A 57671-nucleotide genomic window follows, 5' to 3' on the forward strand; every position below is an offset into this window, starting at 1 on the left:
AGTGACTCTTCTTGACAAACTAGATCTCATTCTTCCGAAGATAGAAGAAGAAGAAATCAAAAGAGCTTTGATAGAAAAGCTTCGAATATTGGGACAGTCGATATCGGATAAAAGATATGATTCCGATTTTTCTGGTGAATCAGATTACCTTGAATTTCTTAAGAAAAGCATTGCTAACTACGAGTTTAAAGCAAGGAAAAGAGATTCGGGCGAGGAGATTCTAAGAAAACTCGCCAGTGATTACGAGAGAATTATTGACAGTCTTGAGTCTCCTGAGGAGAAACTGTTATACATTAGGAAGCTGGGAGCCTTGCTTCGGGATCGTCTTGAAGAACCCTACAAAGCACTTGAAGTCTTCGAAGAGGGGTTGCGATTGAAGGCTGATGACATATCTCTGTGGCTTGTCAAAGGAATGACCCTGGAGAAAATAGCACGTAATGAAAGTGATCCAGTTAAGGCTTCGATATGTTGGAAAAGGACTTACAATCATTATCATGCGATTGCGGAGACTTTTGAGGAGCAGGAAGTAAAGCTTACGGCGATCGAGAAGTGTGCAACGATTCAGGCAGAGAGGTTGACCGGAGTTTAGCTTTGTTGAGATGGTTCTTTTGGGATCCTTTGGGGGTGCGTTTTGAGATTCTTGAACAAAACCATACTTGTTACTGGTGGAGCCAAAGGAATCGGGAAAGCCATATCCATTGGTTTCGCGAGATGTGGTGCATTTGTGTTGATTATGGATATCGATGTGGAAGCTGGGAATCGCTTGGTGAGCCAGATGATTTCCGACGGAGGCCGAGTGACGTTTATTTATGGAGATGTTTCTTCTGAAGATGATTTAATGAGAGTTGTTACTGGTACGGTGGGACTATTCGGATCGATAGACGTTCTCATAAACAATGTGGGGATAGGATGGACCGGAACACTTCTAGAGAGGTCAACAGATGATTGGAGGAAAGTAACCGAGGTCAATCTCACGGGCTCTTATTTGATGGCGAAATACTGCTCTCCTTATTTAGCCACTTCGAAAGGCTCAAGCATAATAAACATAGTTTCGACTCGGGCTTTGATGTCGGTAAGCAGTTCGGAACCATGCTCTACTTCGAAAGGTGGTCTGCTGGCTCACACACATTTACTTGCCATTATTCTTGGGCTAAAAGTCAGAGTCAATGCGATATGCTCGGGATAGATCGACATGACTGAAAGCCAGCCCAGTAAGCCATCCGAACGAAGCGATGTTGCACATAATCAACACCCGGCCGGGCGAGTTGGTAGACCGGAAGACGTTGCAGATGCCTGTTTTTTTCTTAGCGGTGATGAAGCTTCTTTTATCACAGGTGCAAATCTAGTTGTTGACGGTGAAATGACACACAAGATGATTTATCTAGAATAGGAGTGATCAGAGTTGAGTCAAAGGCTGGATGGAAAAAAGGTTAAATCTCTTATAGAAATGCTTTCGGGATATCACAGAATGCGGGGAAGTCGTGACTATAAGGAATCTATGAACTCGATAATGGACTATCTTATCCGTTCCGGTCTTCCGGAAAATAGATTCCGGGTATTGAAGTATCCAGCCGATGGGGTCACAAAGACGGGAAACATCGTCTCTACACTTGCATGGGAACCAGTATATGGGGAGCTGTGGCTTGAGAATCCAGAGAGGGTTTTCGTCACTTCAACAAAAGTCACAAAAGTCTCCCTGGTTTCCGGTAGTGGAAGCAGCAAAGGCTGGGAATCGTTACCTCTAGTTGTATATGACGGTAAAGGAGATTACTCCGGAAAAGCAGTTCTTGCTAGTGAAGATCCTGTCAAGGTTTTTCAGCATGCGGTAGTTGAGGGCGGGGCGAGGTGTCTAATTCTGTGCCATATGAGAAAGGTCTTTGAGGAAATTGGTCGCAGTCTCAATGATTTACCTCAAATGACAAACTTCTTGACGATCCCCCACGACAGAGATTCGGCCGATAGAAACGCTGTTGCTTTTTCGGTTACAAAAGAGAAGTACGATCTTCTCTTCAATTACTCGAAAAAAGGAAGTGCGATCGTTGGGTTCAGGGCTGAAACAAATATGTCGAAAGGTAGTTTTGATGTTCTGCAAATAGACGCGACTGGTTTCAATGATGGCCCTCAGGTTCTCATAACTGCGCATTTGTGTCATCCTTCGCCTGGGGCCGATGATAACGGGAGTGGAGCCGCTCTCGCCGTTGAGATAGCAAGGGTGTTGAATGATGAGAACTTCCCATATTCCGTGAAAATTGCACTTGTTCCCGAATATTTGGGAAGCGTACCTTATGCTCTCCAACTCAAGAGCGAGAATAACCTTCCGATATATACTATAAACCTTGATATGGTTGGTGCAGATCAGAACAAAACGGGTTCTACATTTATTCTTTCAAAGGTCCCACCTTATTTGCCACAGAGGTGGGGAAATATCCTGGAATTCTATATCAAGACTCTTATGCCTTCAAATGCCGGTTATCCTCTGAAGAGATTTGGAGAGATTCCCTTCATGGCCGGTTCAGATCACTGTGTCTTCACAACTCTTGGAATTCCCTCTCCGTTCATGGGCCATCTTCCAGATAGATACTACCACTCGGATTTAGACACACCCCAGATGATGGATGAAAAAGAACTGGAGTGGGTAGGTCTGTCGGCTCTCAATACTTTGGATCAGCTAGTCAAGCCCGATCAGGACTTGCTCATAAGTGTCAGAAGCAAGATGATAGGAGAGCTATTCGGTATACTAAACAGAATTTCAGGGAGAGAAGGAAGCGATGATGTTTTCGATCTTCTGATTTCTAATTACGAGGGAGAAGTACTCAGAAAGGTTTTCAATAATTCTGGGAATCTTCCTTCACTAAGCCCACTGGAGCCAACCTTCGATAGCTCTTTAGGTCTGGAATGGATCAGGACATTCCCTCAGGAACTTAAAGACGAGCTCGAAATTGATTTCGTAAGTATCGCCGATTTCGTGGTGGGAGGTGCGGCTGTTGTTGGAGGTAGGGAAGCCGTAGAACTATTGGCAAGTATTCACTACGGAGTCGAGATCGGGAAGGTTAGGGTACTTACCGGCTGGATGATCGAGAAAGGTTTGCTGAGATCATGAACATCAGGGGATTTTGTTTAATAATCTTTCTTATCTTAACAGCGTCCTGTTTTGCAAATTTGGAGATGAAGGTAGATAGTGGTGTATCAATGCCGTGGAGTGGGTTCCTTGAAGGCAGTGATTCTGAGAGAACCCAGCTCCTGATGAAAAACGACTTCCGCGCTTATTTCTTACCAACTGTGGGGTATGAGATCAGCGGTGAACATCTGATAGAGTTGAGTTTTTTTCACTTCACCGTTAAAAGTACATTCGAGGCGACGGACACTGACCCTTTGGCTTCATACGAATCAATGTTTAAGCAGGATGTACTTTCGCTCACTTATATGTATATACTTCCTGAGCTTGATCGCTTCTCTCTTCAACTGGGTGTTCAAGGTAGGTTGTGGTTCAAACAACTGACGCTCACTGGCTCGAAAACATTTGACCGCAAGGTTTCTGATTTGTCCTTTGGCCCTGCTGCAGATTTGAGGCTGCAGATGAACGATAAGGTCTTCATTGGATTAGATGTCTCTACTGGACTGGGAAAAGGGAACGGATTCATAGATATGTTCGCTGGACTTCACTTTGAAGGGCCATTCTACTATGTTAGAGCGGGCACAAGATATTGGTCCGTAACGAACTCCTTTGATAACGATCGCTTCTTCCTGTCTTTTGTGAATCTGGGAGTGCAGTTCTGCGCAGTTTTCTAGACTCCATTTTTCACAAATGAGAGCGGGTCGAGTGAAGATATTCTTACAATCCCCAGGACAGGAACGCCAAACTTCGCCAGCAAAGTTCGACCTTCTTCGAAGGTCTTTTCAATGATTGCCGCAAAGCCGTGAAGCGATGCTCCCGTTTTCAATACAAGCCGGGCCAGGGCCTCTATGGTCTTACCGCTTGCCAGAAAGTCATCCACGATAATGACTCTGTCCTTCTCATCAATATAGTCCAGGGAAACGTTGAGTTCCACTATCCCTCCTTTTGTGTGCGAAGGAGCGGATTCACTCAGATACCTTTGCATTGTTATTGGTCTACTCTTACGAGCAAAAACGAGCTGTGCACCAAGGCTGCTAGCTGCCATCAATGCGGGAGCAATCCCAGAACTCTCTGCAGTCAAGACTTTTGTTACTCCATAAGTTCTGAAGTAGTCAGCGATTAGTTCACCAGCATTTTTCATTAGTTGTGGATCAATCTGATGGTTAAGAAAGGAATCTACTCGAAGAATGCCATTGCCCAGAACGGAGCCCTTGTTTCTTACAGCTTCCTCAAAGGAAGAAAATATCTCTTGCCTGGAAAGAACAACTTCGTCCATCGATTAACCTCCAAAAGGTATATGGTACAATGATCGACTATTTCTGTATCCTTTTCTTGAAGGAGAAATTCCTTTTATGTAAGGTATGTTCTCAAAACAGATCGAAATTGCACAGGAATTCAAAATCAAGACGCTCGGAATCGCCTAGTGTGATTTTTTTCGAGAGATCTAGTTTACTCCCGGTGATACCGATCATTCAAAATGCCCCTATTCATCACGATTAAATCTACCAAAAAGTCTTTTTTCATTTGATAGTGAAAATGTATAATTGAGCTACGTAACTAAAGCGGAAGGTTTCTTATGAAGCGGAAGACACTCGTAATACTTATAGCATTTCTTCTAATTTCTACTGCGTCTTTTGGAAGCTATTTCAACGCGAACAATATCGGCGGTTCGGTTGTTTATTTCCCTTTTCTTCTTGGAATATTCTCGGTGAATGGATACTACAGACTGGGCTTTCAAGTCTTTGGCGCTTCCAAAACCGGTAGTTTGAGTTTCACTCCTGCCATGCTTTATATTGGGCCTTCGGTTTCGTATTCGGGTGCATTTGGGGAGGTTTCGGGACTAGAAGCAGGGATTGATGCACGATTGCTGGCGGGGATCGAGAATCTTTCTTTTAACTTGTTTGGAAGAAGATTCATGTTCGCGCTCGGACTGAGAGGACAAGCTATGTACTCTTTCTTCGAAACAACCGATAATTTCAAAACAAGACTCTCTCCTGAGATCAGCTTCGTAGATGTAACCAAAATGACGGACAGGTTCAACTTCTCTCTCTTTTTCTGGCCGCTTCCAGTCCTTTCGGGTTTCGACATGTATTTCTAAAAAAGAAGCCCCAAAATCGGGGCTTCTTTTATTCCTGCACAAGCTTCATCGGCTCTCCACAGCAGACTAGTTCTCCTCCACCAGCTTCTTTCACTTCAACTATGTTTCCACATATCTCACATCTGTAGACTTCTCCAACGTTCTTTACCTTCATGATCTCACTCTCCTTTTTTTGATAGTAAACTTAGTTACTGTTTCCACAGTCAAATGGATTGGAGGTGCTGACAATGGAAAGAGTCTTTTTCGCCGTTCTTTTCACTATATTCATTGTTGCCGCCGCAGGTACCCTTTACCAGGAACCACAGGTGATCTTCGCCAGTCATCTTCAAGATGGGACGCCTGTTTATGGCGGTAGTGTGATGCTTAGCTGGGACGTCGTTGTCAGAAACAACTCTATCATATTGAGCAACTTGGACATATGGGTTTCAAACAGAGATTCAGGAGCCAGGGTCGGCCTAGAATCTTCCCCTCTCATCGAAATAGCCAGCTACAATCTTTATCTGGGAACATCTTCGACGCCAAAGCTTTATGCATCTACTGGATCGAATAGTTACTTCGTCGATAGACTTTCAAATGATACTGTTTATTACTGGCAAATAGTTGCCATTGACAAAAATGGAAATAGATATTATGGACCGATATGGTATTTTGAAACGAGATAATCAGACCACAGCATTGGGAGGTTCCTTTCCTTCTAGAACTGCGGCCACGTTGCGCCCCACCATAATTGCCATTTCCGTCCTTGCTTCTCTTGTTGCAGACCCTACGTGTGGAAGAAGGACCACGTTATCCATATCTATCAAAGACTGTGGTACAGTTGGTTCTTCTTCATAGACATCAAGACCGGCGGCAGCTAATCTACCATTCTTAAGAGTCTTTATCAGTGCTGCTTCATCGATAATGGATCCCCTGGCAGTGTTCACCAGAATCGCACCAGGTTTCATCATAGAAAGTCGCTTCTCATTAAGCAAATGGTGTGTCTCTCTTGTAAGGGGGACGTGAATAGACACAAAATCAGATTCTTTAAGCAGTTCCTCGAGGCTCCTATAATTCACGCCAAGTCTCTCTTCTTCTTCAGTTAGAAGAGGTTTCCTGTTGTGATAAATTACTTTCATCCCGAAAGCTTGAGCTCTTTTTGCAACGGCCCTCCCTATTCTTCCGAGGCCGATAATGCCCAAATTCTTTTCTTTGAGAGAGGGACCTGTTAACAGGTCTGGCTTCCATCCAGCAAACCTATGCTCTCTAACGAATCTGTCGCCCTCAACGATTCTTCTGCTTGTAGCGAGAATCAAAGCTAACGTTAAGTCCGCCGTGGCGTCTGTTAGAACATCGGGAGTATTGGTAACTCTTACACCTCTTTTTCTGGCTTCTTCAACGTCGATGTTGTTATAGCCGACCGCGTAATTTGCAATCACCTTTAATTTCGGAAGTGATTTGATAAGCTCTGCATCAATCTTATCCGATAGCAGTGTTACCAGTGCTACCGCATCCTTGGCTTTCTGAATAATCTCTTCTTTTGAGAGGAACCTATCCTCAGTGTTGATCATGATGTCGTATCCTTTCAGAAGAAGCAAACCTTCGTCGGGAATCTTATAAGTGAAGAAGATCTTGTCCATTAAGCACCTCCTAGAAAAATGATATCATTACTTCTGTATCATTAGGCCAAGAAACGGTACTCTACTAAGCCTCTTGTGCCTTCACCAAGATTCCGGACGCGTCTGAATCAATAATAACTTTCATTCCTTCTGCCAGGGCTCCATCAATGATCAAATCTGCTATAGGCCCTTCCACCAACTTCTCAATTAATCTCCTAACCGGTCTAGCACCATATTCTCTGTCGTAACCCTCCTTAGCAAGATACTCGACCGCTTTCTGGCTGATCTCAACGGAAATGCGCTGATCAGATAGTCTTTTTTCCATTTCCGCTATTCTCATCTTAACAATTCCCTCCATTGCTTCGCTATCTAAAGGTCTGAAAAGAACGATGGAATCAAGCCTGTTAATGAACTCTGGCCTGAAGGCTTTCCGCAGGCTTTCTTCAGCAAGATCCATTGCTCGGCTCAGTTCCGAGGTACTCGCCAATTCTTCAGATGCAATATTACTGGTCATTATAATTATTGTATTTGAGAAAGAAACTGTCTTTCCTTTTCCATCAGTAAGACGTCCGTCATCCATGATCTGAAGCAAAACACTGTGCACCTCTCTGTGAGCCTTCTCTATCTCATCAAGAAGAACAACTGAATAAGGTCTTCTCCTGACTGCTTCTGTTAACTGACCGCCTTCTTCGTAGCCCACATATCCGGGAGGCGCTCCAATAAGTCTCGAGACGGTATGCTTCTCCATATATTCAGACATATCAATTCTTACCATTGCCTCTTCACTGCCAAAGAGGATGAATGCGAGCCTCTTGGCAAGTTCGGTCTTGCCCACCCCTGTGGGTCCCATGAACAGAAAAGAGCCCCAGGGTTTATGAGCAGCATTTAAACCGGCTCTTGCTCTTCTGATCGTCTGCGAAACGATTTTGACTGCCTCTTCCTGATCGACAAACTTTTCGTGGATAATTGACTCGAGATCACGGAGCTTCTCACGTTCAGACTGAAGCATTTTTCCGGCAGGAATTCCAGTCCATTGTTCAACAATTGAGGCCACAACTGCTGATGTCACGGTCTTTCCAAAAGACTCTTCCGATTCCCACTTCTCCTTTTCAAGGAGGAATTCCTTTCTCTTTTTCTCTGCCACGGTCTTTAACTCGGCAGCGGTCCGATACTCGCCTTTTTCTGCATGAGCACTTATCTCGCCATCAAGCTCCCTGAGCTCGCGATCGAGCGATCTCAGTTTTTCGGGCATATAGCCTGTTTGCAGTCTCACAAATGAAGCAGCCTCGTCAACGAGATCGATCGCTTTGTCAGGAAGATAGCGGTCTGTTATGTATTTGACACTCAGATCAACGGCCGTCTTCAGTGCATCGTCTTCGATCTTTATTTCGTGGTGTTTCTCATAAGTGGGTTTCAACCCTTCGAGGATTTTGTAGGCCTCTTCAACTGTCGGTTGTTCTACCATAACGGGTTGAAAGCGTCTCTCTAACGCCCTGTCCTTTTCAATATACTTTCTGTATTCATCGAGAGTTGTAGCTCCAATACACTGCAACTCTCCCCTTGCAAGGGCAGGTTTCAGCAGATTAGCGGCGTCCATGGAACCTTCTGCTGAACCCGCTCCAACGACACTATGAATTTCATCTATGAAGAGAATTACTTCGCCGGAGAGCTTTCTAACAGAGTCTATTATACCTTTCATTCTCTCTTCAAATTCCCCTCGGAACTTGGTCCCAGCTACAAGTCTACCCATGTCAAGGGCCAGAACGCTTTTGTTATTCAAATATTCCGGCACATCACCGCTCACAATTCTTTGCGCGAGACCCTCTACAATTGCGGTTTTGCCAACGCCAGGTTCTCCCACCAGGGCAGGGTTATTCTTGGTCTTTCTTCCAATAATCTGTATTACTCTTCTTACCTCGTCTTCTCTTCCAATAACGGGCATTAGCTTGCCTTCTCTTGCGAGCTGAGTGAGATCTATCGTGAATTTCTTCAAAGAAGAGAGATTCTCGTCTTCCTCTGCATCGCCTTTCGTACGACCCTTAAGGATCAAAGTATATATATTGTCGAGATTGACTCCGTACTTCGAGAGCAATCTGCTGGCCACTGCAGAGGTTTCCCGTACCATGGCAAGAAGAATATGCTCGGTCCCTGTCTTTGAATCGTGCATTCTTCTAGCTTCGCTTCTGGCATTCTCCAGAATGTGCCTTGCATCCGGAGTAATGTATATCTGGTTACCTATCTGACCTCCGCTCCCATAACGACCGATTACCTCTTCAACATCCTTTTTGAGAGAATCGATGCTTACCCTCTTTTCATTCAAAATGTCAATTGCAATATTGTCGCCATCCTCCAGCATAGAGAGGAGAATATGCTCTGAAGCAAGCTGATTCTGTTTGTACCGCATTAGAATATCCTGTACATCCATAAGGATCTTCTTAGCTTTCTCGGTGTATTCTTCATAGTTAATCATCATTACACCTCCAAAAAAAGGGCGCCCGTAAGCGCCCTCTCAGTTTAAACTTTTTCTCAGTCGATCTTGACTTGAATTGCTTCCTTTTTGACTTCTTCTTTCTTGGGGAGCTCGAGCTTAAGGACACCATCTTCGTATTTGGCTTTGACTTCATCACTCTTTACGTAGTCCGGAAGTCTGAAGATCCTCTGGAATGCTCCGCTATATCTCTCATAGCGGTGGTAATCTCTTTCCTTCTGCTCTCTCTCAAGTTTCTTCTCTCCTTTGATAGAGAGAACATCATCCTCCACCTTGATTTCCAGTTCATCCTTCTTGATTCCCGGGATGTCCATTTCAATGAAGACAGAGTTGTCCTTCTCGTAGATGTCAACTTCGGGGCTAAACATGGTTGTTTCTCTTGACTGGTCGCTCAGCCCTTTGAAGGCGTCGTTAAAGAGTCTGTCCATTTCTCTCTGAATCTCTTCAAAGGGTCTGAAAAGATCGCTTCCTCTTCTGATTGCCAACATATTAACACCTCCATTTTCTGGGTTTCTATAGATTCTGTTACTTGCTGTCTTCCGGCGGTATGTATTCGGTACCAGTGTCACTGTCATGATTTTCACCTTCCTGTGGGCCACCATCAGCTGGAGCCTGTGCCTGTGCCTTCTGATAAACGCTTTGTCCGACTCTCATACTCTCTTTCTGGAGCTGATCAAACAGGAGCTTAATTCTCTGAATATTGTCTTCGCTTAAAGCATCCCTCAGATCTTTCACCAGTCCTTCAAGTTTACCTCTGTCTTCGGACGAAATCTTATCTCCACTTTCGTTGAGAAGCTTCTCCATGCTGTATGCCAACTGATCGGCCTGGTTCTTTAGCTCTACTTCCTGTTTCTTCTGCTTATCCTGCTCTTCGTATTTCTTTGCCTCTTCTACGATTCTCTTAATATCCTCTTCAGACATCTTCTGTCTTCCACTAACCACCATCGACTGCTCTCTATTCGTTCCGAGATCTTTTGCGGAGACATGTACAATTCCATCACTATCGATGTCGAAAGTCACTTCTATTTGAGGCACTCCCCTAGGTGCCGGTGCAATTCCTGTAAGCTTGAAGCTTCCAAGAGACATGTTGTCTCTGGCCATGGTCCTTTCTCCCTGGAACACTGCTACTTCCACTTCGGTCTGACCGTCTGCCGCGGTTGTGAAAACCTTAGACTTTTTCACGGGAACCGTGGAGTTTCTTTCGATTATCGGCTCCATTAAACCGCCCATGACCTCGACTCCCAAAGTGAGAGGTGTTACGTCTACGAGCACCAGATCGCTTTCCACGCTGCCAGAGAGAATACCGCTCTGAAGCGCTGCACCAATTGCTACCGCTTCGTCTGGGTTGATGTTCTTGTTAGGATCTTTGCCGAAGATCGACTTGATGAAGCTTTGAACCATTGGAATTCTAGTAGAGCCTCCGACAAGTAGTACTTCATCAACCTCTTTTGGCGAAAGCTTTGCGTCGCTCATTGCTCTTTCTATCTGTTCCCTGGTGCCTTCGACAAGATCTTTTATTAGGGATTCCAACGTGGACCTCGTTATTTTCATTTCGAGGTGCAATGGGCCATCAGCCGTTGCAGTTATGAAAGGCAGGGAAATCTCAGTTTCATACTTTGAAGAAAGCTCAATCTTGGCTCTTTCCGCGGCGTCCTTCAATCTCTGAAAGGCCTGCTTGTCTTTTCTGAGATCGACGTTGTTCTTCTTCCTGAAGTCCTCAGCTATGTAATCTATTAGCCTCTGGTCAAAGTCATCTCCTCCGAGGTGGTTGTTACCTGAAGTTGAAAGAACTTCAACTACTCCATCACCAATATCCAGGACGGAAACATCAAAAGTTCCTCCTCCGAGATCATATACGATAATCTTTTTGTCACCTTTTTTCTTGTCGATTCCGTATGCTACGGCTGCCGCTGTAGGCTCGTTAATTATTCTCTGGACCTCAAGACCAGCAATTATTCCGGCTTCTTTAGTGGCCTGTCTCTGAGCATCATTGAAATATGCAGGACATGTAATAACTGCCTTAGTAATTTTTCCGCCAAGGTAAGCTTCCCCGTCTGCCTTCAACTTCTTCAAAATATAGGCGCTGATTTCTTGAGGAGTGTACTCTTTGTCATCTATCCTTACTTTGAAATCGGAACCCATCTTTCGCTTTATCGATCTTACAGTCCTCTCCGCATTCAGAATCGTCTGTCTCTTTGCAGGCTCACCCACAATGATTTCACCGGTCTTGCTGAACGATACTATAGAAGGCGTTGTACGATTTCCTTCTGCGTTAGGAATTACCTCGACGTTTCCGTCTGGTTTGACCCATGAAATAACGGAATTAGTCGTTCCAAGGTCGATACCTACTGTGTATTCCTTATTTGCCATCTGATTTCCCTCCTTGCATGCAAACTCAACATCTACAACACTATTATAGGCAAGAGAAATCAAGCTGTCAACACCAAAGTTCCATAATGTACATCTATGATAAGACTTATTGCATAAGCACTACAAGATAATAAATAATAGTGACATACTTTTGTATAGCGTTCTTAGCGTAAGACTGATAATAAAAATTGCGTTCTTTTAGAATTACCCCATGCAAGCGTTCGAGAAATCGGATGAAATCAGTTTATTTGGACAAGAATAATGAAGTTGGCATGCAAAGAAACCCGCATAGAAGTATTACCGATTACTCTAAAGCAAGTCCTGAAGAGAATCGATATCGGTTACTTCCACAACTGAAGGTTGCTCTTTAAGAATTGCAGGGTATTTCAAGCCGGAGCCCGTTAGAACTGCAACAACAATAGCCCTCTTGACACCAATCTCTTTTCTCAGCTTTGAAATCGAGGCAAATGCTACCGCGCTGGCAGGTTGTCCAAAGAGACCTCTTTTGGCTAGTTGTCTCTGAGCTGTGAGGATCTCGTCTTCATTAACGGCAACAGTGATTCCCTGATTTTCTTTTAGCATTCTCAGAACAGCATTTCCGCTTGGGGGGAAGGGATTTTCGATTGCGTGTGCAATTGTATGTGCGTGGGCGAATTTCTCTATCTGATTATCGTTGGAAGAAAAGGCTTGGTGTATAGGGCAGCATCCCAAAGCCTGTGCCACGATCATTCGAGGGATGCTATTAGAGAGCCCACATGCCTTGAGTTCGCGAAATCCCTTTTCTATTCCTCTAACATTTCCACCAGAGCTTGTAGGAACGATCACAAAATCGGGAACTCTACCTTCCAGCTGAAGGAATATCTCGAAGGCGATAGTCTTCGATCCTTCCACTCTCATTGGAATGTCGGAATTTGCAAAGTAGATGTTCTTCTTTTTTCCTAGTTCCAGTGATTTGAAATAAAGACGGTCATAATCTCCTTTGACCTTCAGTATTCTAGGACCATAGATGGCGATTGGCGAGATTTTCTCCTCAGGGATTGAATCAGAGATAAGAATTGTAGTCTTCAGTCCCGCTCTCATACTGTAGGCTGCAACTGAGGCGGCCATGTTACCCGTGGAGACTGTGCCGATATGCTTGTAGCCCTTGTTAATGGCGTCGAGAACGGCCAAATAACTTCCGCGGTCCTTGAAAGACCATGTCGGATTTATTGTCTCGTTCTTTATGAACAGTTCTAAACCATCTGTCATAGCATGTTCTATCTTCGTCAGGGGGGTGAGCCCCTCACCCATTGAAAGAGAGTTAAAATCCTTCAGTTCAGGTAAGAGATCCGAAAAGCTTTCGAGAATCCCTGATTTTCTCCAGGAGATGTTTACAGCCGTTTTCTTTTCTATTACTATCTCAAGCGGTTCCCCACACGAACAGCGAAAATGTTCTCCTAAATATTCTTTGCCGCACATAGTGCAAATCATTTTCGTTTCTCTCATCTTCATCCTCTTCTAAATGCTTATTTGACAAACTTCATAATTCATCTTTTCCTTCAATCCAAGGTTGGTGGCAATCGACAAAGAAGGGTAATTTTCTTAATCACAGGGCCAGTCTACTACCAACCTGCTTGAAAGGAATTCATTGACGTATGTTTTCGCCACAGCTAGGCTGAGGCCTTGATTTCTAAAATCCTTGACGGTTTCTAGGCGCACTTCGATTCTATCTCGAAATCTGTATACACTCAAGCACCAGCTAATTATTGTCTTACTCTTGATCAATGCAAAACCTCCACCAAACTTCTCGAATGAATCCAGATCTTTCCAGAAAAAATATAGCCAGACTCTAAGAACGCTACTGTTATCCAGCTGCAGATTTAGTAACTCCCGATTAATTCTGTACGCGGCAAATTCAACTGAATGGCTTCGTTCAGTATTACTTAAAGTTGAAAGAAGCGTCTTTTCACCAGTCTTGGATTTATTGTTTTTAGGATAGCTAGAAGTTTATGCAAAACAGTGGGATAAGAACAGAAATTCACAAAAGAAACGCCTCTCTCTCTTGCTAGCGGGCGAAGAGTCTCGAAAAGAAATCTACTAAGTTGGTTTTCTGAAATCTTTTCACTTTCACCCCCAACTAGAACTGTATCACAATAATTCCAGACCACTATGAGGTTCGGACTTCTTTGATTGTCAACAAAGATCATTCCTCTGGTGTTCTTCTCGATTATTGAAAGACCCATTAGGCTCTGTGAAAGGGTTTCAATTAAAGTCTTGTCGTTACTCATCATCTTGACTTCGCTCTTAAGATACAATTTGATCTCCTTCTTCCGGGGATTTGTAAATTCTACTCCGTTTCTGCTAAGCAAAGCAGCGTGTGTAGTTCTTTGTTTTGCTATTTATAAATGTTAGATTATCTCAGGAGGTGGAAAATTGGAGATCAAAGGATATGTTGAAATCGATGGGGTTACGTACAAACTGATCAGTCGACAGAAGAGTGCTCACAAGAAACTTAGGATAAGAAGCAAGGGCCAGACCGGTGTTCACCTTTTAGAAGAGGAGAACTTTCTGAAAAAGAACTGTGATTATCTAAAGAGTCTCTTAAACGATTCGGAAGTTGCCATTCCAGTTGGAAAAAACGGTGGGGGCCAAGATGAATGAATTTGCAGATCAATATAGAGAAATAGCTTCCACAATGCCCTCCGAGGACGAAAGAATTGCCAGCTACAACGAATTCCTTCTTGACAGGCTTGAAAATATTATGCCGCGGCTTCTTGAGGAAGAGGAGTTTGATGCCTGGATGGTAATAGGAAGAGAGAACAACGAAGATCCTATTATCAGTACGTTGCTTCCCGGTTCGTTTTACGGAGCGAGCAGAATAACGGCCTTCTTGTTCACGAAGAACAACAGATTTGTATTGTCTCCACATGGTAGTCAGTTGAGCGGCTATTATGAATCCGCATGGAAAGTTGAAGACGGAGATATCTTCGATTCTATAGGAAAGCTGTTAAGTGATTTGAAAGTAAAGACACTAGGAGTAGACTATTCGGACAACTTTGCACTCGCCGATGGGATTACGGTTTCACTTTTCCAGTCTCTCAAGAGAAAGCTTTCTGATGAAGTTACTCTGGTGAGTGCCGAAAACATTGCAGTCAACTGGTTGCAGACCAGAAGCGAGAAGGAGATTGAGGTTTACAGGAATCTCGACAGAATAGCTCACGTAATAATCAGAAATGCCTTTTCGAGAGACAACATTACACCGGGAGTCACGAAAACCAGAGATATCGAGCTCCTGCTAAAAAAGCTGGCATACGATATTGGTCTGAAAACATGGTTTGGCCCAGATGTAGATTTCCAGAGAAAGGGCGTGGAGGATGCGAGGTGTACGGGTCTAATTGAGGAAGGTGACCTATTGCATTGCGATTTTGGCTTTATGTACAACGGCCTCGCAACTGATACACAGCAGGTATTCTATCTGAAGAAGGAAGGGTATGACGATTTGAAGCTAGGTCTCGGTGAAGTCATCAGAAGAACAAACGAGGTTCAGAATATTCTGGCACGAAATTTCAAGGAGGGAATTACTGGAAATGAATTGCTTCGAGTTTCTCTTGAAGACGCGAAGGTAAAGGGTCTGGAAGCAGCAATATACTCACATCCAGTTGGTTATCATGGACACGGTGCGGGGCCAGTTATTGGATTATGGAACAACCAAGACAGAATAAGCGGAGCCGGAGATCTGAAGATCAGAAACATGACCTGCTTTGCCATGGAGCTAAATTGCAGGACGCGACTGTCACTGTGGAACGGACAGAATGTCTACGGTTTCTTGGAAGAAACGGTTGCTTTCACCGATAATGAGATAGACTATCTAGATGGAAGGCAGAAAGAGCTTTTTCTAATATAGGAGGTGTTAACCATGAAGAAAACACTAACGGCGTTCTTTTATATTGCACTGATAATTACATTAGGGCTTGCGATTGAATTGAAAGAGTCGGCTAACTCAATGAGTGTAAATGATCTTGCCATACTTGAGATTCAAGAGAATCCTTCCACGGGATATCTTTGGCATATTTTTGCGGAACCGACAGGTGTGTTGAGAAACTTCCTTGAAGAGCACAATGCGCCCAGTATGATGCCGGGCGCCCCTTCTGTCAAAGGGTGGATAATGACAGCGGCAAAGGAAGGAAAGGCTTTGATCACTTTGAAGCTATTCAGGCAGTGGGAAGGAGAGAAACACTCTGTGGACTTCAGGGCATTGACGGTGGATGTTACCGGCCAAGGGAAGGGTCAGGTAGATCTGAAGATTCTCACTAATGAAGTGACGCTTGGTACGATCTTCACGGTCACCCTGGAGGAGAATGCTAGCACTGGGTACACATGGCAGTATGTAGTTCTTGGAGATGGGATCATGGAAAAAAACAAAGAGATCTCAGTCGATAAAAGCGACAAGGTAGGAGCTCCTTCCAAGGTTACCTGGACATTTCAAGCGGTGGATGAAGGGTATTCGACGATCATCTTCAGATACTTCAGATCGTGGGAAGGAAAAGAATCGGCGGTTGATTATAAAGCTTACAATATTTCCGTTAAATAGGATCTGATATCATTGAATGACGCTTAGTTCTGCCGAGGTGAAATACTGTTGAGCATTCCAGGAAGCAAGTTGCAGGTATATCTGACATCGATTCTGATAGTCGTTGTTTCAGCAGTAGTCTTTTCCCTGCACTCTATTCAGCCAGTTAAGTTTTTCGCCATACTTAGCGAAATGGTTGTTATTGGTGTTTCGCTAGTCGCGGCTTACCTACTGGGAAATCGCGAGCTCCACAAAGGGATTCCTCTGGGCCTTATCTTTCTTTCGGTTTCAACATATTTTGATTTGCTTGAAGCGCTTACCGAAACGAGAGTGTATGAATTCGTTTCAGTAGTACTTCTGCTTATTGGTTTACCCATGCTCCTGATAAGTGCTTTCTATCACATCAAGGAGCGAAAGAAGAGAATCTCAGAGTTCGGGGCCGTTGTAAACAATTCACTGGACGGCATTCTGCTTCTGGGTCTGTCAGGAGAAATACTCTATCCGAACAGGGCCGCTTGCAGCTTGCTTGGATATAGTAGCGAAGAACTCATGAGAAAGAGAGTATCTGATTTGCTTTCCGAAGATAGCGAGAAGAGATTCGAGAAGGCGAAGTCCTCCCTTTTTGCTGGAAAGAATGCCTTTCAGATTGAACTGGAACTCATTACCGCGAGACAACTCAAGTTAGTTGCTGAGGTCAATCTAGTGATTGGAAGGGATACGAAAGAAGATCCCGATTCCTTTCTCATGACCTTCAAAGATGTCACTCACCTGCGGAAGATCGAGTCGACTCTCATTGAACAGAACAAGTTCCAGAGACTTCTCAACGAATTAATCACGGAAGTATTGGAAAGCGATTTCGATGAAAAGACCTACAGGTACTTCTTGATGAGATGTGTTGAGGTCTTCCCAAAAGCAGATGCAGCAGCTTTTCTTTTAAAAAAGGAGGATAATCGTTATCATTTCGTGGCCACTCACAACTATGACTTTGAGAAACTGAAGACGGTCTCTTTTTCTTCCGAAGAGCTTATTCAAAAAGGTAGCGATGATGTGGTTATAATAAAGGATTACAGTGTTGATTACAAAATGGATGGTGAGCGACTGGAGAAGATTGTAAAAGGAGGAAGGCTTGAGGAAATAAAGAGCACGCTTTCGATACCAATAAAGATAGATGATGACATCAGAATGTACTTCAATCTGGACAGTTTTACCTCTTCAACGGCTTTTGATGACAAAGAGGTAGTGAACACTGCAATCGGTTTTGGAAAGGCGATTTCAGTTCTTCTTTGGAGGATACAGACAGTAAATGAACTGAGAAGACAGAGAAAGCTGATGGAAAAGCTATCTATGGAGGATCACCTGACCGGTCTTCCGAATCGCAGAGCCTTCTTTGATTGCGCGGAAAGGCAGCTTGAGTTTTCGAAACGAAAGTCTGAGGCAATGGCTCTTCTTTATCTTGATCTAAATGATTTCAAAGGAGTCAACGATACTCTTGGACATGATGTTGGTGATGAGCTTTTAAAAAGTGTTGGCAAGCGCCTTAGTACCGTCTGCCGTAAAAGTGATCTCATTGCAAGGATGGGCGGCGACGAATTTGTGTACGTACTACCTTCAACGGGAAAGAAAGGGTCTAGAGAAGCGGAAACGAGAATCCATCAAGCCTTTGAAGACCCCTTTTCTGTCAAGGGAAGAAGCTTGAAACTGACTGCCAGTGTCGGTATTGCAGTATTTCCCGAGGATGGAAAGACTATTAGAGAATTGCTGATCGTAGCCGACGAAAAGATGTATGAAAACAAGGAGAAGCTCTCAAGAGAGTCAAAGAGGGTGACTATTACCTGATCATTTGATCTAACTGCTTTTCAAACTTACTTAGGTTACAAGAAAATGCATCTAGACACTTTTACCTCACAAGAAACACGCTTTCTTCTGTGCCAAATAATTCACTAATTCATTTCTCACGAAGTACGTATGTAACAACTAATAGAAAGGAGCAAGAGAAGGAGAGCGGAAACCGGAATGGAGAAGATGGAAAACGATTTTGAACTGTTCTGTTCGAGGAGTAAAGACCTGAGCATGGAGATTGCTATCCGGATTGTTTGGTAGACTTTGTGCTTCTTTGTTTCTGACTTAGTCTTCTCGAGCGTATGGATACTTCTCTTGAGAAATTTCTGAATAAAGGTGATTTCACAACTGCTCTTATTGTGAAGCTCTACCAGAGAGTTCAGTGACTCTCGAGATATAAGTATAAGATCGGCGTATAGAACGAGAATATCCTCATCTTTCGGTATGAGTTCGAGAGCTTTTTGCAGGGCATCGGTAGTTACTCTTGGAGTCTTTTGATATGGATAACTGACCGGGAAAACTATGCTACCTGCGAAATCTCTCTCAAAATCAGGGTTTATTATTACTACCGCTCTGTCACATTTCGAGACCTCGAAAGCCTTTTAAAGAATATGCATTACCATAGGTCTTCCCTTCATCTTCATCAGAGGTTTTGGAACTGATGACTTCAGACGTTTCCCCATTCCTGCGGCAAGAATAACTGGAATCATGACCGAAACAGGTCCGTTCATCTCATCGATCTGAAGAATAATAACACTTTCTATCGATCGAAACTGCACTCATGACCAGATATGACTGAACGAGAAAGGAAAAGTATAGAAGAGTAATTCACCGATAATCGCCTTGTGTTTTCGCTGAGCGGACAGGATTAGATTCGATGGGATTTGGCTATTACAATACGGGAGTGTTTATATTGGTGTGTAATCGTTTACGCAAACGTTTACAGGAGGATCTTTAATATCGTTGAAGACAAAGATCAGTATACGTGAAGTAGCAGAAAGGGCCGGGGTTTCGACGGCCACAGTCTCCAGAGTACTTAACAAGAGCCTATATGTAAGGCCCGAGCTCGAAGAAAAAGTCATTAGAGCCTCTCGGGAGCTTGGTTATGTTCCCAATAGGCTTGCCAGAGGCCTCAGAATCGGCAGTAGCGGTATGATAGGTTTCCTTATCCCCGATATAGTGAATCCCTTTTTCTCGGAAATAGTAAAGGGAGCTGAAGATTATCTGCGCGAGAAGGGATACTTCATTTTTCTTGCCAGTTCATCTGGCGATTCTCTGAAAGAGGAGGAGCTTCTTAAGGCTCTGTATTCTCGGAATATTGAGGGAATTGGTGCAATAATCCTCGGAGAGCTTCCTGAGTTTGTTAGGTCGATTTCGTCAAATCTGCCCATTGTGATTATCGACAATTATCAAGATTGGGATGAAGTCTCTTATGTTTTTTCAGACAATTACGATGGGATGAAAAAGATGATGAATTATCTAATTAGAGGGGGTCACAAAAGCTTTGCGTTTCTAAATGGTCCCGCGAACACATTTTCCTCAAGAGAAAGGCTTAGGGCATTTGAAGATGTTATCTCAGAAGAGAATAGGAGTTTCGAGATACATTTCGGAGACTATACCTTTGAAAGCGGTAGAGATATGCTAAGAAAACTCAAGAGAATACCCGATGCTATAGTATGCGGTAACGATATGATAGCATTCGGAGCTATAATGGAGCTGACTGAGATGAAATACGATGTACCTGGAAGAGTATCGGTTACAGGATTCGATGACATACTCTTCTCAAGTATGACCAATCCTAAATTGACTACCGTTCGTCAAGATGGATACGCTATGGGTAGGGTTTCCGGTGAGATACTTCTGAGAAAGATTAGCGGTCAGAAAACAAACCACAAGATTCTTCTGAAGACTTCACTTCAAATCAGGGGGAGCAGCAATGGATGATTTCATTCTCAAGATGGAGGGTATCTCCAAGAGCTTTCCCGGAGTAAAGGCGCTGGATAACGTCAGTTTCGATCTAAAGCGAGGAGAGATTCTTGCTCTGATAGGCGAAAACGGCGCTGGCAAGTCGACTCTCATGAAGATATTGAGTGGTGTTTACAGGCAAAATGAGGGGAAGATAATTCTCGAAGGTAATGAAGTTCGTATTGAGGGACCCTCAGATTCTATAGAGCGTGGAATAGCGGTAATCTACCAGGAATTGAATCTTAGTGAAGATCTCACAGTTGCCGAGAACATATATTTGGGAAGAGAGATGAGCTCATGGTGGAATCTTAATCGTAGAGGCCTCAGAAGAAGGGCCGAAAAGCTTCTGAGCTCGCTCAACTTTCCAGTACGGGCAGGCGCGATAGTTAGGAAGCTTAATGTCTCGGAAAGACAGCTTGTCGAGATCGCTAGAGCTATGGCCTCCGATGCAAAGATAATCGTAATGGATGAACCTACTGCAACGATAACCGAGCATGAGACATCGATACTGTTCAAGCTCATGAGGGAACTTAAAGAAAAAGGTGTGTCGATAGTTTTTGTTTCTCATAAACTTGAAGAGGTTTTCGAAATAGCCGACAGGGTCACGATATTGAGAGATGGATCATTAATATCTTCCGCTCCTATTGGAGACTACACTGGCGACCGTTTGATAAAGGATATGGTAGGAAGAAGAATCGACGATATGTTCCCGAAAGAGAACTTCGTAACGGAAGAAACCGTCTTCGCGGTTGATGGTCTTTCAGCACCAGGTCACTTCGAAAATGTCTCTTTCGAAGTGAAAAGAGGTGAGATCCTCGGAATAGCGGGTCTTGTGGGCTCTGGCAAGGGCGCGATTGCTCTAGCCATATACGGTGGCATAAAGGCAACTGCGAATAAGGCCGAGCTTTGCGGCAAATCATTCCCATTTCCAATTAGGCCTGACCAAGCATTGTCTAGAGGAGTAATTCTCATACCTGAGGATCGGAAGACACAGGGGTTGGTGACATCTTTGAGTATTACAAAGAACATTGTTCTACCAAATACAGAACTCGTAAGCAAACTGGGCAATATTAGCTGGAGAGCGAGCAGGAAACTTGCCGAAAAGATGATAAATAGACTGGCTATAAAGACACCTTCTTCAGATGAAAGAGTTAACAACCTGTCAGGTGGAAATCAGCAGAAAGTAGTTCTTGCAAAGGGGCTTACAAAATCGCCTGAAATAGTAGTCTTCGTCGAGCCCACCAGGGGAATTGACGTTGGAGCAAAAGTTGAGGTCTACCGGCTAATGAACGAACTGGCAAATCAGGGTAAGGGGATAATCATGATATCTTCTGAGCTGCCAGAAGTAACGAGCATGAGCGATCGAGTACTTGTGATGCACCGTGGTCGCCAGGTAGCCATATTTGAAAGAAAGGATATTAATCAGCAGAACATAATTTCTGCGGCAATGGGGGAACAATGATGAAGAAGACCCTCAGTCTTTTAAGAAGATTTCCAATCGTTGTTGGCTTTGTTGGAATCGTTCTTGTGTTTAGCTTTCTAAGCGATAGATTTTTTACCGTTTCAAATTTCATGAATGTTCTTAGGCAGGTATCTATTAACGGAATAATCGCATTCGGAATGACCTTCGTAATAATCTCTGGAGGCATAGACCTTTCAGTAGGTTCGATATTCGCTTTCTCGGCAGTAGTCGGTGCAAGCGTTATAAAGAGCACTTCTACTTTTCTTGGAATCCTAGCGGCACTCGGAATAGGTGCTCTTATGGGCGCCTTCAACGGCGTAATCATTGCCAAGATGAAGCTTCAGCCTTTCATAGTAACTCTTGCCACTATGGCTATCGCCAGGAGCTTTACGCAGGCATTCACTCAGGGAAGACCGGTAACTGGTTTTCCAGCAAGTTTCAGGGAAATCGGGCGTGGAGAGATCTTCGGAATTCCCGTGCCTGTTTTAATAATGCTCGGAGTGTTTGTTTTCGCCTGGTATCTTCTCTTTAATACGAAGCTGGGTCTCTACACTTACTCAATAGGTGGAAACGAAGAGGCAACGAGACTAAGCGGTGTCAAAGTAGATAGATACAAGATAGTTATTTATACAATAAGCGGTCTTCTTGCCGCGCTGAGCGCACTCATTTTGACTGCTAGACTCAATAGTGCCCAGCCAATATTTGGAGAGGGTTATGAATTGGATGCCATTGCCGCGGTGGTTCTAGGAGGGACAAGCCTCTCCGGTGGAAAGGGATCGATAATAGGAACAATTTTCGGTGTTATGGTCCTTGGAATAATAAACAACGGTATGAATCTTGTTATTATCTCACCATTCTACCAACAGGCAGTAAAAGGAGCCGTAATACTCCTGGCAGTCATGGCGGAAAGAAACAATGATTAGGTATTTGTTTTAGGCCTTCAAGGCCAATTTTTGATAAGGAGGTACTGAAATGAAGAAACTACTTGTAATTACCGTTTTTCTGGTAGCAGCATCGGCGTTCCTTTTCGGAGCAACCTACAGAATTGGACTCTCTCTATCCACTCTCAATAATCCGTTCTTTGTAACGCTTAGGGACGGAGCCCTTCAGGCAGCGGCTGGTCTAGGAGTAGAAGTAATCGTGGCTGATGGCCGAGACAACCCTGCCAAGCAGTTAGGTGATATCGAAGACTTTGTGCAGCAGAAATTGGATCTAATAGTTATTAACCCGACCGACAGCGACGCGATTGTCACTGCTGTGGAGGAAGCTAATAAGGCTGGAATACCTGTGATAACAGTTGACAGAGGAGCCAGTGGCGGAATGGTGATTGCGCATATTGCTTCCGACAATGTTGCAGGCGGTATGATGGCCGGTGAGTACGTCGCAATGCTTCTCGGTGGAAAGGGTAACGTAGTTGAACTTGAAGGAATCGTTGGAACATCGGCTGCGCGAGATCGCGGAGAGGGCTTTGGTGCAGCTATTTCCAAATACCCGGACATCAAGATAGTTGCGAAACAGGTTGCAAACTTCAACAGAGCCGAAGGACTTGTGGTAATGGAGAACATCCTTCAGGCGAATCCCAATATCGATGCTGTTTTTGCTCACAATGACGAGATGGCTCTTGGAGCAATCGAAGCCATAAAAGCAGCCGGTCTTCTAGATAAGATCAAAGTCGTAGGCTTTGATGCCATTGACGATGCTGTTGCAGCGGTAAATGCCGGTGAAATGGCGGCTACTGTTGCCCAGCAACCATTTTTGATGGGTCAGCTGGCTGTCGTCAAAGCGTTCGAGTATCTGACTATCGGTACGATTTACATTCCTGTAGATCTACAGTTAGTAACGTCGAAGTAATAAGACGAGGAGGCCGGGGGGACGGGGATCTCCCTCCGGCTCTTTTAGAGGCTCTTATGATAGCAGTTATAGAAAGCAGCAATGTCGATATGGGAATAAACGTAGATGACTTCGCTTTACCGGGTCAGACTCAGAAGGGATGGAGCTGTCTTACTGTACAGGAGGCAAGGGTGCTAATCAGGCAGTAACATCAAGACTACTTGGTAGAGAGGTCTTCTTCCTTACCTGTCTGGGAAACGATGGAAATGCCCAGATGATGAAAAGAGAACTGGAAGCCATTGATCTTGGTAGTGGAATAAGATATGTCGATTCTCCAAACGGAGCCGCCCTGATAGAGGTTTAAAGATCACGAGAGAACAGGATAATAGTATACCCAGGTGCAAACTCTCATCTGTCTCCGGAGATCATCGCCGATTCAAGAGAAAGGCTGCTAAAAGCCGACATTCTTCTTCTTAAGAACGAAATCCCGTTCGAACAGACTCTCTTTGCAGCGAAACTCTTCAGCGAAGCCTGAAAGACGGTCATTTTTGATCCTGCACCATCAAGTAATATCGACAAGTCAATTCTACGATACGTAAGCATCATAACCCCAAACGAAATGGAAATGGCTGAGCTTGCTGGATACAATCTCGGCATTGAAGACGCTACTGCAAAGCTTCACAAGATGGGATGTGAGGATGTGCTTCTGAGGAGAGGAAATAAAGGGGTTTTCTTCTCTGGAAGATCGAAGAGTTTGGTAGTCCTGGCCTTCAAAGTAAGAGTCATAGATTCAACCGCAGCTGGCGATGTCTTCAGTGGGGCTTTTGCCTGCTCGCTGGACAGAAAACTCGATCTTCACGATTCTCTCAGGTATGCCTGTGCAGCCGCAGCATTATCGGTTACCAGAAGGGGAGCCCAGAAGTCGGTTCCTCGAAATGAAGAGATTGAAAGTCTCCTTGGCGAATGAGATTTCGAGAGTTACTGGGTGCCTTTCAAAAAACTACATTGCTTATGAAACTGATCTAATTTGAGAAACTTCTCCTCCGTGTAACTCTCTGCGAAAGTAGGCTCAGGCTGTTTCCTTATTTTGACTGATACTAATTTAGTGTGGAGATACCTTGTAAGTATTAGAAAGATATGAATCTAAGTTTTATTGCTCGAAGTACTCTTTTGAGAGCTGAATTCATGTCGCGTTCTTATAGAGCTTATGGGTGCACAGTTTCTGTCTACTGTAACAGCAATTATGATTGAAAATCGGTACTCCAATTTGGAGAAGCAACTTTCCATTTTCGTGAAAATTATCGCGAAGGACAACGTAAGAACAGTTTTCTACGTCTCTTTTATTGGGATAGAATGAAAGAAGCGGTGGAGGTGGAAATGAAGACGAAGACAATGAATTTCTTTCATATTTTCTAGGTCATCTCGTCTTTCACAATTCTTATATATCTGGGGCAAGCATAGTTAAGGAAGAGATTATCATCGGCCGTTCTGGCGATGATTTTGAATATATGGCGGGTTTTGGAGTTCCCAAAGATAGACCCTTCAAAGCCTTGTCTTCTGGGGACAGCATCATAGTCTCGATCGCTATAGACGACAGCATTGGAGAGAGCAGACTTCAAACGCCTATGCGGTAATAAAGATCGAACTGGCATCGATAGTGAGGCTACTAACCGATGAGAAATACTCTACTGCATATTCTCGTGGAACTCAGGTCATAGGTGACTTGTGAATAAGGCGCACAAAAAATGGGGTTCTTGGAATTACCTCACGATTGTTGTAGGATTCTTTATCTCTTACTCACGAAGTGCGTGTGCGTAACAACTAATAGAAAGGAGCAAGAGAAGGAGAGCGGATACTGGAATGGAGAAGACGGAAGTCGATTTTGACCTGTTCGAGGAGTAAAGACCTGAGCGTGGAGATTGCTCTATGAATTGTTTCGAAGACTTTATAACCTTTGTTTCCGACTTAGTCTTCTCGAGAATGAATCGGTGAAGGTCATTGAAAATCAGATAGGCAGAATAACCAGGATGATCCAATTCTTGTGGCCATCTTCAGTTGAGACCTACGAGTATATCTACGTCACATGGTTCCATAACTCTTAATATGAACCGATTGGATCTAACGAGTCCGAATTGTACGACGAGCGATACACCGGCAACGACGATTCGGAATTCGACAGATATATTCCAGTGAAGACTAAGCAGTAAGTTTTACAAAGCAGAAGCGGCCATGAAGGCCGCATTTTTTGTCGCTCCTACCAATCTACTCCTAGTAAAAGAAGAGAAAAGAGTTTATTTACGGCACCGGAAATGCTACTATTCTTCTATGTATACACAGCATTGGCGCAGGATATTGCCATTTCTTCTGTCTTCATTGATCTGCCTGCTCATTTCCATTAATCCGCGCCAGACTTCTGTCATTTCCAAATTCTTTTGCTACTTTGAGAGGAGGAGAAACAATGAAGAGAAAGTTACTGCTTTTTGCATCGCTAACGGTCTTTCTGATACTCATGTTGACTGGCTGTCCGAATGGCCCTAAAAGCTTCACGCTTACTATTACGACCTTGCCGGACGCAGGAATTCAGATTATCGTCGATTTGGTAAACAAAGTGACTCCCTTTAGTCAGAAATATCAGGAGGGGACAAATGTCGAGGTTCAAATAACGAGTCCTCAGGAAAGGGATACTTCGGCATTCGTTGGGGGTGACGATACGAAGTACACATTCCAGCAGTGGAATGATGCAAACAACACGAATCCTCGAAACGTTACCGTGAACAGCAACGTTACGTATACCGCTCAAATGGGCGTACAGTACAAAGTCGAAACCTCTTCAAACCCTGCGGGTGCAGTAGTCACGGGCGGTGGTTGGCATAACAAGAATGCATACGCGACACTGACAGCTCTCGTCATGGACGGTTATACCTTCAGTCACTGGCTTGTAAACGGTACAAACTCGGGTTCATCGATCACTATTGGTGTTACAATTAACGAGCCCAAGAATATTGTCGCCGTTTACACTACTGACCCGGTCCCCTGCAATTTAACTGTTACCACCTCTCCAGATCTTGCGCTGGACATTGAAATAGACGGTGTGTCATTCACCTCTCCAAAAGGGATGATTGTCAACAGTGGGACAACGAAGCAAATCGCAGTAATTACTCCTCAGGAGAAAGACATATCCCCGTGGCTTTCGGGAATAGATTCGAGATACATATTTGATCAATGGAATGATGGAAACACCTCGCATACTAGAAACGTGATAGTAAACACAGATATAACATATACCGCAAATATGGACGCAGAATACAGGGTGACAGTCGATTCTTCGCCATCAGAAGTATCGGAAGTGGCAAATTTCTGGACGGCTAGAGGCAATGTGTGGCTGTTCGATTTCAGCGGAGATTTGGGCCCGTACAACTTCAGCTACTGGTATGTAAATGGTCAGAACCTTGGAAGCGCAAGGCCTATTGAGATTGTTGTTGACAAACCCTATCATGTCACGGCTGTCTTTGCCGAGCAAGAAACACAATACACATTAACGGTAACTACATCTCCGGAAACCGGACTAAACATAATCATCGTTGGTATTGCTTATGTCTCCCCAAAAACGGTAGTTCTCAACAGTGGTACTGAAGCAGAAATAGAAGTTGTCTCTCCGCAGGAAAAGGAGAAATCTGGTCAAGTAACGGGAACAGACACTCGTTTCACCTTTGTACGCTGGAGCGATACCAATACTAACAATCCAAGAACAATTACCTTGAACTCAGATATGACCTATACCGCAGAGATGAAAGTAGAGTACAAGGTGACAACGGGAACAAACCCTGCAGGCGGAACAATTGACGGCGCAGGTTGGCATGTAGCTGCAACCGTGAAGAATTTCACTGCTCCAGTAAGAGCCGGTTACACCTTTTCACACTGGGTTATTAACGGAGCAAACATGGGAGATGCAAACCCTATAGCTGTTAATGTCAACTCTCCCAAGAATGTGATTGCATACTACAATGCTGAGACTACGACCAAGAATATCTTTGGAACCGTTACTCCATACACGGGAAACATAAAGACTGCGGACCTAAATAAGATAGAGATACTCTCCAATACTGAGATAAGAACCACGTATGACAGACCTGAATTCATAGAAAACGAATATCTTCTAAAGGTGGAATCATTCAAAGAGGTGGAGTCTTCATTCAGTAGTGCCTCTATCGCGTCGATCGATGTAATAGAAAGAATAGAGAATTATTATGGTGAATTGAAGTACCTGCACGTTAGAACAACAGCAAGCGATGAGGAATTGAAAAGACTCCCGGGAGTTGTTCAGGTGTCGAAGAACAGCCTATTCTACGCACTTAGTACCACCCCGAACGATCCCTCATACCCCGTTCAGTGGAACTACCCTGTCATAAATTTACCTCAAGCTTGGGATTACACGGTTGGATCTAGAAGCGTTGTAGTAGCGGTAATTGACTCGGGATTCAGCACTAGCCATCCCGATCTCTCCGGAATCTTTGAATCTGGGTATAACTTCATAGACAGCAATACAGATGTCTCAGAACCTCTCGAATCCGAGGACAGCCACGGAACTCACGTTGTTGGAACGATCGCCGCGCTCACGAATAACGCACTGGGTGTCTCCGGCGTTACCTGGGGAGGACTGGGAATCACACTAATACCCATCAGAGGAATAAAGGACGCTGCCGCACTTATGAACAGCCTAATCTATGCAGTCGATCATGGAGCGAAGATAATTAACATGAGTCTAGGAGGAGCGGTAGACAGTCCTGCCGTTCACGACGCTGTGAAATACGCGGCCAGAAATGGAGTAGTGATGGTCGCAGCATCCGGCAACAATGGAGACGGTAATATTCTTTATCCTGCTCGCTATCCAGAGACTATTGCCGTTGGAGCGATATGGGAAGACGAAGGTACAATCAAGATATCTCCTTACTCATGTTATGGGTCTGAGCTTGATGTTGTGGCACCCGGAGGGTATATGAGATCAGGCACCGATCCAAACGGAATATACAGCACCGGATGGACTCCCTCGGGCAACACCTACATGTACATGCAGGGAACATCGATGGCTACGCCACATGTCACAGGCCTTGTGGCTCTTCTAATGGGAGCTGGATTGACTGATCCGGATGACATTAGAAATGTACTGCACAACACCGCCATAGATCTTGGATCTCCTGGAAGAGATGACGATTACGGGTGGGGACTTGTAGATGCCGAAGCTGCGCTTGATTCGATTGCCTCGCCACAGGAGTTCAAAGTCTTCTTGAGAAATCCGTCAACTGGCACCAATATTGCCAGCACTAACCTATCTGACTCAGGTGCCTACCATTTCAGTGACGTAAGCAGTACTCAGGTCAAGATCTTCGCCTGGAGGGATATGGACGAAAGCGGAACGATTGACACTGGAGATCTTCTCGGGTATTTCAACTATTCAGGAGGCACTCCGGATCTTGACAATGCCCAGACAGTGACCCTTTCCGGTGGCGACAACTGGGTTGATTTTGAGTTTGCTCCGATAGTTGGAGATTGATAAGCCGTTTCTGAAAGAAGTTAGTATTTCTTTGGCTGACGTTCTTCAACGCAAGGTAGGTTTGTAATGAACGAGAAAAGGAACGCAATCGCGTTCCTTTTCTTTTGCAAATATTCCAGTACACGACGAGGATTTCTATACGAAGATTACTGCTTATTCAAAGCATCGAGCAGCTCATCCAGAGTTTGTATACCTTCATCTGAGATTTCAATTAGAACTCCTTCGTAGATGAACCTTATTCTATCACCGAGTGCAAAGACTTTCGCCACCCAGTCGCTTCTGTTGGCAAGCTCGAAGTATGCTTCACTGTATGCAGCCAAACCTAACGATTCAAGAGTGTTTACCTCTTCATCGTCCTGGATCCACACCCCTTCTTCAAGAGTGAAGCCTATTCCATCAACGAATGTGTAATCAGAAGAGCCACCTTCAACGAACTGGTCCTGCTCCATCTCCGCAACGGATTTCGCTGCCATGACCGAATCTGCAGGAGGTGCAGCGCCCAGGCCTCCTCTGTCTCCTGCCGTGTATGTTTGAACTCTTTCAGGTGCGATCAGGTACGAAGTAAACTCGTTTATGATGTTGAACTTTTTTGAGAGAGCGATAATTTCAAGCTTCAACTCATCTTTCTCTGCTTCAGTGAGGGAAGGATCATATCGGTAAAGATTTGCAAGATGAGCAATTCTCTTCTGAGCCCAGATTCTCTCGATAAATGGGCTGTCAGATCTCTTGGAAGTTTTGAAGAGATACTCATATCTGTACTTTTCACCGCCTCTGGTACCTTCAACTGTCACTCTCATATCTCCCTCATCAAAGTAGATTCCCGATATCCTCAAAGCTTGCCCTGAAAAGAGAGAGTATGGACCTTCAGGAAGAGTCTTCCTTACATCGAGGTTTTCTATGGAAACAGTCACGTTTTCCAGAGCAGGTGTCTCTATGGATCTGTAAAGATCGGTGACTTTTGCTTCAATGCTTTCTCCTTCAACAATATAACTTACTCTTCCGGCATTTTCCTGGACAAGTCGGTCCAGCAGTTCGGCAACAACCCCGGTGCCTACTCCAAAAGAGAAGAGATGAACATTTCTGGCTCTTGCCTCGGGAGTTGCATCGCTAATGATCCTTCCAATATCGGTTATTCCTTCTGTCGGCTCTCCGTCAGTCAGGAAGAGAAGTGCCTTGAATCTACCAGTATCATATTTGCTGAACATATCTATGCTTGTTTGAAGTGCGTCGTAGATATTTGTCATTCCATCTGCCTGAATCCTTCTGACCTTTTCTATCCACTCAGCCTTTTCTGAAGCATCGAGAAGACTTCCAGTAAGGTTGTGCACTCTTCCATCGAAGGTAACAAGTGCAAAGCGGTCCCCCGGTCTTAGCATCTGAAGTACTTGTTCTAAAGCGCGCTTAGCCTGTTCAATCTTCTCTCCGTACATCGAACCGGAAATATCGAGAACGAAGACGACATCTTTGGGGATAACGATTTCCTCCTTAATTCTAGGGATAAGTGTTAAGAGAAAATATCCTTCATTTGTTGATTCATCCCAATGGGTTGCCAGAGAGGAAGGTATCTCATCTTCGGATGAAGTGAGAACCAGAGCGACGTCTGAATTGGGAATCAGATCATTTCCTATGAAGACGTACTCCCTGCCGCTGACTCCTGTTGTTTCCACGAATGGATGGGTCGGCGAATAAACCTCGGCGATCTGAAGAGGAACCGAAATTCTAACACTCACTGAGCCTATGGGAGCCGAAAGAAAACTGTCGATCTTCAGAGGATAAATCATCGAGTATGAATTGGAAGATATTTCCAGTGGCTGGCTGTATTCAATAAAGAATTGCCTTCTTTCGCTCGGTTCAAAGGGATAGATACTCATCCTGATAAGCTGAGTCCCAACGTACTCCAGCAATGCCGGGTCCTTCATTTTCGCCACTATCTCTTGGTATATCTCCCTCGCTTCATCTGCTGGAAGTACTTCACCCTTCAGAATCTGATCTCCGATCTTCATTGTGAAATCACTTATTACAGCTGAAGAGGGAATTGGGAACAGATAAACAGCTTCCAGCAATCTGGTTGATGTGTTCTCAAATTCCTCCTCAATTATTACCGTCGCAATTCCATCTTCGACTGTTATATGAACGTTGTGGGTATTCATCACGAATCCCCCTGAATCCTGTTCCAAAGGAAACTGCGGGATTACTACACCGTTTGAAAACGCTGAAGTGACTGCCAGAACAAAAAGCAAAATCATTCCAAGTCTCTTCATTACATCGCCCCCTCTTTTGTCTAGTACTTATGACATCTCAAAGAGCCTGAAGGTTTATGCAGTCGATTTTTTAGAAGAGATACGGGGAGGAGAAAAACTCCCTTTCTAATTACTCTGGATAGTTAGTAAGGCTTTGTAGTCGAAAAACCCGGAGACCTTGGTCTCCGGGCGTCTAGATTCGTGAAGTGAAAACTTAGAATATTGAATCAGGTTCGTAGTAAAGCTCGGCGTTTTCAGCAGTAATCAGCTCTGCAGCGAGGATTATTTTTGATGGGATCTGCTGCTGATAGAACCCCTCTAAAGGCTGGCCTCTCATTGCGAATACCGCCATAGAAATTCCTGTCGCTATCATTGATGGGGGGTATGTAACGTCTGCCTTCACTAGAGGATCATTGTCGATGATCTTCTTTATCATTTGTTTCGATCCGGCGCCGCCGAGAAATAGCTTGATGTCATTTCTTCCAGATTCCTTGTATGCCTGAAGGACTCCAACAAGAACATCATCGTCCTGTGCCCAAACAGCGTCGATTTTCGGATACTTTTGAAGGTAGTTCTCCATGATCTCTAATCCACGTGCAGTATCCCAGTAAGCTGGCTGTGAATCCAGAATTCTTATGTCCGGATACTTCGCCATTACTTCGTTGAATGCGTCTACTCTTTCGCTATTAATAACGCAAGGGATGCCTTCCAGAACAACTATGTCGCCTTTGTAATTGAGAGCCTCAGCCAGCCACTCGCCAGATACTCTTCCAAGGCCCGGGTTGTCACCGGCTACGTAGACATTCTCAACGGGTTTCGTCAAACCTCTGTCGACTGACACGATAAAAACACCACTGTTATAGGCCTTCTCGACAACAGGTGTGAGTGGTTCCGAATCGTGAGCAAGAATAACCAGAGCGTCGATGCCCTTTACCATGAGGTCTTCAACGTCTCCAACCTGTTTTGCAGGTGAGTCGGCCGTCACCAGGAAGAACTCAATGTCGGGATCCTTCTCACTCCAGTCCTTTATGGCTCTTTGTGCCCACCATACGATTCCACCTGTCCAACCATGGTCCGCACTTGGAATGGCAACACCAATCTTGATCTTCTCGGCAGCCATCGCAAAAGCCGAGAGAATGAACACTACGAGGATTGTAAGAACAAATGCCTTTTTCACAAGAAACACCTCCTGTTTCCTTTGACCCCCTTGGGGTTATTGAGATCTCTTTCTCTGTATTAGTACCGCACCGATAATTACCACACCTTTGACTGTACCCTGAAGATATGGCGATACCCCCAGCATATTAAGCATATTGTTTATTATGCCGAGTGTGATGGCACCGATAACAGTTCCGAATATCGAACCCGCTCCACCTGTCATTGGCGTTCCACCGATGATGACTGCGGCTATGGCATCAAGTTCATAGTTCAAGCCGCCATTCGTGGAACTCATTGAATTCAATCTCGCAGAGAGAAAGACGGCGGAGAATCCAACGGTAATACCTACTGCAACGTATGAAATGAACCTTGTGAGGTTCACTTTGATGGCAGAATACTTGGCAACTTTTGGATTGGAGCCGACGGCGCAAAGGTATCTTCCATAACGAGTCTTATTGAGGATAATGGCAAAAATCACCGCAAGACTTATGAATACAACTACAGGATTTGGAATGCCCAGGACATTACCCATTCCCAGATCGGGAAAGAGATTGCTTTCAGATCTAAAAACGCCGGCGCTTCCTATATACAGCGCCATTGATCTGAAAATGGCCATAGTACCGAGTGTTGCAATGAAGGGAGCGATCTTTCCAATTGTTACCATCAGTCCGTTCAACGCGCCCAATCCTGCACCAAAAAGCAAACCAATTATCAGCGCGAACAGTATAGCCCATGCTTCTCCACCCTCGCCAAATACGGTCAGAAGCCAGTTGAGCGCAAGAATCACAACTCCACCAACAAGAGCGACCATAGATCCAACCGAAAGGTCGATCCCTCCCGAAATAATCACAAAAGTCATTCCTAGAGCTATGATCCCTGTATAGGAAACCTGTCTCAGGATATTCAAAAGGTTTTGAGTCTGAAGAAAGTACGGGCTGGCAATAGCGGATATTACAAAAAGTATCGCAAGGGCTATTAACGGGCCGAATCTTTCATATTCGAAGCGTCTCTTTACATTTTCACCTGCCATTCAAGCAACCCCCTTGAGTCCCGTGGCATGAAGCATGATCTCTTCCTCGTTGATATGTTCACCTTCAAGGATTCCCGTAATTCTTCCCTCTTTCATCACGACGACTCTGTTGCACATTCCTATTATCTCTTCAAGTTCGGAGGAAATGAGAATACAGGACACACCCTCATTTACCAGTTCGTTCATGAATCTGTATATTTCTCTCTTAGCGTTCACATCTATTCCTCTGGTGGGTTCGTCGAAAATGAAAATCTCGGGCTCCGGGTCAAGGGATTTTGCGAGGGAGACTTTCTGCTGGTTTCCACCACTGAAAAACTCCAGTCTTGTCTTGAGAGATGCTGCTCTGATATTGAATTTGTCGACATACTTCTTCGTCTTTTCCCGCTCTTTCTTACTGTTAATGAGTATTTTAGAATAAGCCGGAAGCGAAATAAGCGTTGTATTCTTTATCAAATCAAAGGATGTTAATATTCCACTCCCCTGACGATCTTCCGAAAGGTAAGCAATCTTGTTCTTCACAGCATCGTTGGGTGACTTGATTTCCACCGGTTTGCCTTTGATACTGATCTTGCCTGAATCTCTCTTTCTGATACCAATTATAGCTTCGGCTAGTTCAGTTCTTCCCGCACCCACTAGACCGGCAAAGCCAAGAATTTCCCCTTCACGAAGTCCGAAGGAAATGTTTTCTAGAAGACCATTAATTGTCAGGTTCTCGACTTCGAATACAACTTCGTCAGATGGTGAAACTTTATCTGGAAAGATCTGGCTCAGCTCGCGTCCTACCATTCTCTTTGCCATTTCTTCTTCATCAACCTCACCAGTCTGACTTACACTGATCGTTTGGCCGTCTCTTAGAACCATCACTCTATCACAGATTTTTCTGACTTCTTTCAGTTTGTGAGAGATGTAGATGATGGTAACCCCTCTTTCCTTTAGACTGCTCATGAGGTCAAAGAGGATTTCAATTTCATTGAGAGTAAGAACAGTCGTCGGTTCGTCCATTATCAGGAGTTTTGAATCGTAAGCTATGGCCTTCGCAATTTCAACCATTTGCTTTTGGGCCACGCTCAACCTCTCAATCTTCTCTTCGGGATCGATTGATTTCTTCAACTCCTCCAGAAGAGAAATGGTTCGCCTCTTCATCTCTCTTGTGTTGAGGAACCCCTTGCGTGTAATCTCACTTCCTAGGAAGATGTTCTCATAGACACTGAGCTCATTGATCAAGTTGAATTCCTGAGGGATAATAGAGATTCCTATCATTTTCGCGTGCAAAGGGTCCTTGATTTCCACTTCCTTGCCTTCGAAAAAGATCTTTCCTTCGGTAGGTGTGTAGATTCCGCTTAGGATCTTAACGAGAGTCGACTTTCCGGCTCCATTTTCACCTATGATCCCGAAAATCTCGCCCCTCTCTATTCCTATGTCTATGTTATCGAGAACCCTAACCCCTGAGAATTCCTTTGAAATCCCTTTGGTCTCTATCAGGACCTCACCCATTAGTTCACTCCTCAGCTTTTCATTGCATCGTCGAAAGCGATGTTTGAAGGCTCGAAATCAACTTTCCTGACAAACTCGGCAGCTTCCTTGGCACCGAATTCTCTTTCCATTCCACTGTCTTCCCATTCCACCGAGAGGGGACCGCTGTAACCGATGTTATTTAGCTCTCTGATGATTTCTTCAAAATTGACGTGGCCGTGACCGAGAGACCTGAAGTTCCATCCCCGTCTAGTGTCACCAAAGGTCATCATTGATCCAAGTATCCCTGCCCTTCCGTCCAATGTAACTGCTGCATCCTTCATGTGTACATGATAGATCCTTTCTGCGAAATCTCTTACGAAGAGGTGGGGTTTTACTCCCTGCCAGATGAGATGGCTTGGATCGAAATTGAATCCAAGCGTCTTTCTGTAATTGAATACCTCTAACAGCCTCTTTGCGGTGTAATAATCAAAGGCGATTTCGGTGGGATGAACTTCAAGTGAGAATGTAATGCCTTCAGCATCGAACTTCTCAAAAATAGGTGTCCAGAGATCAACGATTTCCCGATAGGCGTCCTCAACCATCTTCTCCGTTGTTTGGGGGAACGAGTACCAGAACTTCCATACAGGAGAGCCTGTGAAGCCTGTTACAGTATAACAGCCCATGTTCTTTGCAGCTGTAGGAGCGTACATCATCTGCTCTATTCCCCATGCTCGAATCTTTTCGGGATTACCTTTACAGCTGGCAGGAGCAAATCCATCAAGCCTTACGTCATAAAGATCTCCCACACACTGCCCCATAAGATGGGCACCGAGGGCCCAGCATTTCAGATTGTACTTTTCGAGAATCTCCTTCCTTTTTTCGACATAATTTGGATCTTTAGCGGCCTTTTCGAGATCCATGTGATCTCCCCAACAGGCAATCTCAAGGCCATCATATCCCCACGAACTGGCTTTCTTGCAGATTTCCTCAAAAGTGAGGTCGGCCCACTGCCCCGTAAACAATGTGACTGGTCTATTTCCCATATCATAACCTCCTGACTAGATGTCTACCCAGATACTCCCCTTCTGAGAGCTTTCAACTGCCTTTCCGATAAACCTCACTCCTGCCAAGCCGTCTTCGACTGTTGGGAAATCGGCTCCAGACATGTCTTCTCCACTCTTCTTCTTTATAAGAGTTGTTGCGAAATTCCGGTAGATGTTTGCAAAGGCTTCATAATATCCTTCTGGATGTCCCGCCGGAATTCTAGAAACGCTTGCAGCATTGGGCAGCATGTATCCACCACCCCTTGAGAGAATCTGGACCGGTTCCCCAACGTATGCTATCTTCAGGTAGTTTGGATTTTCCTGTTCCCACTCTATTGATCCCTTGCTTCCGAATATTCTGACTTTAAGGCCATTGTCATGACCAACAGCAACCTGGGAAGCCCAGAAGACACCCCGTGCCCCATTGCTGAATCTAACGAGGATTTCGGCGTTATCATCCAGGGTTCTGCCCGGGACGAACGAGTCGAGACTGGCACAAAGCGACTTGAGCTTGAGGCCCGTGATGTAGGAAACTGTATTTTCAATGTGACTTCCAATATCGCCGACACAGTTCGATTTTCCGGTCTGTGAGGGATCCGTTCTCCATGCTGCCTGCATGTTGCCGGTATCTTCCAGTCTTGTAGCTAGCCAGTCCTGAGCGTACTCACCCATGACAACCCGAATTTCACCTATTGCTCCATTCTGTATCATTTCCCTTGCGTGTTTTACCATTGCATAACCGGAATAAGCGTATGCAACGGCAAAAAGCAAATTCTTCTTTTTTGCCAAATCCGCAAGTTCCTGTGCTTCAGATTCGTCGATTGCAAGAGGCTTTTCACAAACGACGTTTATATTTGCTTCAAGAAATTCCTTGGCAATTGGGAAGTGAGTGACATTTGGAGTACAGATACTTACGAAGTCAATTCCATCTTCTCGCTCAGATTCTTTTCTCGCCATTTCTTTGTAGTCCTTGTATACTCTATCATCAGAAACTCCAAGCTTTTTGGCCGTTCTTACAGTGTCGTCATAGTAAATCGAAAAACATCCGGCTACAAGCTTTGCAAGGCCGTCGATTGCTATTGCCTTTCTATGAACGTCACCGATAAACGAACCCTCGCCGCCGCCTACCATTCCATATCTTAGCTGACCAGCAGAGGCGACTTCCTTGCCTTCAATCATCTCTCTCACCTCTCGTATATGATGTTTTCTTACGAACAAAACACTAAGAAGATAAGGAATTTCTCCTATTCTCTAAAATTATAGCTAAAACCAGACCTAATTCTTGCATTGCATCTGACCAAAAGAACGAGTGAAAAACGAAAGAATTTTGCGAGAAACTGCATTGACTTTTGCTGTTTTCATTAGATGAAGAATAATCATCTCAGATCGTTCCTGAAGCGCCTATAGGATGTTCAAGTGAATTCTGGCAGCATCGATTTAATTTTTTGCCCCATAAAAATATTTATCAGTTTAAGACTAAGGCGGGCTACCCGCCTTAGTTGAGGTAAGTCTGGAGTCCCTTCTTGATTCTGCTCATCATCAAGAGGAATAATATGACAGTCGTTAGACATATCCAGAGAATCTGAATGGCGAAACTTGACCAGTTAATGCTGCGATTTACGATGTCTTTGAGTACGACAAATGACCAGTATGTAGGTGACCAGAAGAATATGAAATGTAGTCTTTCGGGAAGTATGAAGCCAAGTATTACAGGCATCAGGAGTAACCAGCCGCTTATCTTCATGTTTGCAATCCCGCTCATCTGTGAAGACGAGATTACTCCGATGAGAAAACCGACGACAATACCGATAATTGAGCTTAAAATAGTAACTATTATTAGTTTCAGATAATCCATAGTGGGCAAGTCGAGAATCAGAACGGCCAGAAATGCGTGAATCAAAGGAATGATAATCCCAAGGATGCTTCTTCCGAGAATGAGTTCGCTCTTTTTTATTGGTGTTACCATGAGAGCTCTCATTGCTCCTGATTCTGTTTCTTCGATGATATTAAACCCTATTACCATTCCTCCCAAAACAAAGGAGATGATTACAACGAAAGTGAATCCGAATACTGTTACCGGTGCGACAAATCTTCCTTGATCGCTTTCTTTAAAATCGATATGCCTCATCGTATCAGATTGAAGTCCTGTGAGGATGATCTTTGCAATCTCTTCTATTTCTTCCGATTCGTTACCCTGAAGAAAGAGATTAAATGATTCGCCTTTCTTGTATATAGCCACAGAGTCATCAGAACGTCCGACTCTTTCCTTCATTTCCGCTTCGGATGAGACGGGTTCGACGCTACCAAACTTCTCAAGAGCTTCCAAAGTGGCCTTCTGGTCTTTCAGAGTAACGAACGATAAAGAAAGACTCTGAAAATCAGGTGCTATGATTCTGAAAAAGAATGAGAAGATTATCGGGGCCACGAGTATGTATATCACCATCTTATCTCTAACACCGTTGATGGTGTCTATTCTGAAAACATTGAGTATCCTCTTCATTCTCATGATCTCACATCCTAACCCTTCGTATTCTAAGCTTGTAGAGATTGACGGCTATCACAAAAGCCAGCACCGCTTCGACCGCTACCAATATCATGTAGGAAATATCTGTTGAACCCTGATGAGGAAAAACAGCTCCTTGCAACGAGAAGAGAATGGGAAAAGTAGGAAGTATTCTCAGATACCAGGGAGAGAATCCTTCCAGGTAATATGAAAGTATCGGTAATGAGAAAATTACCGTCAACGTCAGAATAGCGGCCATTGACTGAGATAGGTTCTCATAGAAACTTGCAGCTATTAGAGAAACAGATGTCGAGAGGAAGCTCCCAACTGAGACAATCAAAACAAGCTGTAGGTACTCAGCTTGGAGACCAACCGTAAGAGCCGTGAGAATGATCGCGAAAACTATCCCTAGAATCATGAGAAAGATCACTTTGGCTCCCAGATATTCCCAGACTCTTCCCGGTGTCACCGCAAATGCGTCGAGGGTCTTCTGAGATTTTTCGCTGAAAACCATTGCAAAGACCATTATCATACCCATCATTACGGCTTCAAACATCAGGAAGATCGGAAGAAAAGACTTGTTAAAGGGGATATCGAGTCCATCATCTTGTTTTCCCTGAAGGTACTGGACACTGTTGCTGGAAATCGGCTGATTATCTGAACCATTTAGAAGATGGGCAACCACTAGTTTCACAAGCTCTCTGGTTTTCGTGTCTTCATGTCCCTGGAAAACCAGCTCAAATGATGGGGAAGCTGTATCGCCTCTCATAATTACGCCAACACTATTGAAACTTCTATTGAGTGATTCATAGAGCTCATCACGACTGTTGACAAATGAAAGTGACGATTCGGAACTACGATCACTGGCTTCGATCGCTCTCGCGATTTCCTCGTTTTCAGTTAGAAGAATTAGCTGTGTGCTGGTTGAAAGATCCTCGGGAATCAGAAATGTCATCAAAAGGAAGTAGGCCACAGCCAGCATTACGGTAAGCAGGAAGAAGTGACTCCTCCAACCTAGTATTATTTCCTTAGAGGTGTTCGTGAAGAGTCTCATATTTCTAACTTCTCTCCGGTCACTTTAATGAAGATCTCTTCAAGGGTAGCTTCTTTAGAATGAATCGTCTCAATCACCTCATGGTCAAGAAGAGAATTGAGCTTCTGCCGATCAGCTTCGTAAACAAGAGAAAGGCTTTCCCTCTTCAGAGAACTATTTTTCCTGTATTCAATTTCCACCAGTTTCTTACCATGCTGTAGTTTTAGATTCCTCGGGGAGTCAATGAGCGAAATCTTTCCAGAAACAATGAATGCCACCCTATCACATAGTTCATCGGCGATGTGCATATTATGCGTCGTCAGAAAGATCGTTGTGCCCTTTTTCTTCTTCTCTTTGATTAATTCTTTTATTGCTGCGGAAGTTGATGGGTCTAGCCCGGAAACAGGTTCGTCCAGAAACAAGACTTTCGGATTGTTAATGAGAGAACGAGCAAAGACCAGTCTTTGTTGCATCCCTTTGGAGTATTCTCCTACCCTCTTTTTAGCAACGTCTTTCAGGCCGATCATGTAGAGCATATGGGCTGGGTCTTCTGTCGGTACATCGTACAGACTGGCAAAATACTCAAGGTTCTCGATACCAGTCAGCTTGAGATAAAGATTAGGATTTTCAAAGGAGACGCCTATGTTGTTATAGAAGTCAGGGGTAGCTGCAGAAACATCGACATCCATGACCCTTACTTTCCCCTTTTGGACCGGTAAGAGGCCCGTTAATATTCTCTGAGTCGTCGACTTTCCTGCCCCGTTTGGACCGAGAAAACCGAAAATCTCTCCCTCCTTGACTTCGAAAGAGATGCCATTTACGGCGAACTCTTCGTCTTTCCCGTAAGAATAGTAAAGATCACATACCCTAATCATAATCTTCTCTCCTCTTCATACCGTATTCAAGAAGATTAATTAGAGAGAGGTACTTCTCCCTCGTTTCGTCAGTAATCTTCCCATTGCTGCTGGATCTTATCATTTCACTCAGTGAGAGCATGAAGGCAGTAATCAACTTCGCTGATAGCTCCGGATCCACCCAATCAGCTAATTCACCGTTATTCTTTCCTCGTCTAATCAAGGAAATAATTAAATCATCGCTTGATGGAGCATACTCTATCAGAACCTCATCCATCAAAGGTTTGTTTGCAACGAGACTGTCACTGATCTTCAAAAACCGAGGATCTTCCTCGGCCATCTTTATTCCTGCTTCAACCATTACCCTTAATGTTTCAAATACACTCAGCTCTCTGTGTGAGATTTCGATGCCCGTCATAATCTCCATCTTTTTCTTGTAGATAATGTCCAGAACATATCTGAACAAATCAGACTTGTTTTCGAAGTACTGGTAGAAGCTACCCTTCGGGATTGAAGATCTTCGGACTATTTCGTTGACTCTTGAAATTTCATATCCATTCGCTGCAAACTCATCTATGGCAGCTTCCAAAATTCGTTTTTGCTTCGTTTCCGGCAAGTTGAAGAAAGTTTCCTTTGGCACTCAAACATCTCCTTTGTGACCGATAAGTCATATGACTAATCAGTCACATTATACTCCTTGTGGTATTCTGAAAGCAAAGATTCGATATAGCTGAACAGCATTGTTAACTTGAAATTAAGGAGGCCATTGTTCAAAAGTCGTCTCCTGGATCTCTATTGTTTCTTTAGTAGCTTGGAAACGAAATGGAAGAGTTTTGGATCATCGCAAGCGAGTATTTTGAGAAATCAGATGAGTGGGCTCTTCATTTTCTTCGTGATGCTTTCACAAAAAAAAAAGGAGAGCAGCGTACGCTGCTCTCCTTGTAGATCAGCTAATTACTGGAGAACGTCGATAGTTATAAGTTTCAGTGGAATTATTACCTTAGGTTCCACAGTTGCGCCGTTGATGATTCTCTGTGCCGCGATAACTGCCATCTGCATCTGTAGGTAAGGCTGCTGTTGAACTGTTGCAACCATTTCACCGGCTTTTATGGCTGCAATTGCATCATCTGTGGCATCAATTCCGACAATCTTTATTTCGTCCAGTCTTCCCGCGGCAATCACTGCCCTAACCGCGCCGAGTGCCATCTCGTCATTGTGTGCGTAGATTCCGTCCAGCACCGGGTTACCTTGAAGAATGTCTTCCGTAACTCTTGCACCTTCTTCTCTTGAGTAATTGGCTGTTAGTGATGCTACTACTTCGATACCTGGGTACTTCTTAAGTTCGTCCATGAAACCTTTCTGTCTGTCAACTGCCGACGGTGCTCCGGGTATCCCCTCAAGGATGGCTACTTTTCCTTCTCCGCCAAGTGCTTCTGCCAATGCTACTGCGGCGAGCATACCTGCTTCCTTGTTATCGATGTCTAAATGCTGTTCCACTACTCCACCATTTGAAGGTCTTGTCACAGTGATAACCGGAATTCCGGCTGCGTTTGCTTCAAGAACTGCCGAGACTATTGCGTCAGAGTCAACGGGGTTGATAATCAACACATCTACTCTTCTCGTTATGAGATCCTGAATCTGAGCAAACTGAGTTTCCGGCTTATCCTGAGCATCCAAAACGATCATCTCCAAACCCAGTTCGCTTGCCTTTGCCTCTCCCCCCTCCTTCATAGTTACGAAAAAGGGATTTGCAAGTGTCGAGACTGAAAAACCGATGGTTTTTGCAGCAAAGCCCGTTAGCGCTAACAATCCGATAATAAGAACTACCAGAAACATTCGTTTCATGTTACCCCTCCTTTTTTTGATAGAGAATCTTAATCACTACGTTTTGCCAGTACGGCAACGAGTATTATTACTCCTTTCACTATTTGTTGAAAGAACGATGATACTCCTACGAGATTCATTCCATTATCGATAACTCCTATTACCATGGCACCCAGGAGAGTGCCCAGAACTGTACCAACACCTCCGGAAAGAGATGCTCCCCCAAGTATTACAGCCGCTATTACATTCATCTCAAGTCCTTCGGCGGCAGTTGGCTGAGCGGAAAGAAGCTTGGAAGTTATGAGAATACCACCAAGCGCACTCATTAGACCGGAAATGACGAAGGCAAGAACCCGGTATTTCCTCACTGGTATTGCTGATAGCCTAGCTGCTTCCCTGTTTGCTCCAATTGACTTCACATACACTCCGTGTTTTGTTCTGTTCAGAACAAAGAAGGCGAGAATGAAGACTCCGGCAGCTATTATCGTTGAAACCGGTACTGGTCCGAGATAGCCAGCACCCATTATCGCGAAATCTACAGGCAATCTGGATATCGGCTTTCCTCCGGTCCAAACCAGTGCGGCTCCCCTTGCAATCCCCATCATAGCAAGTGTCACTATGAAGGATTGGACTCGACCGTAAACAGTCAGAACGCCATTCGCAAACCCGATTCCGACCCCAAGTATCAACCCCGCAATCAGGCCTAGGAAGATGGAGCCCGTTGCATTAAGAACCGCCGCAGTTGCAACTCCAACTAATGCTGCAGAAGAACCAACAGAAAGATCTATCTCACCTGTGAGTATTACAAAGGTCATTCCAATAGCGACAATTAGAGTTATCGACACCTGCCTGGTAATGTTCAGCAGATTCCTAGAGGTGAAGAAATATGGTGACATCAATGAGAAAACCACCATTAATGCTACAAGGATTAAGATCAGCCCTAGTTCACCCTTTAGCAATCTCAAAAATTTGTTAACAAACGCCGATCTGTCATTTTTCTCAATCCTATTTTCCATGTGCATTAACCTCCAAGCGCCAGTGTCAATAACTGCTCTGTAGATGAATCTTTACCTTCAAGTTCGGCGACAATTGTTCCTTTTCTTATCACAAGGATTCGATCGCATATCGCACTCATCTCCCGGAATTCAGATGACAATATCAATATTCCTGTACCCCTATCGGCAAGGTAGTTGATCAGAGAATAGATCTCTGTCTTTGCACCGATGTCAATTCCGCGAGTCGGCTCATCAAGTATCAAGATATCTGGTTCACCACAAAGCCATTTTCCAATAACAACTTTCTGCTGGTTTCCACCAGAGAGATTCTGGACTGCCATTTTTATGTCTAAAGGTCTTATTTTTAGTTTTTCTGACGTATCCGTTGCAATTTCTGATTTCTTTTTGCTCGAGATTATTCCGTTCTTAATGGCGAGATCGATGTTTGCAACACAGATGTTATGTTCTACGTTGAGCCTAAGAAATAAGCCCTGTTCCTTTCTATCCTCTGGAATGAAAGAGATACTATGTCTCTTTGCATCATCGGGCGAGTTTAATCTCACTTCCTTGCCAGCAATTGAGAGCTTTCCCTTTATAGCCCTGTCTGCTCCGAACAAACCGAGGGCAAGTTCGCTTTTTCCAGAACCGATTATTCCCGTTATACCGAGGATCTCGCCTTTTTTCAAGCTAAAACTGACTGGAGCAAGCATCTTGTCGGTCTTGAACTCTTCTATTTCCAACAGTGTATCTTCGGATGGTCTCCCCTCTCGTACCGGGAACTCTTCTTTCAAGGTTCTTCCAAGCATTGATTTTACCAGCGTCTTTAGATCCACCTTATCAATTTCGAAGGTTCCGGCGTTTTGACCGTCTCTCAGTACGGTGGCTCTGTCACACACTCTAAAGACTTCATCAAGATGATGGGAGATGTAGATCATGTTCACTTTTTTTAGTTTCAGATCATCCATAATCTCAAACAGAGTATCGATTTCCACTCTGCTCATACCGGTTGTAGGTTCATCGAGAAGAAGGATATTGGCGTTTATCGATAGCGCTTTTATTATTTCCACTATCCTTTTCTGCCCAAGACCTAGGTCTCTGACAAGAGTGCTAGGATCTATTTCGATTCCGAAGGAAGATAGATACTCCGCTGCTCTTCGAATGAGCTCTTTCTTTCTTAAAGTTCCAAAGAAGGATGTGGTAGGTTCGTGACCCAGAAATATATTCTCGGCTACTGTTAGTGAGTCTACGAGACTTAGTTCTTGATATATTGCGCCTATTCCTTTGTGTCGTGCGTCTACGGGGTCTTCAATCGTTACTGTTTTTCCTTGGACCTGAATAGTCCCCGAATCCATTTTATGAACTCCGGTCAGGATCTTTATCAGTGTAGATTTTCCAGCTCCGTTTTCGCCAAGGAGCGCATGTACTTCACCTTCGCTCAGCTCGAAGTTGACATCCTTCAGAGCATGGATTCCACCAAAAGATTTATATATTCCTTCCAGTTTCAGCGCAATATCGGGCACCTGTTACACCTGCCTTCTTAGTAACTTCTCGACGCTTTTCGGAGCAGGGATAGAAGTTTGAGCACCGGAGATCGTAGTGCTCAATGCTCCTGCTGCATTTGCCCACTCTAGAGATTCCTTCAGATGCACACCCTTCGATAAAGCTGCTGCCAAAGCTCCTGAAAAGACATCTCCAGCCGCAGTTGTGTCCACACAGTCAACGTCAAAGGGCTTCAAGTCCATGAAGTTATTGCCATCAACTCCAACAACGCCTTTTTCGCCAAGAGTTATTATTGGTAGATTGAAGCCCATTGAACTTAGTCTTTGGAGGGCAATCCGCGCAGATTCTCTGTCGTGAACATCTATGCCTGTCAGAATCCTCGCTTCGGATTCATTAGGCTTTATTAAATTGATCAAAGGCGCGATGGAATCGGGGAACCCATTTCTAGGAGCAGGCGCGGGATCGACGATCGTAAACATTCCATTTTCATGGGCCAGTTTGATTGCCCTGAAGATTGTCTCCTGTGCTATTTCCATTGTTAACAAAAGAATACGCCCGCGTTTGAAGAGATCAGAGTTTTTCTCCACGTCTTCAGGAGAAAGCCGCGCATTACTACCCGGGGTAAAAGAAATCGAGTTTTGCCCATTTTTGTCAACTCTTATCATTGCAATACCCGCTGTGCTTTCGGGATCCCTAAGTATTCTGGAAGTGTCTACCCCTTTTTCCTTCATCATCTGGATCAGTTCTTCACTGAATCCGTCACCACCAAGTTTCGTAAACATCTGAACTCTCGCGCCACTGATTGCCGCCGCAACTGCTTGATTTCCTCCCTTTCCTCCCGGGTATGTACTGAAGTTGTCTGTGAGAACAGTCTCTCCAGGCTCAGGAAGTCTATCCATTACCATCACTAGATCCATGTTCATGCTTCCCATGCAGAGAATCTCTCCGTTAAATGCGTAATCAATCATCGTAGCCCGCCTCTCTAAGGGATTCAACGGTTTTCATAAAGCTTCTGACGTTGTTTGGATCAACGGGATTCTTCCAGTTGTTGTCCCTCTTGAAGTAGCTTCCGACGATTGCTCCATCGGCAAACCTAAGAAGTTCACCTACGTTTTCTTTTGTCAAACCACTTCCGATCATCACCGGAATGCTTACAGCTTCACTGAAACTTTTTACTTTTTCTGCGTTAGGTGCCTGCCCGGTCTCAAATCCCGTAACGATTAGAATTTCTGCCCCTTCCGATTCGGCGTCATGAGCCTGTTCCTCAACACTTCTGTCAGAAATAATGAAATGACTCCCATGTTTCACATTCACATCACACATGAACTTAATCTCTTCTGCGCCTATAAGTTTTCTGTATCTAGAAAGCTCTGCCCCGATGCCTTCCGTCAAACCCGCGTGAGAAACATACGCATTGACCCATTCGAAGATTCTTATCCATTTTGCGCCACCAGCAACTGCGGCGGCGAGTGCTGCCTTTCCTCCATTGAGATGGCAGTTCACACCTACAGGTATATTGACGGCTTCTCTCACACTTTGAGTCGCTACTGCCAGGGCAGCGGAAGTCTCGTGACCGATCCTTTCCCCTTTGAGATATGGAAAGTCCCAGATGTTTTCAATTTGAAGTCCATCAACACCACATCCCTCCATAATTCTCGCTTCTTCAATAGCGATCCTGAGAATCTCCTTCATGCCCAGTTTTTCGGGATCGTATCTCGGTGATCCTGGAAGGGGACGCAGATGTATCATTCCAATAATCGGTTTGCCTTTTTTGAATATGCTGCTTAGAACTTCCCTATCTCTTCTCACATAACCACCTCTTTTTCTTTTGGCGCAGATGAAATCGTGATACTTGAACTGAGCCTTTTGCCGAAATCTAGAAATCGACTCCGGAAACCAGGATTATGTTTGCATATGGGGTGAATTCCCCAGTCTTAACGAAGACTTTTACCTCTTTGCCCTGGAGACTTCCATTTAAAACGAGATCCTTGAACTCCGGATGAGGAATGTTCTCTTCAATAATGTCGTTGCCCTTGTTTTTCACTTTAGAGACTATCTCCTTTAGCTGAGAATAGATCTCGGGGCTTACTGATCTGGTCTCGTCAGCAATGATTACCTTTTCAATCTCGAGCTCTTCAAGAACGACTTTAACGACATCCACGAATCTTGGTAGATTTCTTCCGACTGACACGTCAATGCATACAGTGTTCCCATGCCTAGGAAAGGGAAAACCTCTATCCGTTATTACCAGCATGTCACCGTGCCCAAGCCTCGCGACTTCTCTCGAAAGATCGTTGTGAAGAATGCCTTTTGTTTTCATCATTTCACCTCCAAAGATTTGTCAAACTTGCGTTGATTCTCTTACAATAAGATGTGAATCGAGTTCAATCTTTCTTGTGTCGACGTATTCTCCATGTTGCTTCTTAATAATCTTTTCTAGAAGCAGTTTCATCGCTGTCCGTCCAGCTTCGTACTTAGGTTGATCGACAGTGGTCATTGACGGAATCACCAGCGAAGAATACAGAACGTTGTCGAAGCCGGCTATGGCGATATCTTCGGGGATTTTCAAACCATTTTGTTTTGCCGCCTCGATCGCTCCCCACGCCATCATGTCGTTTCCAGCAAAAACGGCTGTAGGCCTTATCTTAAGCTTCAAAATGTATTGCTTCATTATCTTGAAACCATCTTCGTACTTGAAACCACCGAAATAAATCTTCAGGTTTTCGCCTTTAATACCGTCCTTTTCTAATTCGCTACAAAAGCCTTGAAGCCTCCTGACTGCGCTTGGAACATCTTTAGGACCAGATATACAAGCGAATCTCTTGTGGCCTTTGTCCAGCAAGTGCCTTGCCAGTTGAGCGGAACCCTTGAAGTTATTCGTGTATACTACATCAATTAACGGGTTTTCTATTTTGAGGTGCCTATCGAGGATTACCATAGGCATTCCATTGGAGAGATCGGCTAGAAGCTCCTCATCCATTCTCGGTGCCACATTTATGACACCATCTACTCCATGTCCAAGAAAAGAAATCAAGGTTTCTTCTTCTCTGTAACTTCTTCCATCACTATTACAAAGAAACATCTGGTAGTCGTGCTCGAGAGCTATGCTCTCTACCCCCCTGGCAATCTCGGCGAAGTAGGGGTTTGTTATATCTGGAACCAAGAGACCAACGAGAAAGGACTTTCTGATTTTGAGGCTTCTCGCTATTTTGCTCGGTCTGTACTGTAAAGCGTCTATAGATTCCAGAACAACTCTCTTTAGCTCTGGGCTGACGTATTTTTTGCCAGACATAACATTTGACACTGTGGCAACCGATACCCCTGCACGCTTAGCAACATCTTTCATGTTCGGCATTTAATCTATCCCTTCTGATTCGCCAGTTAAACGTTTAGTTAATCGTTTAACTACAGTCTATCATCATTCTTTTATTTGCCAAAACTCGGTTTTCTTCGAATGAAGCTGATCATTTATGCTGAAAGGCAATTAAGTGCTTTTATCTCACCCAATCGCATCCATTTCTGCAGTCGCGCAGTTCACTTAACGGGCAAATCCATAAGGATAACGGCGAGACGTTTTGGAACAAGTAAGTGCAAATTTCCTTTTCTGTTAAAGATTAGTGAATGATTAACCGGTTATGCTAGAAAAATATCGATCGTACTATAATGGATGAGATCAAGTTATGCGGTTACTTACTTAAGCATTAACGGAGGTGGTTATGTGAGTGATACGAAGAGGTTATACAAGTCTAGAAAGGACAAAGTAATAGATGGTCTCGCAGGTGGAATAGCAGAGTATCTGGGGGTAGATCCGGTGATTGTAAGGCTGGTGTTTGTTGCTCTGATCTTCGCAGGTGGTGCCGGATTGATTATATACATAATTGGTATGTTTATAGTACCCAGGGCACCTATCAATAGCGAGAACAACGTCGTGATAATGGATGAAGAGGGGAAGCCGATAGAAGAGGGAAAAAAGGAAGAATTCTCTGATAGCAAGAGTAAACTGATCATCGCGGCGCTTCTCATAGTATTTGGGATAGCCCTTCTTTTAGGATCATTTACTCCCTGGAACATTTTCAGCGGTATCTTCTGGAAAACCGTTATAGGTGTTGTATTGATTGCAGGTGGAGGATTTGTGATCTATAAATCAATAAATAGGGGATGATCCTATGAAGATCGCATTGGGATTGATCTTTGTCCTGGTTGGTGTTTTGCTGATCTTCGGTCTATTTACGGGAGACACTCTCCTAAATGCTTTGGTCAATTTGGCGAATTTCTGGCCGATCATTCTTGTTCTGGTAGGAATGAGCATACTTGCTAGCATTAGGGGACTCAGGTGGATCAGATACTTGAATACAATACTTATTGTAGCTTTTGTGCTGTTCGTTTTCTTCTGGCCCTCTCCATTTCTTGCCGGTAAGAAGGCCGTTAGCGATACGGTAGTATTGGAGAGTTCCGATTCTGCAACGAGCATCGAAATTCAAGTCGACCTCGCAATGTCGAACATAAGTTTAGAACCCTTAAGAGATGAAGTAGCATCTTCTACGGTTGCCGTGGTCGATTATGCCGTACGTGGTTCAGGTCTTAAAATTGAACAGGATATAACTCAGCTGTCGCAGAGGTTCATAATGAAACCGGAATCGAACGTTTCATGGTTGGGAACGAGTACAGTCGTTATGAAACTTAATCCCGCTTATGACTATGTTCTAAAGTTTAACGGGGCTGTCATGAACTGCAATTTTAGTCTAGGGGAGCTTAGAGTTGATGAACTTAGAATTAACGGAGCGATCGTCAAGGCAATTGTTTCTATGTCAGCAGCGGGCTTTACGAATATGAAGGTCAATGCCGCGATAATCAATTCAGAGATCCACATACCGGAGAATATTCGGGCGATTCTTAAACCTAGCGCTGCAATAAAGAACGTAAAAACGGATTTACCTTATACAGGCAATGAAGAATATGTATTCGAAAGTGTTTCATTTGATTTCAGTTCTTACATTACTTTGGAAAGCGCAATAATGAATTTGAAGGTCTTACGCTGAAGCTATCTTCAAAGCCTTTTCACAAATCGAGATTTCCAATGGTAGGCTTCCTACGACTTCTCCGTCCATCTGAATAATTACATCTCTGTCGCTTTTCAAAGAGATGTTTTTAGCGGTTCGATAGCTTACTGTATCAACTACCAAATGCTCCCCTCGATAGATCTTCGGAAAGTGATAAAGCAGACGCAATTTCGACATCTTTGAAACACCCACAACGTCAAAATATCCGTCATCCACCAGGGCTTTGGGTGCTATCCTCATTCCACCGCCAAAGTAATTTCCGTTGGCCATGGTCAAGAAGAAGTAGCTGCCTGAAGTTTCTTCTCCGTCGACAATGAAAGTTAAAGGATAAGTTTTCGAAGTGAATAATTCGATCAAAAAAGAAAGAAGGTACGCCATCTTGCCGCTTGTCTTGAATCTTGATTTAATCATTCTAACTGTAATTGCTGCGTCAAATCCGGCTCCAACTACATTAACAGCGTACCGTGAAGCTTTCACGCCGTTCATGTCTACATAGGACACCTTAAGCAGATCGATTTGTCGTACGTTTTCACCCGCAGCTATCTTGACCATTTCTCGATAATTGTGCTTTAGATTGATCGTTCTAGCGAGATCATTACCGGAGCCCAGAGCGACGATGCCTACCGAAGCATTCGATTTTCCCTTTATCATCCCATTTACGATCTCGTTTAGTGTGCCATCTCCCCCCACACTGATTATTCGATCGTAGTTCGGGTTTTTTGTCACAAAACTTAGAGCATCTTCAGGACCAGTAGTAATGTGGATGTCGTAGTCAGCAATTTCCTCTCGGAGCAATGAGGAAATGCTTTTTTCAAAGTCCCTGCCAGCTTCACCGTGACTAGCATTTGGGTTAACTACTACGAGGGTCTTCAATCGTGTTACCTCCGCCTATGCCGCGATGGTTGATTTTAACACAACTTTTCAGATCATGGATTCCAGTTTGTGAACTATAAAGGCTGCAACATCTTCAGCGAAAGTTCCGGGCCCGAATCCGGCGTCGTATCCAAGTTCTTTGGCCAATTCATGAGTAATTCTCGCTCCACCGGCTATCAGAATGATCTTTTTTCTTATGTTTTCAGCTTCGAGAAGCTCGACAAGCGAAGTCATGTTTCTAAGATGGACGTTTTTGGCCGTAACAGTTTGAGACACGAGAATTGCGTCCGCATCAAGTTCTATCGCCTTTGAGACTAACTCCTCATTTTCAACCTGACTGCCGAGGTTATAGGCATCGATATTTCTGTAACGTTCGAGGCCATAGTGCCCCGCAAAACCCTTCATATTCATAATTGCGTCAATACCAACTGTATGAGCGTCTGTACCTGTGCTAGCACCAACAACAACGATTCTTCTCTTTATTTTCTCTTCAATAAATCTGTCGATCTCCTCCATCGACATCTTTTCAAGCGTAATTTTCGGCACTCGAATTGCTGTGTAGTCAATAGCGTGAGAAAACTCTCCGTAGGCGAGAAAGAATGTGAATCCGATTGTTATTTCCTTTGAAAAGACGATTTGCGGGTTTTTCAACCCCATCTTATGTATCATCTGCTTAGCTGCTTCATCGGCCTCGGGCCCTCCAGGCACTGGCAAAGTAAAGCTGAGCTGGACTTTGCCGTCATTCAGCGTGTCTCCGTATGGAATTACTCTTGTTAAGTCTATTTCAGAGGGAAATTGATTCTTCTTTTCAGAGCAGTTATCCATGATTGCGCCTCCCAAGCATTTTCTCGATAAATGGATTTCTGTATTTCGACCCCTTTCTTACTACCCCATCCAAACCTTTTCCTCCATGTGGGGATCTCTTGATGTTTGCAAAAGTGCCTCTTTCGAGCGTTTCAAAAAGACCTATCGATTCGATTTCCCTTAGCAGTTGAAGAGCTTCCTCAAGAACCGTCGCTGCTCTAGTCTGAATTATTCCGTTGTCTTTGAAGGTTATCTCATCGCCTAGATCGCGCAGATTGTTGAAAACATATCTTGCGTTTTCGATCGCAAGGTACCTATCGCTCATAAAAGGAGTGTGAATTGCCTCGGTAAGCATTCCCAGAAGCTGAATCCCTTGATTTGTCATTATAGATATCACATTGAATAAGGTGTCCTGGGCGTAGCCCATAAAGATATTTCCAGTCATGAACTTTGTAGGGGGCATGTACTTCAAAGGTGCCTTCGGGAAGATCTCTCGACTCATTTGTGCTTGAGCAAGTTCATACAGAAAACCGTTTTCAATTGATGGATCCATTTCGAAGGCATGACCGAGCCCCATCTGCTCTTCGGGTATACCTGCCATGAGAGCCAGGCTTTCATTTATTAACTGAGAAGCGAGTACTGTGTGCGCTTCTTCAAAAGCATCTGCCGTCGTGAGGTAATTGTCTTCTCCTGTATTTATTATGACGCCCGCAAATCCATTTATTACTCTCGAAAAATACTGATCTATCAAAGTTCTCTTCATGTTTATGTCTCTGAATAGAATTCCGTAGAGAGCATCGTTCAACATTACATCCAGTCTTTCGATGGCTCCCATTGCAGCTATTTCCGGCATGCACAGACCCGAGCAGTAATTGCAAAGCCTTATGTACCTACCGACCTCTTTTCCGGTGTCGTCGAGAGCCGACCTCATTATTCTGAAGTTCTCCTGTGTAGCGTATGTGCCTCCAAATCCTTCAGTTGTTGGCCCGTAAGGCACATAATCAAGGAGACTCTGGCCCGTAGACCTGATTACAGCAACTATGTCCGCTCCTTGTCTTGCGGCTGCTCTTGCCTGAATTACATCTTCGTAAATGTTTCCCGTCGCGACTATCACATACAGGTAGGGCTTTTTTCCCTCACCCAGTTCACCGATCAAAGACTCACGTTTTTCTCGATTCAACTGGACTTTTCCTACAGCATCATTCACGAGTCGGTCGATGCGATCGAAAACTTCATCTTGAGATCTGTAACTCAGACTTCTGAGATCGAGTCTTCCAAATGAGATTTCTTCTGCAATCTTTTGCGGCGAAAGTCCCGTTTCGAGAATCGCATTTCCGATCACATAGGCAGCACCATCATTAATTAGGTTTGATGATTTAAGGTGATCTACTACGACATTTGGGATTGGAATTCCATAATCGTCAACACCATCTATACCAAAAAACCTGCAGATCGCCCTCTCGATACTTACTGTCGTGTGCTCTTCAACAAAGTTATGAACTTCACTGGCAATCCTTTGGGCATAATCTCTTGCTTCTTTGACTTTGTTCATGTTCAGATTCAGCTTTCCATTCATTCGCAACTCTCCTTCAGCTTTCTTATTATCAGTTCAACGAACTCTCTGTCTAATCCCATAAGACGCGCTATTGTTACTGCCTCCCTAGGAAAGGCCGCATTGCTTTCTATTTCTACAAGTGAATGATCCACATAATAAGAGATTTCCCTTCCGATTTCATTTCTCATTCTTTCACGGTCAAGCCCTTTAATAATAAACAGCTTTGCTCCTTCAATCTCCAGGGCTTCTTCATAGTGGGATGTAAGGATGGTTCGACATCTCTGATTTCGACTAAGATACTCTGCCGAAGCCATAAGAAATGCCGGGCCTTCTACGGGGTTTGTATTCCTTCCTATTTCATCAAACAAAAACAGGCCTCTGATATCCATATGGATTATCTCTAGAGCCTTCTTCAGATGGTCTACTTCTCCGGCGAACGATGACAGCCCATCCAAAAAAGACTGTTTGTCGCCACTGTAGTAGACAATCGCATCATATACAGGAATAAAGGCTCTCTTCGCTGGCACGAAAAGTCCATGCTGAAACATTGTCTGAAGGAGAGCAACAGTTCTGAGAAGAACCGATTTGCCGGTCATGTTGCCTCCGATAATAACGGATCTTCTGTCAAAACTGGCGCTAAATGGTTGAAAACTCTTGCCGCTCTTGTTAAGGGATGCAGCTAATTCAGGATTGACCAGTTCTTCAAATTCATATTCTCCCGAACTGATTTCCGGTTTACTGAGACCGAGTTTCCTATTGAACTCTACTAGCGCTACGATCAGGTCAATCTTCCCGATTGTTGTTGCAGAGCTTTGAAGGTCTTCTCGATAAGTGATGAGCTTGCCGGAAAGATCAGCTCTTACTTTCTCTTCGATTTCAAAATTCAGACGGATAAGTTCATTGAGACTCGCTTCGTCATACTCTTCTCTATTTCTCTGAAGTCTATAAAGCTTTTTTCTTACAACCGCGAGAGCATTATCTAACTTGTCAGAAATGTAGAAACTCTCTGTTCCAACATCGTCGGGATCTAGAAAAGAAAACACAACTGACAGGTCGGGAAGCTGCATCCACGAACTGCACTCTCCAATCTCACTTCTCAGTCTTTCTGACCAATAGGCGAAGCTCTTTATCTCAAACAGTTCAATATCGTCGAGAATCTTCCCAGGGGAGAGATTTGAAATAGTTCCCCTAATGTCCCGTACCCTCGCTAGAATAGACTTGAGGGACTCTACTTGTGATTTTCTCTCGTTCACCTCAAGCTGTCTCTTGTGAAAAGCCTCTATATCCTCATCCCTTTTCAAGAAGGTCATAACGCGCAATTCCTCTCTGCCCATAGGAGTAACGGGATCAATGAGAGAGAGGATGTACTCAAATCCACAATCCAAATACTTCAATTTGAACTCTCCTCCAAAACGTCTAGTACTGGCACATCAATCTTGCTTTCAAGTGACTTTATAAGTTTATCTGATTGAATCTTGAACCCGTTCGGTGCTAACGGATTCACTGTGACTGCGATCAGGTGCGTCGGATGCAAGACTTCTAGGTGGCCTCCCGCTCTTTCATACTTTGCGAGAGTTAACTCGTCAAAGAAAACTCGTGAAAAATCCTTCAAGATGATTCTAGTATTCTTTTCTGCTAAGGCAAGAAGAACTGAACATGTAAGCGAACCATTAATGTAAATCGTTCTCCCGGCAAGTTCATGCTTCAAGGATTTTGCTGTTAATGGAGAAGGGCTTAATCTTTCGAAAACACCGTCTTTCTCTACCCACAAACCGGTTCCTAGCGGAGCAATTCTTTTGTGGAGCTCGAGTTCTGTGCCTGGAAGAGAAAGCAATCTCACTACAAAACTGGTCTTCCTACACAGTTCCTCCAAATTCATCGATAATGCCGCACCGGTGGCGAGAATAACTCCGTCCGAAACTAGAGGCGTACCCGGACTCATTCTTGAAGTTGAGCCGTCGATCAGTATCTTTTCACAACCGTAGGATCTCATTGTGTTTACAGCTTCACTCAGATATTCAAGAATAGATGGCCCCGATATTATGACTTTCCCATCGGCTTCCGCCCGCGCAAAAACCGTTCTTCCTAGAGGAGATCTGTAGTCTCTCAAATCTATTACGGTAGCAGAAAAACTTCGATGACGGAAATCCCTCTCAGATGTGACGAAATAAGTCCCTCTGCTTAGAGTTATCTCCGGCTTCTCATTAAGGTAAACTTGGTCTCTCTTTTCACCCTCTAGGCCGGTAGATGTTACTCCTGCAGTTGTGCCCTTTTCTCGAAATTCTTTTAGCATTTGGTTCAAAACAACAGTCTTTCCTGTATTCTTCTCAAGACCGATCACCGATATTACTTCAATTCCCTCGGCCAAATCTGATATTCTGATCCGACGCTTCATTCTCCCTCGAATAGTAGAAGCGCCTCTCCGTCAACTGCCATCTCTCCGTTGTTTTTTTCTACGGTTGTTCTTACAGATAATCTCTTTTTCTCAACTTTGATTTCGAGGATTTCTATAGTAATTAACACTTCTTCTTCAAGAAATATTGGTTTGAGGAATCTTACCTCCTGTTTCATGTATATGGAGCCGGGTCCAGGGAATTCATTTCCTAGAATCGCGGAAATTATCCCCACAGACAGCATTCCATGAGCGATTCTTCTGCCAAAACGGGACTTTCTTGCGAATTCCTCATCTGTGTGAACGGGATTCCTGTCTCCGGTCAAGTTCGCAAAGGAGTCAACCATTTCGGCTGTAATTCTTCTTCTGGTTGAGAAACTCTGGCCCACGAAGAAGTCTTCGAATTTCATTTTCTCACCTTCTTCTCCTTCCACTTCTTTATCCTGTCTCTTCTTTGAAGTGTCGTAGGCTCGAAACTCATCGAATTTCCGTAAAGAAGATCTGATACTCCTGTGAACTCGTATTTCTCTCTGTACACTCTGTCATCAACATCGCTAGAAGTGTCATCTGGCTCATGATATGTGGTGATTACTCCTTCGTAGTTTCTCAGAACGACGACTCTGTCTGATTCGGAAATATTGTACTGAGGCATTACTCGAATCTTACCGCCCCCACCTGGAGCGTCAACGACGAATGTTGGAACGCATAATCCCGACGTGTTGCCGATCAATGATTCCATGATTCCAATACCTTTTCTAATTGAGGTTCTGAAATGACCGATTCCCTGAGAGAGATCACACTGATATATGTAATACGGTCTCACTCTGATCTTGACTAACTGATGCACTAGTTCCATCATTATATATGGAGAATCGTTAACTCCTCTGAGGAGTACCGACTGGTTTCCCAGTGGTATACCTCCATCTGCGAGCATTTCGCATGCCCTGGTTGAATCGGGAGTGATTTCGAGAGGATGATTGAAGTGAGTATTTATCCATACGGGATGATATTTTCTGATCATCTTCACGAGTTCTGGAGTAACTCTCTGTGGGAGAACGACGGGCGTCCTAGTTCCAATTCTAATAATCTCAACATGGGGGATCTCCCTGAGTTCGTTGAGAATGTACTCCAGATAATCGTCTCCAACAAGTAATGCGTCTCCCCCGGAAAGCAAGACATCTCTTACTTCAGGAGTTTCCCGGATATATTCAATAGCATCATCGATTTCCTTCCGGGTTCTCGCCCTGTCGAGCTGTCCAGCGAATCTTCTTCTAGTACAATGCCTGCAGTACATCGAACACTGGTCGGTTATAAGGAAGAGGACACGATCGGGGTATCTGTGAGTGAGTCCTGGTACAGGAGAGTCCTCATCTTCGTGAAGCGGATCTATCATATCCCATTTGTCGATTTTTAGCTCTTTGTCGGTTGGAACGGCCTGCCTTCGTATAGGGCATCTTTGATTATTGGGGTCCATCAACGTTGCGTAGTAAGGTGTTATTGACATTCGTAGCGTTCTGAGACATTCGGCGACTCCATGAGCTTCTTCTTCGGTGATGTCGATAATCTGCCTTAACGCATCAACGGTCTTGACTCTGTTGGCTACCTGCCACCGCCAGTCACTCCACTGAGCAGGTGTTACATCTCTCCACATTGGTATTTCTCTGTAGTCACGCATTTACGCCACCTCAAATGTATAGCTTCTGAAAAAGCCTTCTAATTTCACTAGATTCCCTTAAGATTCCTAGCGCAAACTCAGCATGGCCGTTAGTATATCCATTCCCTATCATCATTGTAATATCCTTTCCAACACCTTCAGCCCCCAGCGCGGCTCTGGTAAAAGATGTAGCCATGCTGAAGAAATATACAATTCCGTTCTCTTTTGCACTTAGAATAGACCCCATCTCTGTTCCGGGAACATTGACGTTATTTATTACCACATCACAGAGATCGCCTTCTGTAAACTCACTGATTTTTTCATAGACTTCGAGAGGTTTTGTTGCATCGGCAATGATAACTTCGTGGGCAAGGCCAAGCTTTCGAATTCTCTCTGCGTTTTCCACTGAATATTCTACTACAATAACCTTACCCGAATCGCGACACTTCTTCATAGCTGCATAACAACAGAGTAAGCCGGATTTCCCGCCGCCTCCAAGAATTGCTACATTCATACCCTTTCTTACTAGTTTGTCAACCTGTGCCGGTGCACCAGCAACATCAAGTACGGCCAGGGCCATTTTAGGGGGGATATCTGACGGTAGCCGTGCATAAATTCCGCTTTCAAATAACACTGCCTTTCCTTCAATATCTATCTGGTCCTTTTCGAGATGTACTTGAACAATCCTTTCGATATTCAAAGGTGTCAGCGATAGCGAAACAAGAGACGCAATAGTATCGCCTATCTCTAAATCTCGTTTCAAAAGGTCTTTCCCGATCTTTGACACTTTTCCGATAAACATCCCCCCCGAACCCGTAACTGGATTCTGCAGCTTA

At 44.2% G+C, this 57671-nt stretch carries 54 protein-coding genes and 1 pseudogene (2 of these 55 cut by a window edge); 20 read left to right on the forward strand and 35 right to left on the reverse strand.

What is annotated here, in order from left to right:
• The 4 genes and pseudogenes from V513_RS00515 to V513_RS00530 all read left to right on the forward strand — a co-directional run.
• Window positions 1-589: the final stretch of a hypothetical protein gene (locus V513_RS00515; RefSeq protein WP_099771233.1), read on the forward strand. Its footprint begins 701 nt before the window's first position; only the last 589 of its 1290 coding nucleotides appear in the window; its start codon lies beyond the left edge, outside the window; its stop codon occupies window positions 587-589.
• Between the two features lie 51 nt (window positions 590-640).
• Window positions 641-1390 (forward strand): annotated as a pseudogene (locus tag V513_RS00520) (SDR family oxidoreductase).
• Window positions 1391-1402: 12 nt separating this feature from the next.
• On the forward strand, window positions 1403-3100 hold the full coding sequence (locus V513_RS00525) for a DUF4910 domain-containing protein (protein WP_099771234.1): 1698 nt from the start codon (window positions 1403-1405) through the stop codon (window positions 3098-3100).
• Between the two features lie 89 nt (window positions 3101-3189).
• Window positions 3190-3789, forward strand: a complete 600-nt coding sequence (locus V513_RS00530; protein WP_257211840.1) for a hypothetical protein — start codon at window positions 3190-3192, stop codon at window positions 3787-3789.
• Here V513_RS00530 and V513_RS00535 read toward each other — a convergent pair.
• Window positions 3786-4391 carry a xanthine phosphoribosyltransferase gene (locus tag V513_RS00535; RefSeq protein ID WP_006487935.1) on the reverse strand — a complete coding sequence of 202 codons (606 nt, stop codon included), beginning with the start codon at window positions 4389-4391 and terminating at the stop codon, window positions 3786-3788. The genes V513_RS00530 and V513_RS00535 overlap by 4 nt on opposite strands.
• Before the next feature lie 300 nt (window positions 4392-4691).
• Between V513_RS00535 and V513_RS00540 the strand changes: the two genes are divergently transcribed.
• Complete coding sequence (locus V513_RS00540) at window positions 4692-5213, forward strand: hypothetical protein (protein ID WP_099771236.1); 522 nt, start codon at window positions 4692-4694, stop codon at window positions 5211-5213.
• Between the two features lie 28 nt (window positions 5214-5241).
• On the opposite strand, the gene V513_RS00545 is transcribed toward V513_RS00540, so the two are convergent.
• Complete coding sequence (locus tag V513_RS00545) at window positions 5242-5367, reverse strand: desulfoferrodoxin FeS4 iron-binding domain-containing protein (RefSeq protein ID WP_099771237.1); 126 nt, start codon at window positions 5365-5367, stop codon at window positions 5242-5244.
• 73 nt (window positions 5368-5440) lie between these two features.
• Between V513_RS00545 and V513_RS00550 the strand changes: the two genes are divergently transcribed.
• Complete coding sequence (locus V513_RS00550) at window positions 5441-5875, forward strand: hypothetical protein (RefSeq protein WP_099771238.1); 435 nt, start codon at window positions 5441-5443, stop codon at window positions 5873-5875.
• Here the strand turns inward: V513_RS00550 and V513_RS00555 are convergent, their stop codons facing one another.
• From V513_RS00555 to V513_RS00585, 7 genes are all read right to left on the reverse strand, one after another.
• Complete coding sequence (locus V513_RS00555) at window positions 5876-6829, reverse strand: 2-hydroxyacid dehydrogenase (protein ID WP_014731481.1); 954 nt, start codon at window positions 6827-6829, stop codon at window positions 5876-5878. It abuts the gene before it with no gap.
• Window positions 6830-6893: 64 nt separating this feature from the next.
• The gene (locus tag V513_RS00560) at window positions 6894-9278 is read right to left on the reverse strand and encodes an ATP-dependent Clp protease ATP-binding subunit (protein WP_099771239.1); all 2385 of its coding nucleotides are present in this window, start codon (window positions 9276-9278) and stop codon (window positions 6894-6896) included.
• Window positions 9279-9334: 56 nt separating this feature from the next.
• Window positions 9335-9784, reverse strand: coding sequence for an Hsp20/alpha crystallin family protein (locus tag V513_RS00565; RefSeq protein ID WP_014731483.1), 450 nt, complete (start codon window positions 9782-9784; stop codon window positions 9335-9337).
• A gap of 37 nt (window positions 9785-9821) precedes the next feature.
• Window positions 9822-11666, reverse strand: a complete 1845-nt coding sequence (gene dnaK, locus V513_RS00570) for a molecular chaperone DnaK (RefSeq protein ID WP_099771240.1) — start codon at window positions 11664-11666, stop codon at window positions 9822-9824.
• A gap of 309 nt (window positions 11667-11975) precedes the next feature.
• Entirely contained in the window at window positions 11976-13151 is a 1176-nt protein-coding gene (locus V513_RS00575) for a threonine synthase (protein ID WP_014731485.1), read from the reverse strand.
• Between the two features lie 96 nt (window positions 13152-13247).
• On the reverse strand, window positions 13248-13544 hold the full coding sequence (locus V513_RS13800; RefSeq protein WP_257211850.1) for a GNAT family N-acetyltransferase: 297 nt from the start codon (window positions 13542-13544) through the stop codon (window positions 13248-13250).
• Between the two features lie 44 nt (window positions 13545-13588).
• Window positions 13589-13960 carry a hypothetical protein gene (locus V513_RS00585; protein ID WP_099771242.1) on the reverse strand — a complete coding sequence of 124 codons (372 nt, stop codon included), beginning with the start codon at window positions 13958-13960 and terminating at the stop codon, window positions 13589-13591.
• Window positions 13961-14078: 118 nt separating this feature from the next.
• Between V513_RS00585 and V513_RS00590 the strand changes: the two genes are divergently transcribed.
• From V513_RS00590 to V513_RS13930, 10 genes are all read left to right on the forward strand, one after another.
• Window positions 14079-14306 (forward strand): hypothetical protein, encoded by a 228-nt coding sequence (locus V513_RS00590; RefSeq protein WP_014731487.1) that lies wholly within the window; start codon window positions 14079-14081, stop codon window positions 14304-14306.
• Entirely contained in the window at window positions 14299-15549 is a 1251-nt protein-coding gene (locus tag V513_RS00595) for a M24 family metallopeptidase (protein ID WP_099771243.1), read from the forward strand. Before V513_RS00590 ends, V513_RS00595 begins: the two co-directional genes overlap by 8 nt.
• A gap of 12 nt (window positions 15550-15561) precedes the next feature.
• Window positions 15562-16236, forward strand: a complete 675-nt coding sequence (locus tag V513_RS00600) for a protease inhibitor I42 family protein (protein ID WP_099771244.1) — start codon at window positions 15562-15564, stop codon at window positions 16234-16236.
• 48 nt (window positions 16237-16284) lie between these two features.
• Window positions 16285-18051: a sensor domain-containing diguanylate cyclase gene (locus V513_RS00605; RefSeq protein ID WP_099771245.1), complete on the forward strand. Its 1767-nt coding sequence runs from the start codon at window positions 16285-16287 to the stop codon at window positions 18049-18051.
• Window positions 18052-19017: 966 nt separating this feature from the next.
• Window positions 19018-19998: a LacI family DNA-binding transcriptional regulator gene (locus V513_RS00610; RefSeq protein WP_014731491.1), complete on the forward strand. Its 981-nt coding sequence runs from the start codon at window positions 19018-19020 to the stop codon at window positions 19996-19998.
• Window positions 19991-21481 carry a sugar ABC transporter ATP-binding protein gene (locus V513_RS00615; RefSeq protein ID WP_014731492.1) on the forward strand — a complete coding sequence of 497 codons (1491 nt, stop codon included), beginning with the start codon at window positions 19991-19993 and terminating at the stop codon, window positions 21479-21481. The genes V513_RS00610 and V513_RS00615 overlap by 8 nt, the downstream gene beginning before the upstream one ends.
• Window positions 21481-22404, forward strand: a complete 924-nt coding sequence (locus V513_RS00620; RefSeq protein WP_014731493.1) for an ABC transporter permease — start codon at window positions 21481-21483, stop codon at window positions 22402-22404. Before V513_RS00615 ends, V513_RS00620 begins: the two co-directional genes overlap by 1 nt.
• Before the next feature lie 49 nt (window positions 22405-22453).
• Entirely contained in the window at window positions 22454-23332 is an 879-nt protein-coding gene (locus V513_RS00625; RefSeq protein ID WP_014731494.1) for a D-ribose ABC transporter substrate-binding protein, read from the forward strand.
• A 56-nt stretch (window positions 23333-23388) separates the two neighbouring features.
• Window positions 23389-23520, forward strand: a complete 132-nt coding sequence (locus V513_RS14040) for a hypothetical protein (protein ID WP_257211842.1) — start codon at window positions 23389-23391, stop codon at window positions 23518-23520.
• A complete protein-coding gene (locus V513_RS13930) occupies window positions 23472-23675 on the forward strand; it encodes a PfkB family carbohydrate kinase (protein ID WP_218962677.1) in 204 nt (67 codons plus the stop codon). Before V513_RS14040 ends, V513_RS13930 begins: the two co-directional genes overlap by 49 nt.
• Before the next feature lie 44 nt (window positions 23676-23719).
• On the opposite strand, the gene V513_RS13935 is transcribed toward V513_RS13930, so the two are convergent.
• Window positions 23720-23857 carry a hypothetical protein gene (locus V513_RS13935; protein ID WP_218962678.1) on the reverse strand — a complete coding sequence of 46 codons (138 nt, stop codon included), beginning with the start codon at window positions 23855-23857 and terminating at the stop codon, window positions 23720-23722.
• 37 nt (window positions 23858-23894) lie between these two features.
• Between V513_RS13935 and V513_RS13940 the strand changes: the two genes are divergently transcribed.
• Window positions 23895-24278, forward strand: coding sequence for a PfkB family carbohydrate kinase (locus V513_RS13940; protein ID WP_306556628.1), 384 nt, complete (start codon window positions 23895-23897; stop codon window positions 24276-24278).
• A gap of 1491 nt (window positions 24279-25769) precedes the next feature.
• A complete protein-coding gene (locus tag V513_RS00640) occupies window positions 25770-28862 on the forward strand; it encodes a S8 family peptidase (protein ID WP_099771246.1) in 3093 nt (1030 codons plus the stop codon).
• 146 nt (window positions 28863-29008) lie between these two features.
• Here V513_RS00640 and V513_RS00645 read toward each other — a convergent pair whose 3' ends face one another.
• The 17 genes from V513_RS00645 to V513_RS00725 form a co-directional block, all read right to left on the reverse strand.
• On the reverse strand, window positions 29009-31123 hold the full coding sequence (locus V513_RS00645) for a VIT domain-containing protein (RefSeq protein WP_099771247.1): 2115 nt from the start codon (window positions 31121-31123) through the stop codon (window positions 29009-29011).
• 193 nt (window positions 31124-31316) lie between these two features.
• The gene (locus V513_RS00650) at window positions 31317-32279 is read right to left on the reverse strand and encodes an ABC transporter substrate-binding protein (protein ID WP_099771248.1); all 963 of its coding nucleotides are present in this window, start codon (window positions 32277-32279) and stop codon (window positions 31317-31319) included.
• Window positions 32280-32315: 36 nt separating this feature from the next.
• Entirely contained in the window at window positions 32316-33290 is a 975-nt protein-coding gene (locus tag V513_RS00655; protein ID WP_014731499.1) for an ABC transporter permease, read from the reverse strand.
• Window positions 33291-34784 carry a sugar ABC transporter ATP-binding protein gene (locus tag V513_RS00660; protein WP_099771249.1) on the reverse strand — a complete coding sequence of 498 codons (1494 nt, stop codon included), beginning with the start codon at window positions 34782-34784 and terminating at the stop codon, window positions 33291-33293.
• A gap of 11 nt (window positions 34785-34795) precedes the next feature.
• Window positions 34796-35788, reverse strand: a complete 993-nt coding sequence (locus V513_RS00665) for a sugar phosphate isomerase/epimerase family protein (RefSeq protein WP_014731501.1) — start codon at window positions 35786-35788, stop codon at window positions 34796-34798.
• A 15-nt stretch (window positions 35789-35803) separates the two neighbouring features.
• A complete protein-coding gene (locus V513_RS00670; protein ID WP_014731502.1) occupies window positions 35804-36967 on the reverse strand; it encodes a Gfo/Idh/MocA family protein in 1164 nt (387 codons plus the stop codon).
• Between the two features lie 316 nt (window positions 36968-37283).
• Window positions 37284-38294, reverse strand: coding sequence for an ABC transporter permease (locus tag V513_RS00675; protein ID WP_099771250.1), 1011 nt, complete (start codon window positions 38292-38294; stop codon window positions 37284-37286).
• A gap of 4 nt (window positions 38295-38298) precedes the next feature.
• Window positions 38299-39345, reverse strand: a complete 1047-nt coding sequence (locus tag V513_RS00680) for an ABC transporter permease (RefSeq protein WP_099771251.1) — start codon at window positions 39343-39345, stop codon at window positions 38299-38301.
• Window positions 39342-40199 carry an ABC transporter ATP-binding protein gene (locus V513_RS00685; protein WP_099771252.1) on the reverse strand — a complete coding sequence of 286 codons (858 nt, stop codon included), beginning with the start codon at window positions 40197-40199 and terminating at the stop codon, window positions 39342-39344. Before V513_RS00685 ends, V513_RS00680 begins: the two co-directional genes overlap by 4 nt.
• The gene (locus V513_RS00690; protein WP_099771253.1) at window positions 40192-40818 is read right to left on the reverse strand and encodes a TetR/AcrR family transcriptional regulator; all 627 of its coding nucleotides are present in this window, start codon (window positions 40816-40818) and stop codon (window positions 40192-40194) included. Before V513_RS00690 ends, V513_RS00685 begins: the two co-directional genes overlap by 8 nt.
• A gap of 314 nt (window positions 40819-41132) precedes the next feature.
• Window positions 41133-42023 (reverse strand): substrate-binding domain-containing protein, encoded by an 891-nt coding sequence (locus V513_RS00695; RefSeq protein ID WP_006487874.1) that lies wholly within the window; start codon window positions 42021-42023, stop codon window positions 41133-41135.
• Window positions 42024-42052: 29 nt separating this feature from the next.
• On the reverse strand, window positions 42053-43018 hold the full coding sequence (locus V513_RS00700) for an ABC transporter permease (protein WP_257211843.1): 966 nt from the start codon (window positions 43016-43018) through the stop codon (window positions 42053-42055).
• Between the two features lie 5 nt (window positions 43019-43023).
• Window positions 43024-44517 carry a sugar ABC transporter ATP-binding protein gene (locus V513_RS00705; RefSeq protein WP_099771255.1) on the reverse strand — a complete coding sequence of 498 codons (1494 nt, stop codon included), beginning with the start codon at window positions 44515-44517 and terminating at the stop codon, window positions 43024-43026.
• A 3-nt stretch (window positions 44518-44520) separates the two neighbouring features.
• Window positions 44521-45465 (reverse strand): ribokinase, encoded by a 945-nt coding sequence (gene rbsK, locus V513_RS00710; protein ID WP_099771256.1) that lies wholly within the window; start codon window positions 45463-45465, stop codon window positions 44521-44523.
• Window positions 45458-46306 (reverse strand): BtpA/SgcQ family protein, encoded by an 849-nt coding sequence (locus V513_RS00715; RefSeq protein ID WP_014731511.1) that lies wholly within the window; start codon window positions 46304-46306, stop codon window positions 45458-45460. The genes rbsK and V513_RS00715 overlap by 8 nt, the downstream gene beginning before the upstream one ends.
• 67 nt (window positions 46307-46373) lie before the next feature.
• The gene (rbsD, locus tag V513_RS00720; protein ID WP_257211844.1) at window positions 46374-46820 is read right to left on the reverse strand and encodes a D-ribose pyranase; all 447 of its coding nucleotides are present in this window, start codon (window positions 46818-46820) and stop codon (window positions 46374-46376) included.
• Between the two features lie 18 nt (window positions 46821-46838).
• The gene (locus V513_RS00725) at window positions 46839-47852 is read right to left on the reverse strand and encodes a LacI family DNA-binding transcriptional regulator (protein ID WP_099771257.1); all 1014 of its coding nucleotides are present in this window, start codon (window positions 47850-47852) and stop codon (window positions 46839-46841) included.
• A 363-nt stretch (window positions 47853-48215) separates the two neighbouring features.
• Between V513_RS00725 and V513_RS00730 the strand changes: the two genes are divergently transcribed.
• Together V513_RS00730 and V513_RS00735 are read left to right on the forward strand one after the other, a co-directional pair.
• Window positions 48216-48659: a PspC domain-containing protein gene (locus V513_RS00730; protein ID WP_006487862.1), complete on the forward strand. Its 444-nt coding sequence runs from the start codon at window positions 48216-48218 to the stop codon at window positions 48657-48659.
• Between the two features lie 4 nt (window positions 48660-48663).
• Window positions 48664-49536: a hypothetical protein gene (locus tag V513_RS00735; protein WP_099771258.1), complete on the forward strand. Its 873-nt coding sequence runs from the start codon at window positions 48664-48666 to the stop codon at window positions 49534-49536.
• Here the strand turns inward: V513_RS00735 and V513_RS00740 are convergent.
• The 8 genes in view from V513_RS00740 to V513_RS00775 are tightly spaced (at most 48 nt apart) and all read right to left on the reverse strand, a layout consistent with a single transcriptional unit that may run on beyond the window.
• Window positions 49528-50430, reverse strand: a complete 903-nt coding sequence (locus V513_RS00740) for a diacylglycerol/lipid kinase family protein (protein ID WP_099771259.1) — start codon at window positions 50428-50430, stop codon at window positions 49528-49530. The genes V513_RS00735 and V513_RS00740 overlap by 9 nt on opposite strands.
• A gap of 48 nt (window positions 50431-50478) precedes the next feature.
• The gene (locus tag V513_RS00745; RefSeq protein WP_099771260.1) at window positions 50479-51255 is read right to left on the reverse strand and encodes an OAM dimerization domain-containing protein; all 777 of its coding nucleotides are present in this window, start codon (window positions 51253-51255) and stop codon (window positions 50479-50481) included.
• On the reverse strand, window positions 51248-52810 hold the full coding sequence (locus tag V513_RS00750) for a lysine 5,6-aminomutase subunit alpha (RefSeq protein WP_099771261.1): 1563 nt from the start codon (window positions 52808-52810) through the stop codon (window positions 51248-51250). The genes V513_RS00745 and V513_RS00750 overlap by 8 nt, the downstream gene beginning before the upstream one ends.
• Window positions 52807-54183 (reverse strand): MutS-related protein, encoded by a 1377-nt coding sequence (locus V513_RS00755; protein ID WP_099771262.1) that lies wholly within the window; start codon window positions 54181-54183, stop codon window positions 52807-52809. The genes V513_RS00750 and V513_RS00755 overlap by 4 nt, the downstream gene beginning before the upstream one ends.
• The gene (locus V513_RS00760; protein ID WP_099771263.1) at window positions 54180-55184 is read right to left on the reverse strand and encodes a hypothetical protein; all 1005 of its coding nucleotides are present in this window, start codon (window positions 55182-55184) and stop codon (window positions 54180-54182) included. The genes V513_RS00755 and V513_RS00760 overlap by 4 nt, the downstream gene beginning before the upstream one ends.
• Window positions 55181-55591: a MaoC family dehydratase gene (locus tag V513_RS00765; protein ID WP_099771264.1), complete on the reverse strand. Its 411-nt coding sequence runs from the start codon at window positions 55589-55591 to the stop codon at window positions 55181-55183. Before V513_RS00765 ends, V513_RS00760 begins: the two co-directional genes overlap by 4 nt.
• Complete coding sequence (gene ablA, locus V513_RS00770) at window positions 55588-56856, reverse strand: lysine 2,3-aminomutase (protein WP_014731519.1); 1269 nt, start codon at window positions 56854-56856, stop codon at window positions 55588-55590. Before ablA ends, V513_RS00765 begins: the two co-directional genes overlap by 4 nt.
• Before the next feature lie 10 nt (window positions 56857-56866).
• On the reverse strand, window positions 56867-57671 hold the 3' portion of the coding sequence (locus V513_RS00775; RefSeq protein WP_099771265.1) for an L-erythro-3,5-diaminohexanoate dehydrogenase. Its footprint extends 227 nt past the window's final position; only the last 805 of its 1032 coding nucleotides appear in the window; its start codon lies beyond the right edge, outside the window; its stop codon occupies window positions 56867-56869.

This window comes from Mesotoga sp. H07.pep.5.3 (assembly GCF_002752615.1).
Classification (GTDB): domain Bacteria; phylum Thermotogota; class Thermotogae; order Petrotogales; family Kosmotogaceae; genus Mesotoga; species Mesotoga prima.

What these genes read in the sequence shown, in the direction of transcription:
- V513_RS00675 (WP_099771250.1), bottom strand. Translation starts at nt 38,294, where the DNA reads ATGAGAATGAAGAGGATACTCAATGTTTTCAGAATAGACACCATCAAC.
- V513_RS00545 (WP_099771237.1), bottom strand. Translation starts at nt 5,367, where the DNA reads ATGAAGGTAAAGAACGTTGGAGAAGTCTACAGATGTGAGATATGTGGA.
- V513_RS00750 (WP_099771261.1), bottom strand. Translation starts at nt 52,810, where the DNA reads ATGAATGGAAAGCTGAATCTGAACATGAACAAAGTCAAAGAAGCAAGA.
- V513_RS00640 (WP_099771246.1), top strand. Translation starts at nt 25,770, where the DNA reads ATGAAGAGAAAGTTACTGCTTTTTGCATCGCTAACGGTCTTTCTGATA.
- V513_RS14040 (WP_257211842.1), top strand. Translation starts at nt 23,389, where the DNA reads ATGATAGCAGTTATAGAAAGCAGCAATGTCGATATGGGAATAAACGTA.
- V513_RS13930 (WP_218962677.1), top strand. Translation starts at nt 23,472, where the DNA reads ATGGAGCTGTCTTACTGTACAGGAGGCAAGGGTGCTAATCAGGCAGTA.
- V513_RS00620 (WP_014731493.1), top strand. Translation starts at nt 21,481, where the DNA reads ATGAAGAAGACCCTCAGTCTTTTAAGAAGATTTCCAATCGTTGTTGGC.
- V513_RS00745 (WP_099771260.1), bottom strand. Translation starts at nt 51,255, where the DNA reads ATGGATAACTGCTCTGAAAAGAAGAATCAATTTCCCTCTGAAATAGAC.
- V513_RS00540 (WP_099771236.1), top strand. Translation starts at nt 4,692, where the DNA reads ATGAAGCGGAAGACACTCGTAATACTTATAGCATTTCTTCTAATTTCT.
- V513_RS00565 (WP_014731483.1), bottom strand. Translation starts at nt 9,784, where the DNA reads ATGTTGGCAATCAGAAGAGGAAGCGATCTTTTCAGACCCTTTGAAGAG.
- V513_RS00655 (WP_014731499.1), bottom strand. Translation starts at nt 33,290, where the DNA reads ATGGCAGGTGAAAATGTAAAGAGACGCTTCGAATATGAAAGATTCGGC.
- V513_RS00550 (WP_099771238.1), top strand. Translation starts at nt 5,441, where the DNA reads ATGGAAAGAGTCTTTTTCGCCGTTCTTTTCACTATATTCATTGTTGCC.
- V513_RS00535 (WP_006487935.1), bottom strand. Translation starts at nt 4,391, where the DNA reads ATGGACGAAGTTGTTCTTTCCAGGCAAGAGATATTTTCTTCCTTTGAG.
- dnaK (WP_099771240.1), bottom strand. Translation starts at nt 11,666, where the DNA reads ATGGCAAATAAGGAATACACAGTAGGTATCGACCTTGGAACGACTAAT.
- V513_RS00700 (WP_257211843.1), bottom strand. Translation starts at nt 43,018, where the DNA reads ATGGAAAATAGGATTGAGAAAAATGACAGATCGGCGTTTGTTAACAAA.
- V513_RS00735 (WP_099771258.1), top strand. Translation starts at nt 48,664, where the DNA reads ATGAAGATCGCATTGGGATTGATCTTTGTCCTGGTTGGTGTTTTGCTG.
- V513_RS00725 (WP_099771257.1), bottom strand. Translation starts at nt 47,852, where the DNA reads ATGCCGAACATGAAAGATGTTGCTAAGCGTGCAGGGGTATCGGTTGCC.
- rbsK (WP_099771256.1), bottom strand. Translation starts at nt 45,465, where the DNA reads ATGATTGATTACGCATTTAACGGAGAGATTCTCTGCATGGGAAGCATG.
- V513_RS00555 (WP_014731481.1), bottom strand. Translation starts at nt 6,829, where the DNA reads ATGGACAAGATCTTCTTCACTTATAAGATTCCCGACGAAGGTTTGCTT.
- V513_RS00760 (WP_099771263.1), bottom strand. Translation starts at nt 55,184, where the DNA reads ATGAAGCGTCGGATCAGAATATCAGATTTGGCCGAGGGAATTGAAGTA.
- V513_RS00695 (WP_006487874.1), bottom strand. Translation starts at nt 42,023, where the DNA reads ATGAAACGAATGTTTCTGGTAGTTCTTATTATCGGATTGTTAGCGCTA.
- V513_RS00645 (WP_099771247.1), bottom strand. Translation starts at nt 31,123, where the DNA reads ATGAAGAGACTTGGAATGATTTTGCTTTTTGTTCTGGCAGTCACTTCA.
- V513_RS00660 (WP_099771249.1), bottom strand. Translation starts at nt 34,784, where the DNA reads ATGGGTGAGGTCCTGATAGAGACCAAAGGGATTTCAAAGGAATTCTCA.
- V513_RS00670 (WP_014731502.1), bottom strand. Translation starts at nt 36,967, where the DNA reads ATGATTGAAGGCAAGGAAGTCGCCTCTGCTGGTCAGCTAAGATATGGA.
- V513_RS00575 (WP_014731485.1), bottom strand. Translation starts at nt 13,151, where the DNA reads ATGAGAGAAACGAAAATGATTTGCACTATGTGCGGCAAAGAATATTTA.
- V513_RS00615 (WP_014731492.1), top strand. Translation starts at nt 19,991, where the DNA reads ATGGATGATTTCATTCTCAAGATGGAGGGTATCTCCAAGAGCTTTCCC.
- V513_RS00595 (WP_099771243.1), top strand. Translation starts at nt 14,299, where the DNA reads ATGAATGAATTTGCAGATCAATATAGAGAAATAGCTTCCACAATGCCC.
- V513_RS00625 (WP_014731494.1), top strand. Translation starts at nt 22,454, where the DNA reads ATGAAGAAACTACTTGTAATTACCGTTTTTCTGGTAGCAGCATCGGCG.
- V513_RS13935 (WP_218962678.1), bottom strand. Translation starts at nt 23,857, where the DNA reads ATGACCGTCTTTCAGGCTTCGCTGAAGAGTTTCGCTGCAAAGAGAGTC.
- V513_RS00685 (WP_099771252.1), bottom strand. Translation starts at nt 40,199, where the DNA reads ATGATTAGGGTATGTGATCTTTACTATTCTTACGGGAAAGACGAAGAG.
- V513_RS00680 (WP_099771251.1), bottom strand. Translation starts at nt 39,345, where the DNA reads ATGAGACTCTTCACGAACACCTCTAAGGAAATAATACTAGGTTGGAGG.
- rbsD (WP_257211844.1), bottom strand. Translation starts at nt 46,820, where the DNA reads ATGATGAAAACAAAAGGCATTCTTCACAACGATCTTTCGAGAGAAGTC.
- V513_RS00530 (WP_257211840.1), top strand. Translation starts at nt 3,190, where the DNA reads ATGCCGTGGAGTGGGTTCCTTGAAGGCAGTGATTCTGAGAGAACCCAG.
- V513_RS00765 (WP_099771264.1), bottom strand. Translation starts at nt 55,591, where the DNA reads ATGAAATTCGAAGACTTCTTCGTGGGCCAGAGTTTCTCAACCAGAAGA.
- V513_RS00560 (WP_099771239.1), bottom strand. Translation starts at nt 9,278, where the DNA reads ATGATTAACTATGAAGAATACACCGAGAAAGCTAAGAAGATCCTTATG.
- V513_RS00665 (WP_014731501.1), bottom strand. Translation starts at nt 35,788, where the DNA reads ATGGGAAATAGACCAGTCACATTGTTTACGGGGCAGTGGGCCGACCTC.
- V513_RS00600 (WP_099771244.1), top strand. Translation starts at nt 15,562, where the DNA reads ATGAAGAAAACACTAACGGCGTTCTTTTATATTGCACTGATAATTACA.
- ablA (WP_014731519.1), bottom strand. Translation starts at nt 56,856, where the DNA reads ATGCGTGACTACAGAGAAATACCAATGTGGAGAGATGTAACACCTGCT.